The following is a 57533-nucleotide window of genomic DNA, read 5'->3' as shown; positions in this document are numbered from 1 at the left end:
GCCCGGGACCGCCCGGCGCGAACGGATTGTGGCCATCGCCCGCGAACTGATTGTGGCCGTCCGGCCCACCGTAGGGCCCAGGGAAGGAACCGTTGGGCGGTGCGAAGGGGTTGGGCCCCGCACCCGGGTGCGGCAGGGCCTGGTCGATCGAATCCGGCACCGGCGGGAAGAATCCGGCCACCTGCTCCTCGGAATCGCTCGCCGCGCCGTTGTTCTCGGCCGGTCCGTCGGCCTGCACCGCGTCCTGCTCGGCCTCGACATCGGCCACCTCGACGGCGTCGTCGGTAACCCCCTTGCCCTGCACAGGCTTCGAGGTCGAATTCTGATCTTTCGTGGTCACGTGTCCCCCATCTGCTCGACGGCTCGAACAGAGAGCTCGGCGCTAATGCGTCCCAACGCTAGCATTGTTGACCCGCCCGGATGCGGCGAGGCAGAGCCGCCTCCCCGCAGCTTCGGCGCACGGCCGAGTGCCGTTATCACTCCTACATGCGTGCCTGCGTCGGGTGCCGAACCCATTCTGGAGGTACCCGGTGAGTGACGCCGTGCCGCCTCCCCGAGACTCCAGCGCCCGGCCGGGAGCCGTCACAACTTGTGCACGCGTGCCCGCGCTTGGTGCCGAACCGATTCCGGACGTACCCGGCGAGTTACCCCGATCCTCACGAAATCAGTCGTTACGTTCGCGAGGATCGGGGGGACGCCTCAGGCCCTACGGGCAGCGCGGTTGACCGCGGAGACGACCGCGCGCAGCGAGGCGGTGGTGATGGAGGTGGCGATGCCGACACCCCAGGTGACCTGATCGCCGATGGCGCATTCGACGTAGGCGGCGGCCTGGGCGTCGTCGCCGGAGGACATGGCGTGCTCGCTGTAGTCCAGCACGCGCACGTCGTAGTCGATGGTGGCCAGCGCGTCGACGAACGCGGCCAGCGGGCCGTTGCCCTCACCGGAGACGGCGTGCTCGACGCCGTCCACCTTGACCACGGCCTCGATGTGGTCGACGCCGCCGTCCGTCTCGGCGGCGGTGACCTTCTGGCGCATGCGTTCCAGCGGCAGGATCGGGGTCAGGTACTCCTCGGAGAAGACGTCCCACATCTCCTTCGGGGTGACCTCGCCGCCCTCGCCGTCGGTGATCTTCTGCACGGCCTGCGAGAACTCGATCTGCAGCCGGCGCGGCAGCACCAGCCCGTGATCGGTCTTCATGATGTAGGCCACGCCACCCTTGCCGGACTGCGAGTTCACCCGGATCACGGCCTCGTAGGTGCGGCCGACGTCCTTCGGGTCGATGGGCAGGTACGGGACCTCCCACACGATGTCGTCCACGTCGGCGCCCTGCGCGTCGGCGGCGGCCTTCATAGCGTCCAGGCCCTTGTTGATGGCGTCCTGGTGCGAGCCGGAGAAGGCTGTGTAGACCAGGTCGCCGCCGTACGGGTGACGCTCGGCGACCGGCAGCTGGTTGCAGTACTCGACCGTGCGGCGGATCTCGTCGATGTTGGAGAAGTCGATCTGCGGGTCGACGCCGCGCGAGAACATGTTCATGCCCAGCGTCACCAGGCAGACATTGCCGGTGCGCTCGCCATTGCCGAACAGGCAGCCCTCGATGCGGTCGGCGCCGGCCTGGTAACCCAGTTCCGCGGCGGCCACGGCGGTGCCGCGGTCGTTGTGCGGGTGCAGCGACAGCACGATGGAGTCGCGGCGGGCCAGGTTGCGGTGCATCCACTCGATGGAGTCGGCGTAGACGTTGGGCGTCGCCATCTCCACGGTCGCGGGCAGGTTGATGATCAGCGGCTTCTGCGGGGTCGGCGCGATGATCTCGGAGACCGCGTCGCACACCTCGCGGGCGTAGTCCAACTCGGTGCCGGTGTAGGACTCCGGGCTGTACTCGTAGCGCCAGTTGGTGTCCGGGTAGCGCTTCTCGACCTCCAGGCACAGCTTCGCGGCGTCGGTGGCGATCTTCTTGACGGCGTCGCGGTCGGCACGGAAGACCACGCGGCGCTGCAGGATCGAGGTCGAGTTGTAGAAGTGCACGATCACATTGGTGGCGCCGGCGCAGGCCTCGAAGGTGCGCTCGATCAGCTCGGGCCGAGACTGGGTCAGCACCTGGATGGTGACGTCGGCCGGAATCGCGCCGTCCTCGATGATCTCGCGGACGAAGTCGAAGTCGGTCTGCGAGGCGGACGGGAAGCCGACCTCGATCTCCTTGTAGCCCATGCGCACCAGCAGGTCGAACATTCGACGCTTGCGGGCGGGGCTCATCGGGTCGATCAGCGCCTGGTTGCCGTCGCGCAGGTCCACGGCACACCAGCCGGGCGCGCGGTCGATGATCTTGTCCGGCCAGGTGCGGTCGGGCAGGGTGACCGGCTCGACCTCCTCGGCGAAGGGCCGATACCGGAAGACCGGCATGGAGGAGTTCTTCTGTGTGTTCCAGGCCGGCTGGTCGGCGGGCGCGGGCTTGGACGGCGCGGTGATGGACCGGGTGCCGGATACGAAAGCGTCAGCGGCTGACATGGCGATTTATCTCCGAGGGTGTGGCTGGATCCCAGGTATGGGGTAGACCGGCACGGCAGATCCCCGCGACGGGAGCCGGTCCGAATCAGACCCCGTCGCGGCGGCCGAGGAGAAGTGCCCGCTGCATGATGGCGACGAGTTTACAGGGGCGCAATAGATGCCCGGAAGCAGGGGAGGCGGGCGCCGCAGCCCGGGCGTGTCACTCATCGGCGCCGATCGGTGCCACATCGACTGACACGGTGATGGTCGACTCCTTGGCATCGGTATAGATGATGCCGCGCAGGGGCGGCACGTCGGCGTAGTCGCGACCCCAGGCGACGGTGATGTAGCGGTCGTCGGCGAACTGGTCGTTGGTGGGGTCGAAGCCGATCCAGTGCCCGGCGGCGCCCGGGAGCCAGACCGCGGCCCAGGCGTGGGTGGCGTCCGCGCCGACCATGCGTTCCTTGCCGGGGGGCGGATCGGTGGACAGGTAGCCCGAGACATAGCGGGCGGCCAGGCCCTGGGAGCGCAGGCAGGCGATGCCGAGGCGGGCGAAGTCCTGGCAGACGCCGTGACGGGCGGCGAAGACGTCGGCGACGCTGGTGCTGACGGTGGTGGAGCCGGATTCGTAGGCGAAGTCGGTGTGGATGCGCGTGGTCAGTTCCCGCACCGCGTCCAGCAGCGGGCGGCCCGCCGGGAAGGATTCGGCGGCATAGGCGGCGACCTCGGGGATGATCTCGGGCGGGGTCAGGTCGAGGGTGAATTCCACGGCGAGCGGGCCGTTCTCGGCGGTCGGGCGGGCCTGCTCCCAGGCCGGCTGCGTGGCCGGGGCGGCGGGCGCGCCGACTTCGACGAGGGATTCGCCGGTCACCTCCAGGCGGCGGTGTTCGGCGGTGACGTGGAAGTAGAGGGTGGTGTTGTCGTACACGTCGGTGCCGACCGATCGGTCCGACGGGAGGGGATCGACGCGAATGTCGTGGGACAGCAACCGCTGTCCCGGAAACTCGCGCGGCGTCAGGTAGGCGCGGCCGTAGGAGCTGCTGACCACGTCCGAGTACAGGTAGATGGTGCGATGCAGCACCCGGTAGCGGCGCATCAGCCCACCACCCGGGCGGAGCCCCACAGCGGCTTGATCTCGCGCGGCACCGACAGCCGGCTCGCCTCGAAGGATTCGGAGAGTTTGCGCAGCCGCAGGTGGACGCCGTCGAGCAGCTCGGCCAGTTCGGTACGGCGGCCGTCGGCGACGGTCTCCAGCTCGGCCGGGTCGACGCGGCGCAGCATGCGCTGGGCATCGGCCAGGAGTCGTTGCGGGCGTGAGGATCCGGAGGCCCCGGGCAGCGCCGGGAAGTCGGCCTCGAGGCGTTCCAGCTGGTAGGCCAGCGAGCGCGGGTTGTGCCCGTCGAACAGCAGCAGTCCGGCGACGGCGGCGATGCGGACCGAATCACCGTGGCGGCGGCGGTAACTCACCGCGGACACGGTAGCCTGCAGGACCGCGTCGGTCACCACCCGGCCGACCTCCGGCGGGTAGGCGTCGGTGAGGGCGGCGGTCAGCAGGGCCGACAGCGCCAGCGCGCGCTCAATGCGGCGCCCGATGTCCATGACGTGCCACCCCGTGTCCCGCACGGTCGATTCCGCGTCGATGCCGGTCAGCGACAGCAGGGCGGACAGGGCGCGGGAGTGCACGGCCGACAGCGCCGCGCCACGGTCGCCGCGGACGGCCCGGTACTCCGACAGGGCGCGATCGATGGAGCCGAGCACCATCCAGGTGTCGGGTGAGAGCTGATCACGCACGGCGCGTGCGGCTTTCGCGTAGCGCTCCACGGAGAACGCCACCGAGCCGGGAACCTCGCGGTCGACGGTGAGGGAGACCAGATAGTCGTGGTCCCGGCGGGACGCGCCGGGCAGCGCGATCGGGACGGTCGGCTCGTCGGAGTACTCGCGACGCCGCGGCGGCTGGGATCCGGATCGGGTCCGCGCAGCGGACTGCACCTCCGGTTGGCGGCGCCTGCGCCGGCGCTCCGGCGAATCAGTTTGCACAGCAGTCGGTTTCGGCACGGCAGGCAGCTTCGGCTCGGCCGGGGTCGTGCCGGTCATGCGAGCGAGGGCGGCCATCAGGATGGGCATCGCCGCGGCGCCCTCCAGCCACGGCCGGTAGCGGTAGTCCTGGTGGCGTTCGTGGACGGCACTGAGCAGGCGCACGGTGACCTCGGCGCGCTCGCCGTAGCGGCCCAGCCAGAACAGGTCGTTGAGCACGCGCGGCGAGCTGACCACGTCCATCGGGGCGACCGCGACGACCCAGCGCTCGCGCTCCCCGGGCACCTCGGCGGTGGCTGCGGGCACGGCCGGGACGGCGATGGGCGCGGCGCGCACCCAGACGTCCTTGGCGGCGGCCTCCCCCACCATGCCCCCGGGTCCGCCGTGCTGATGCAGCTGCCCCAATCCGCCCGGCATGATGCGGTATCCGACGCGTCCGGCCAGGGAGAACAGGCGGACGGCGACGGGGGCGGCGGTGAGTCCGCCGGAGCCGTCGACCGCGGGGGCGACCGAGAAGCGGGCCGGTTCCTGGCCGACCCACTTCCAGCCCTCGGTCTCGATGCGGGCCCGCCACTGCGCGCGCTGCACGGCGGTGAGGAGGGGCCCGAAGATCGTGGTGCCGTCCACGGTGGAGCGCAGGATCAGGCGGTGCAGGTTGGCCGTCAGGTGGGAGCGTTCGGAATCGTCTCCGCCCCAATAGGATTCGATACCGGGCAGGGTGAGTTCCTCGTCGAGCAGCCGCCGTGACAGGCGGGGCAGGAACGCGGCCAGCGCCGGATTCTCCAGTAGTCCGCTGCCCAGGGTGTTGACCACGGTGACCGCGCCGCGCCGCAGCACCTCCACCACGCCCAGGCGCGAATCCGGCCGCAGGTCCAGGGGATCGGAGAACTCGGCGTCCACGCGGCGCAGCACCACGTCGACGCGTTCGAGCGTGCCCAGCGAGCGCATCCACAGCCGGCCGTCGCGCACCACCAGGTCGGCGCTCTCCACCAGTGGGAAACCCAGCACGGAGGCCAGATACGCCTGATCGAAGGCGGTTTCGGAGTGCACGCCCGGGCTCAGCACCACGACCACCGGGTCCTCGTCGGCGCCCCGCGGCGCGGCCTCGATGAGCATCAGCCGCATGGCCCGCACGAACGGGGTGAGCGGACGCGGGCCGGCGAGCTCGAAGGCCTCGGGAATCGCGGCGGACACCACGCGGCGGTCGGCCAGTGCGTAGCCCGCGCCGGAAGGGGCCTGCGCCCAGTCGGCGAGCACCCGGAAGCCGCCGTCGCTCCAGCGGCTGACATCGCAGGCGTGCAGGAACAGCTGATGCCGCCCCGGCAGTGAAATACCGTGCGCGGCACGGACATAGCCGCGGTGCGCGAAGACCACCCGCGGCGGCAGCAGCCCCTCGGTGAGGGTGCGGCGCGCGCCGTACACGTCGGTGAGCACCGCATCGAGCAGCCGGGAACGTTGCACCACACCGGATTCCAGCGCCGCCCACTCGGTGTCGGAGAGCAGCAGCGGAATCGGGTCCAGCCGCCACGGCGAGGGCGTCGCGGCCCCCTCGGAGCCGGTCAGTTCGGTGTAGGTGATGCCGTCGTCCTCGATCAGCCGCCGGACCCGGCCGTCGATGCGGTGCAGTCCGGCCCGGCCCTGGTCCAGGAAGTCGGCGGACAGGTCGGCCCACAGGCCGCGCAGGCAGCCGTCGTGATCGACGAGTTCGTCGTAGCAGCCGCCAGTGGCCAGGCCGCAGGCGTCGCGGGCGCCGGTATCGGCCGCGGCGGCACGGTAATTCGCGAACTCCTCGCCGGGTGGCACTGCGTCGAGCACTGTCACCACTACCACATCCCCGGGTACGCCTATCGATCGCCGACGACGCCTCACACGGTCCGCGCCCGGCGCAGATCGAGTATTCCGGGCGCACCGACGTCTGTTGCCTGTATGGCCATTTTGGCACGCGAATCCGCGATATCGACCGGGCCCGGGGTGTGCCCGGAGGATTCGAATCGCCGATTGCGCCGGGATTGCGCCACCACCGAATAGGCGGGCCGCACCTGACCGTCCGGCAGTCCCAGGCCCCGTACGATGTGGGCGATCACCGCTCGCGCGGCCCGGCGCTGTCCGGCGACTGCACGCCCGGCTCCATCCGGACGGTGTAGGCGACATCATGGCGCAGCGCCTGATTCACCGCTGTCAGGAAGTCGATGGTGCGCGGCCGATCCGCCGGCGTGTGGCGGCGCACCCAGTCCCGTACCGAAGCGCCGGGGCCGGAACCGGATTCGCCCTCGTCCACCGGCCGCAGATAGGGCTCGAGGTCGGCGGACAACTGCGGCGAATAACCGAACGGGAAATGCTCGGCGTGCTCCTCGACGAAGAAATCGAAGGGATTGATGGCGTCCATATCGGCGATCAGCCCGACCACGATGGACAGTTCCGGCGTGGGCTCGTGGAAGATCAAGCGCGCCAGGAAATTCCCGAACGCGTCCTGCTGCCAGTTCACCCAGTGGTTCCCGGGGCTCACCCGCATCGAGTACGCCTCGATGGCGGTGCGGGTGTGCGGGGCGGGTCGCAGACGGACCACGTGCGGATGGACGCGCACGGGATGGTCGAAGGAATAGGTGGTGCGGTGTTCGAGGGAAACCTTGATCCCCATCTGTCCAGTTCACCACGCGAAGGCCGGGACACGCGGGAGTTTTTCCGACAGCTAGCCTGGCCGGGTGAGCTACGACCTCGTTCTGCTGCCCTCCGGAGCCGCCGTGTCCCCCGCCGAGGTGGACACGTATCTGACCGCGCAGGACGGCAGACCGGCCGGTGACGCCGTCACCGAGATCGCGGCCGAGCTGGACGAGCGCAATGGCGAACTGCCCGAGGCGGACAGCTTCCTGGGCTCGCCCGCCGGCGACGGCGTGCTCGGCGACGCCCTGTTCGTCTCCACCCCCTACGACGCCATCGGCCATGTGCGCGGGCTGCTGTTCGAGCTGGGCACCCCGCACGATTACGCGCTGTGGGACCCGCAGCTGGCCTGGCTGGTGGATCCGGTCGAATCGGTCACGGCCGCCGTCACGCACGGCGGGGCGGGTGAATTCCCGTACCTGACACGGCAACTGGTGGAGCTGTGGATTCCGGAGCTGGGACAGCCCGGTCCGTATCTGATCGTGGAAACCGGAGATCAGATCTACATCCAGACCTATCGGCATCAGGACGGGCATTACGACCTGGAATACCGGGACGGGTCCGCCGACAAGCATTTCGCAGCCACCGCGAACGACCCGCGAATTGTGGCCGATCTCATCTGGGGCTGGGCCACCGGAGATCGTTCGGGATTCGCCGCGCTGGATTGGCAGCGTCTCACGTTCTGACCGTCGAATAACGGACCGATTTCAATTTCCACTTCCAACCCCCCGGAATGAAGGCTGCGCACGCGCAGGAAAGCTAGCATTTCGCTAATTGCACGCGGTGTTTCCGAGCTTGTACGCATTACTCACCGAGGCGAGGAGCGAAACATGAAGCTACGCCCGTCGAAGCTACGCCCATCCTTGAAGAACGGGACCTTGCGTAAGGGCTTGGCAGTCGTGGCCGGTTTGGCGGCTACTTTCGCTATCGCCGTGGCATTGCACGCCAGCGGGGCCGGAGCCGATATCCCCAGGAACGTTCAACACATTCCCTGCCCGCAGCCGGCGGCGCTTCCCGCGCCGCCGACCTGGACATAGCCCGATCCCGGTACGCCACTTACAGGGCGCGACGCCCGGAAAGGGCGCGGCCCAGGGTCAATTCGTCGGCGAATTCCAGATCACCGCCCATGGGCAGACCCGAGGCCAGGCGCGTCACGCTCAGTCCCGGGAAATCGCGCAGCATGCGGACCAGGTAGGTGGCCGTCGCCTCGCCCTCGGTATTCGGATCGGTGGCAATGATCACCTCGGTGACATCCACGCCGTCGTCCTGATTTCCGATGCGGGTCAGCAATTCCCGGATGCGCAACTGGTCCGGTCCGATACCCGACAGCGGGTCGAGCGCGCCGCCGAGCACGTGATAGCGCCCGCGGAATTCCCGGGTGCGCTCGATGGCCTGCACATCCTTGGGTTCCTCGACCACGCAGATCATGGTGCGGTCGCGGCGCGGATCGGCACAGATACGGCACAGTTCACCGTCGGAGACGGTGCCGCAGACCGCGCAGAACCGCACGCCGTCCCGCACCTTCTGCAGGGCCGCCTGCAGCCGGTCGATCTCCGGCGGCTCCACCGAGAGCAGATGAAACGCGATGCGCTGCGCGCTCTTCGGGCCGACGCCGGGCAGCTTGCCCAACTCGTCGATGAGATCCTGAACCGGACCCTCGTACACCTACCCAGCCCCGATCAGAGTCCGGGCAGCGCGCCGCCGCCGAGACCGCCGGCCAGCGGGCCCAGCCGCTCGGCGGCCAGGTTCTGCGCGGTCTCCATGGCGTCGTTGAGCGCGCCGATGATCAGATCCTGCAGCGTGTCCACATCCTCCGGATCGACCACCTTCGGGTCGATGGTCAGCGCCAGCACCTCGCCGGTGGCGCGGATCCGGGCGCGCACCAGGCCACCGCCCGCCTCGCCCTCGACCTCCGACTCCGCGATCTCCTGCTGCGCGGCCATGACGGCCTGCTGCATCTGCTGGGCCTGGGCCATCAACTGCTGGAAATCGAAACCTTCACCGGGCTGCACGGCGCGTCCTTCCTGGGGGATGGTGATCGCTCCCCAGCCTAGTCGGCGACGCGCGCCGCGCTGCTTGACTCTCCCCTCGCTGGAGGGTGTTCGCTTAGGGCATGACGGCAACGGTTCCGATCGGCGAGTTCTCCCGGCTCACCTACCTGACCATCAAGACGCTGCGGTACTACCACGAGATCGACCTGCTGGCCCCGGTCGCGATCGACCCGGGCTCCGGCTACCGGTTCTATTCGACCGAGCAGGTGGACCAGGCGCACCTGATCAAGCGGCTGCGCGAGCTGAACATGCCGTTGCCGGAGATCAAGGCGGTGATGGCCGCCCCCGATCAGGCGGCGCGGGACGCGGCCATCCGAGCGCATCTCGAGCGCATGGAGGCCGAGTTGGTGCGCACCCGCGACGTGGTGGCCTCGCTCCGGGCGCTGCTGCTGCCGTCGACCGGGATCAGCGTCGAATACCGTTCCGTCGCAAGCTATGCGGCGCTGGCCATGACGGCGGAGGTGGCGCGCGAGGACTGCGATGCGTGGTGTGAGCACAGCTACGGAACCATGTACGCGCAACTGGCCGCCGCGAACCTCGCACCCGCCGGACCGGGCGGCGCCACCTACGCGCCGGAGTTCTTCGAATACGACCGGGGCGAAGTCGTCACCTTCGTGCCCATCGACGAGCGGCACCGGGACCGCGTCGACGCCGGGACCGTCCTCGACCTGCCCGCCCGCCGGTTCGCCATCGCCGTCCACGCGGGCCCGTTCACCGAATTCGACCGCACCTATGGCGCGCTGGGCAGCCATGTGGCCGAGCACGACACCGCGCTCACCGAACCCGTGCGCGAGATCTACCTGGTCGGGCCCGGTGACGCCGAGCCCGCCGACTACCGCACCGAAGTCTGCTGGCCCATCGGCCGGCTCTGAAGAAGGAGAGAATCCATGGCACTGTCCCTCGGCAATATCGTCTTCGACTGCCACGACGCCGCCGCGCTCGCGGGCTTCTACGCGCAGCTGCTGGACCGCCCGGTCGACGAGGGCGCGAACGAGCATTTCGCGACCATCGACGACGCCGCCGCCACCCCGACGTTCATGTTCGTCCAGGTGCCGGACAAGAACCCGGGCAAGAATGTCGTGCACGTCGACCTGACTGCGGGCGGCACCCTGACCACGGAGGTCGAGCGCGCGGTTGCCCTCGGGGCCAAACATCTCGCGGACTTCGACGAATACGGCGTGAAGTGGGCGACGCTGGCGGACCCGGAGGGCAACCTGTTCGATATCGGCGGCGAGGGCTGACCCCCGCTCGCTAGGAGAGCTCGCGCTTCAGGTTCTCGAGCACCTCGGCCTGGATCTTCTTCAGGCCGAGCGGCGCGAAGATGCCCTCGAAGATGCCGCCGATGCCGCCCGCGCCCTTCCAGGTGGTGCGCACGGTGACCAGCGAGCCGGTACCCGAGGGGGTCACGGTCCAGGCGGTGACCATGGAGGAGTTCGAATCCCGTTCCGTCACCATGGAATCGGAGACCGAGATGACCGCGCGCACATTGCGGGAGCGCTTCTCGGTGGCCTGCAGCGTCCACTCGGCGACGGTGCCGGCGCCCTGGCCGCCCTCGACCACCTTGTAGTCGCGGTAGTGCGCGGAGAGGATCTTGGGCCGCACTGTCTCGTAATCGGCGATCGCGTCGAGGGTGCGCTTCGGATCCGCCGCGACGACGATCGAACTGGAGGCGCTGACCTGTCCCACCATGTGCTCCTTAGTGATTGCGCGGGCCGACCGGCACTCTGCCCTGCTACCGCTCGGTCATGCTACGCCGCATCCGGGTGCGCCGGTTCGCTGCGCCGTGTCGGGTCGGCCACCTATCCTGGGTGCACTACTGCGGGGGAGGACGCGGTGATGACGCGGTTCGTGACCTGGATCCGGCTCAATGTCGACGGTGTCGTGACGCTGGTCGTGCCGGCCACGGCCATTGTGGTCGAGGCCTTCGACAAGTTCGCCGATCTGGACGCGGTCAGCGGCGCGACGCTGCTCGTGCTGAGCCTGCTCGCGCTCACCCTGCTGCGCGACGGCAATCAGACCTCCCGGCTGGTCGCCACGGCGGTGGCGTGCGCCTGGTATACACACTGCGCCAGGTGAATACCTTCTAGCCGGTGAGCAGCAGCCCCGCGGTGGCGGCGGCGGTCGCTGCCACCGCCAGCACCAGGCCGGTCAGCAGGAACCGGCGCATGGGGACCCGTACCGCGTGGGTGCGGCAGAACTCCAGGCACAGCAGTGTGGCCAGGGAGGCCCACGGGGTGATCACCGGGCCCACATTGGTGCCGATCAGCAAGGCCAGCAACTGGTTCCGCTCACTCGGGGAGATCACGGCCTCGCCCGCGGTGTAGGCGGGCAGGTTGTTGACGATATTGGACAGCGCCGCGCCCGTGCCGGCGGCCCGGAACACGCTGGGACCGCTGGAGTCCTGCCCGATCAGATGATCCATCACCGTCGACAGGCCGTGCGCGGACAGCGTGGGCACCACCAGGAACAGCCCGGACACGAAAACCAGCAGCTGCCAGGGGAACAGCGACAGGCGCAGCGCCGACCGGTCGCAGATGGCGAAGGCCAGCACCGCGATGGCCGCGGCCACCGTGGCCGCGATCCCGATCCGATCCCCCACGAACGGAATGGCCAGCACGAACAGCACACACGCGCCCCCGGACGCGTACAGCAGCAGCCGTTCCCGCAGATCCACCGGGCAGATCGGCTCCGGCACCACATACCGGTCGGCCCCGCGCTGCGACCGCCGCCAGTACCACCACCACAGACACAGCATGGTCACCGCGATCGAAAGCAGCTGTGGCAGCCACATTCTGGCAGCGAACCCGGTCGCGTCCAGTGCCACCCGATCCGCCGCCAGCAGATTGGTCAGATTCGACACCGGCAGCAGCAGGCTCGCCGTATTCGCCAGCCACAGCGTCGTCATGGCCAGCGGCAGCGGCGGAATCCGCGCCGGCCCCGCCAGCGCGATCATCACCGGCGTCAGCAGCACCGCGGTCGTATCCAGATTCAGCACCATCGTCGTGGTCGACGCGAACAGCACGCACAGCAGGAACAACCCGGCATAATTCCCACCGGCAATGATCGCCAGCCGATGCGCGATCACATCGAACACCTTGGCCCGCCGAGCCAGATTCGCCAGCACGATCACACTGCCCAGAAACAACAACAACGGCGCGATCCGCCGCATGTTGTCCGCCGCCTCATGCCTGGGCAGCAGTCCCGTCGCCACACACAGCAATCCAACGATCAGCAGCCCGATCCGGACCGAATCCAGCACACTGGGCCGCCGGGGCACGACCGAGTCTGCCCGGAGGGGCGGCGAACCGGATTCCAGCTGTTCGGGCATTGACCAATGATCGCAGCGTCGGCGGGCAGGTCGCACGGGCCGAGAACTGTCGCGCGGGCCGAGAAATCCGCGAGAGGTCAATTCGATTGGCCCCGCGACGCTTTCGATGGCGGGATACTGGCAGGGTGCCGCTGTGGGGTGGGCGGCCGGCGAGCGCCTGCACACCCTCAACGGGCACGGCCGCCATGTGCGCGCGGTCTCCTTCAATGCCCACGGCACCCTGCTCGCGGGCTGCGGCAACGATGGCAGCGTGCGGCTGTGGGACGCCGCCAGCAGGCGGCTGGCCCAGCGCCTGCAGGGCAGCGCGGACGGGCTGATCACCCTGGAGTCCGGCGCCACCGCCAATGACGACGACACCGTCACCCTGTGGACCCGCGAGACCGGCGGCGAGCAGGCCGTCTGCGCCGCGCATCGCGGCCGGGTGCGCTCGATCGCCTTCGACGCGGCGGGCGCGACCATGGCCACCGGCTGCGACGACGGCCATGTCCGGCTCTGGGACGTGGCGTCCGGTGACCTGCTGGCGGGCCAGTTCTGGCACGTGATCGGATTGTGCCGTTTCGGGGCGGGCGAACTGGATCCGTATCTGCCGCGGATCCGGCAGATGGAGCTTGACGACTCGCTGTAAAGAGCTCGGCCGCACCGTAACCCAATTGTTAGCTGAAGTAACAATCATCACCCCGGGGACGGGAATACCCTCGCTACACGGCAGGTCGCACCCGCCGACACGCATGCAAACTGTGCGTGAAAACCCGCCCCGCCGGTGCTCCCCTGCTGGCCGTACCGGTCGGTGCACGCTAGGTTTTCGAAGGTGGCAGTGAGTCTGTTGGGGAAGGCCGGCCGCGCACCGGCCGCACAGGAATCAGGTTTCGCCGCGCATCGGGCCGGAGTCGATCGCCTCCTGGCCTCGTACCGCGCCATCCCGCCGGATGCGAACGTTCGGCTGGCCAAGAAGACGTCCAACCTCTTCCGTGCCCGGGCGCGCAGCACCGCGCCCGGCCTCGATGTGTCCGGATTGACGCAGGTCATCGCGGTGGACCCGGCGGCCCGCACGGCCGACGTGGCCGGCATGACCACCTACGAGGACCTGGTCGCCACCACCCTGCGCCACGGGCTGGCCCCGTTCGTGGTGCCGCAGCTGAAGACCATCACCCTGGGCGGCGCGGTCACCGGGCTGGGCATCGAGTCCACCTCGTTCCGCAACGGTCTCCCGCACGAATCCGTGCTCGAGATCGACGTGCTGACCGGCGCCGGTGAGATCGTCACCGCCACCCGGGACGGCGAACACGCGGATCTGTTCCGCGGATTCCCGAATTCCTACGGCACGCTCGGGTACTCGACCCGACTGAAGATAGAACTCGAACCGGTGCTGCCCTACGTGGCATTGCGGCACATACGGTTCCACGATCTGCGGGAGCTGGAGGCGACGATGACACAGATCATCGCGGACCGCTCCCACGACGGCGAACCGGTCGACTACCTCGACGGGGTGGTCTTCACCGCCGACGAGAGCTACCTGATCCTGGGCCGCCAGACCGACGAGCCCGGCCCGGTCAGCGACTACACCGGCATGGACATCTACTACCGATCCATCCAGCACGATTCGGCGCGGCCCAAGCGCGATCGGCTGACCATCCACGACTACCTGTGGCGCTGGGACACCGACTGGTTCTGGTGCTCACGGGCATTCGGGGCGCAGAACCCACGGATCCGGCGATTCTGGCCCCAGCAGTACCGGCGCTCCAGCTTCTACTGGAAGCTGATCGCGCTGGATCACCGGTACGCGATCGGCGACAAGATCGAGGCGCGGCACGGGAATCCGCCGCGCGAACGGGTGGTGCAGGACATCGAGGTGCCCATGGAGCACACCGCGGATTTCGTGGAATGGTTCCTGCGCGAGATCCCCATCGAGCCGATCTGGTTGTGCCCCTTGCGCTTGCGCGACAATCGCGCGGAAGCGCAGCAGGCGGCCGAACGCCCCTGGCCGCTCTATCCGCTGGAGCCCGGCCGCACCTATGTCAATGTCGGTTTCTGGTCGGCCGTGCCGACCGTGCCGGGACAGCCCGACGGCGCGGCCAACCGTGCCATCGAGCGCAAGGTGTCCGAACTGGACGGTCATAAATCCCTGTATTCGGACTCCTTCTACGGCCAGGATGAATTCGCCTCCCTCTACTACGGCGGCGATACGTACCCCACCCTCAAGAAACGCTACGACCCGGATTCTCGTCTACTGGATCTGTATTCGAAGGCGGTGCAACGCAAGTGACCATGTACAAGGACCGTTCCGACGTATTCGCCGAGCTGGGAACCAAACTCAGCATTGCCGAGATCTTCGAGACCCTCCTCGACGGCCCGGTACCGATCCGCCTGACCTGTTACGACGGCAGCAGCGCCGGACCGGAGGACTCGGAATTCGGCCTGGAGATCACCACCCCGCGCGGCGTCAACTTCATCGCCACCGCGCCCGGCGACCTCGGCATGGCCCGTGCCTACATCTCCGGTGACCTGATCGCCCACGGCGTCGAACCCGGCGACCCCTACGCCCTGCTGAAGGCCATGGCGGGCATGAAGTTCCGCCGCCCCACCGCGCTGCAGCTGGTGGTCATCGCCCGCTCGCTGGGCTGGGAACTGCTCAAGCCGGTGCCCCCGCCGCCACAGGAGGCCATGCCGCGCTGGCGGCGCATCGCACTGGAAGGCTTGCGGCACAGCAAGACTCGTGACGCCGAGGCCATCCACCACCACTACGACGTCTCCAACACGTTCTACGAGTACGTGCTGGGCCCGTCCATGACCTACACCTGCGCGGCCTACGAGGACCCGGCCTGGACGCTGGAGCAGGCCCAGGAGAACAAGTACCGCTTGGTCTTCGAAAAGCTGAACCTGAAGCCCGGCGACCGGTTGCTCGACATCGGCTGCGGCTGGGGCGGCATGGTGCGCTACGCCGCCAAGCGCGGCGTGCGGGTCATCGGCGCCACCCTGTCGGCCGAGCAGGCCGAGTGGGCGCAGGCCAAGATCGCCGAGGAGGGCCTGTCCGACCTCGCTGAGGTGCGCCACAGCGACTATCGCGACGTGCGCGAGGGCGAGTTCGACGCGGTCTCCTCCATCGGGCTCACCGAGCACATCGGCGTGCACAACTACCCTGCCTACTTCGAATTCATCAAGTCGAAGCTGAAGGTCGGCGGCCTGTTCCTGAACCATTCCATCACCCGGCCGGACAACACCCGCATCACCAAGGCGGGCGACTTCATCGACCGCTACGTCTTCCCCGACGGCGAACTGGCCGGCTCCGGCCGCATCATCTCCGAGGTCCAGAACGTGGGCCTCGAGGTGCTGCACGAGGAGAACCTGCGCCGGCACTACGCCCTCACCCTCGCCGAATGGTGCGACAACCTGGTGAAGAACTGGGATGCCGCCGTCGAGGAGGTCGGTGAGGGCACCGCCAAGGTGTGGGGGCTCTACATGGCCGGCTGTCAGCTCGGCTTCGAGCGCAATGTGGTGCAACTGCACCAGATCCTGGGCGTCAAGCTCGGCGCGGACCAGGCCTGGACCGTGCCGCTGCGCCCCTGGTGGAAGGCGTAGGAACCCTCGTAAGACGAAGCGGGCGCGCGGCTTTCGCCGCACGCCCGCTTTCGTTGCTACGAGGACAGGCCCGCCACCGGAATTCCCAGGCGCGCGGTCATCCACGGGAATGACGAGGTGAAGGCCGCCGCCGCGAACTGCCAGGTGTGCCCGCCCTCGGTGGTGTGCACCGTGCAGTTGATATTGACCTGCTGTCCCTGGGCACAGAGCGCCTCGGCCGCGCCGACCTCGCCGGTGTCGTAGACGCCGTCCTTGCCGCCCATGCCGACCTTGCTCTCGTCGATCGACTTCTGCTGCATGTAGGCCTTCGCCTTCGGGTCGGAGGCCATCTTCTTCTGCCACGCGGGCGGCGTCAGATCGTCGAACAGGCCGACGGTATCGGCATACGGGCCGTGCTTCTGCATCACGGTCGTGGGATCGAAGGCCGCCCAGGCCTGCTCGCTGCCGCCGAAGAGCCGCTTGATCGTCTGCTCCTTGGTGCCCGCGGCCGGACCGAGATCACCCGCGATATCCACGAAGGTACCGAACAGTTCCGGATGCATGGTCGCCAGATCCACCGCGCAGGTCCCGCCCATGGACCATCCGACGATCCCCCACTTGGCGGGATCCGCGGACGCGCCGAAGGTCGATTCCACATGGGCGGGAACATCATTGGTGAGGTGGTCGGCCGCATCGCCGCGCGGGCCGTTCACGCATTCGGTGTCGTTGTTGAAACTGCCGCCGGAATCGACGAACACCAGGATCGGCGTCCGGCCGTTGTTGGACTTCGCGAAATCATCCACGCTGGGCATGATCTGACCGCTGCGCACCCAGTCCGCGGGGGTGTTGAACTCGCCGCCGATCATCATGACCACCGGCAGGGCGGGCGGCTTGTCGCCCTGGAACCAGGCCGGCGGCAGGTACACGTATTCGGTGCGGTGATTGAAGTGGCTACCCGATTCCGGAACGTCCACCGGCACGATCCGCCCGGTTCCCACATTCGTGTTCCGCAGCGACGCCAGCGAGTCCAGGCTGGTCTGATGCGGCAGCGGTTCCGCCGTCATGGCAGCCCACGCCGCATTCGCGGTCGGGTAGTACCCCACCCACTGATTCAGCACGACACCCACGTTCAGCAGCGCCGCCGGCACCGCCAGCACGGCCACGATCCGCTGCCACCAGCCACCGGTGCGGATGCCGACCACGGCGGCGGCGAGTGCCGCCCCCGCCAGGCCGATCGCCACCCACAGCAGCATCGGCGCCGGATCCGACGCCAGCCCCTCGTTGTTGGTGTACATCCAGGCGGCCCGCACCACCCCGAGCGCGAACACCACGCAGACCGGCACCCACAGCAGCCACCACCGGCGGGTGAATCGCGCGAACGCCACCACCAGCAGGAAGACCGCGACGAAGGTGATCACCTGGGGCAGCCAGCCGTGCAGCAGTGAAACCCCGTGGTGGAAGCCGCCCCCGAACCCGGTCTGGGTCTGTGCGGGCAACTGCGGTGCCGGAGGCACGGCGGGCGGGGACTGCAGCATCGTCGTCACAGGCACGTCGGCGATTCTCGACACCATTCCTCGAGAAACCCTGTGAATAGGCTGCATGAAGCCTGGATGCTGGGCAAGCGCACCCGATTCGCCGGCTGTACCGCCGAATCCGCTGTTCAGAGCAGCGAATCGAGAAATCGGCGCGGCAGCTCCGGCGCCTCGGTATCGGCGTCCAGCGGCATCTCGTGGCGCATGGTGCGCAGGATGTTCACCACGCCCGGCCCGGCATCGAGCAGCGGCCGGGACCAGCCCAGCCCGGCGCAGCGGACCACCACCGGGGTGAGCACCGCGATGGACTCCCCGAGCCAGCCGGAGACCGACAGGCATTCGGCCAGCAGCAGCGCCGCGTCGAGTTCAGCGCGCGGCCGGTTCTGCTCACGGATGCGCGAATACAGGGCGCGGGCGCGCTTGACCGCGGTGTCGTCGGCGCCGAGCGGGGCCAGGTCGTCGGTGGCGCGGTCCTCGCCGCGGTAGTGCCGGGCCAGCAGGGCACGGATGGTGGCGATCTCCTCCGCCTCCGCGGCCAGCGCCGCCGCGCCGGTGGCATGCCGCAACGCGCGGGCCATCGGATCGGTGACCAGGCCCGCGGTCAGCGCATCGGCGGGCAGGCCCAGCCGCAGGCGCTCGGCCCGGACCTGGGCGGCCAGGCGGGTGAGCCGCCGGTCGGCCGCGATGCGCGCGCCCTCGTCCAGGCGCGCCGCGGCGGTCTCCAGGTCACCGCGGACCGCCTTCACCCGGGCCCCGCTCACGAAGATGGTGACCAGGAAGTCCACCGGGCCGACCCGGGCGGTCAGTTCGTGGCTCTGATCCAGCAGCCGCTCGGCGCTGTCGAGGTCACCGCGCCGGTAGGCCACCTCGCCCAGCAGCGCGGCCGCCACCCGCGCCGAGTTCGAGCGAGACCCCGCGCGGTCGCGGGCGATCTGCCACGCCTGCTCGAAACACCGGGTGGCGGTGTCGATATCGAGCTGCTCGTAGGCGGCGTCGCCCTGCGCGCAGCGCCCGAACACCTCGCCCAGCGGATCGGCCGACCGCACGTGATAGGGCGCGGCCCAGTCCTGCATGTCCCTGGCGCCCTCGAAGTCGAAGTCGCACAGGCGCACGAAGGAGGCCAGATTCGCGGCCGTCGACACCGTCCACGCCGGCAGGTCGTCGGCCAGCTTCAGGCATTCGGTGATCTTGTCGAGCACGCCCTCGGTGCGGTCGCGGGCCACCTGATCGGCCGCGGCCAGCACCGCCGCCTGACAGCGCTGGTTCACCGCCTCGGCGTCGTCGGTGCCACTGCGCGCCAGCATGTTCGACAACCGGCCCAGCGCGGTCCGGGCCGCACCGGACTGCTGCAGGTTCACATTGGCCCGGGCCAGCGCCATCAGCAGCTTGGAACGCGAAGTCACCTGCTGCACCGGCAGTTTCGACACCGTGCCGAACAGGGTCGCCAGCCGGGAGCTGTCGATCAGGTCCATGCCGCCCTTCTCGACCAGGTCCAGCGCGTACTTCAGATCGGTGGCAGCGAGCGCGTGATCGACCGACTGCTTGATCAGATTGTGCTCGGCGAACCAGCGGGAGGCCTTGCCGTGCAGCTTCTTCAGCTGCCCGGGCTGGGCCCGGTCCAAGCGGGCGCGCAGATGCTCGGCCACCATCGGCTGCATCTGGTACCAATTCGGATCGTCGGCGAGCCGGTGCACGAACAGTTCCCGCCGCTCGGCCTGATCCAGCAGATCGGCAGCGTCCTTCGCGCCGGACAGCGCCTCGGCCAGCGAGGCGTTCACGCGTTCGGGAACCGCTATGGCACTGAGGAATTCGAGCATGTGCGGCTCGATGGTGTCGAGCACGTTCTCGGCGAGGTACTCGCGAATCGCCTTGTTGTCGCCGGAGAGTCCGGTGATCAGCCGGTCCACGTCGCGATCGGCCGACCGCAGCGACAGTCCGGCCAGCTGGATCGCGGCAGGCCAGCCGTCGGTGGCGGTGTGGATCTGCTCAACCTGCCGCTCGCTCAATTCCAGCCCCATGCGCTCGACCAGGATCTGCCGGGTCTCCGCCTCGGTCAGCCGCAGCTGACCGGATCCGATCTCCACCAGTTCGTCGGCCACCTGCAGACGGCTCAGCGGCAACCCGGCCCGCTCCCGGCTGGTGATGACGAAACGCAGGTCGTGCGAACAGTTGTCGAGCAGCGACTCCATCACCCGCTGCGCCCCCGCGTCGGTGATCCGATGCCAGTCGTCCACCACCACGACCACCGGGCTCCCGCTCGCGTGCACCTCGTCGATCAGCGCCGACACCGCGTACGGCACCGCCTCGGCGGGCCGCTCCTCCAGCAGCTGCTCGAGCCCCGCGCCGATCTCCGGCCGCACCTTGCGGATGGCGGCGATGATGTGGGCCAGCAGCCATACCTCGTTGTCGTCGTCGCGGTCGATGCTGATCCAGGCGACCGCCACCCCGCGATCGGTGAGCTCGGCACACCACTGCGCGGCGAGGGTGCGCTTGCCGAATCCGGCCGGGGCGTGAATCACCGCCAGCCGGCGGCGACCGCCCGCGCGCAGCGGTTCCAGCAGCCGGGGGCGTGGGATCGGCTCGCGGGCCGGGGTCGGGGGCAGGAATTTCGTTGCGGCCGTGGGCGGCAGCGTATTGCCGACGGCCGCGAACTCGGTGGTGCCGGAGGCCGCGAACACGGCGCTGGGATTGCCCTGCGGCCGCAGCGTCAGCGAGTGGGTACGCGGGGCGGTGACCACGGTGTGCGTGCGCCGGCGCGAATATGTCCGGGTGACAGCGGAATCCGTGCTGTCCACCCCGGGCTGTGCGCTCTCGAGCAGCGCCATCTCGTCCGGGACCTGCCCGTGCTCGCCCTGCACGGTCCGCAGCAGCTCCCCGAATTCCACGGCGCTGCCGGGCCGATCACGCGGATCCGGCGACATGGCCGCCTCGATGGCCGCCGCCACGTCGGGCGGAATCTCGAGCTCCCGCAGATCCGGCACCGGCTGGCTGGTGATGCGCAGGAACTGCGCCACGATCTTCTCCCCGGCCTGCCGTTCGAAGGCGGCGTGACCGGTCAGCAGCGCGAAGAGGGTGGAGCCCAGCCCGTACACATCCGAGCGCACGGTCGGCTCGTCACCCTTGAGCACCTCGGGCGCGGTGAACGCGGGCGAACCGGTGATCAGACTCGTCGAGGTGCGGAAACCCCCTGGGATACGGGCGATTCCGAAGTCGGTGAGCTGCGGTTCCCCATAGCGGCTCAGCAGCACATTCGCCGGCTTCACGTCCCGGTGCAGTACTTCGACCCGGTGCGCGGTCTCGATGGCCCCCGCCAGCTTCACCCCGACCCGCACCGAATCCGTCCAGGACAGCGGCCCGCTGTCCCGCACCACCTGTTCCAGGGAACCGCGGGTCGCATAGGGCATCACGATGAAGGGCCGCCCACTGGGCGTCACATCCACCTGCAGGATGTCGACGATGTTCGGATGCCCCGACAGCCGGCCCATGGCGTGTTCCTCACGCAGGAACCGCTCGCGGCTCTCGTCGTCGATCTCGGTGGAGAGCACCTTGACCGCCACCACCCGGTCCAGGGCGCGCTGGGCACAGCGGTACACCACCCCGAAACCGCCCCGGCCGATCTCCTCCGCGTCGAACAGGCCCATGGCCTCGAGCTCGTCGTCGAGGGTCATGGGAAGGTAGGACTGCGTGGAGTCTTCGGGAGGGGCCTGCTCACTCCGCGAGCCGCCCGGGCGCGCCTGTGGATTCATCTGGACCTGCCTCCGGTGTTCTCCCGCGCATCTTCCAACGTAGCGCGGACCGCACGGGCGTGTGGACCTTTCACTCAGCTCCGGGCGTCCCGCCCGGTCCTGTTCACACACCTGTAAAACACCCGGCCCGGGCCGCGTATTCGCGACCCGGGCCGGGTGTTTCAGCGCTGGAGCGCCGTTGTCACTTGCGCAGCGAAGCCGGAACCTCGAAGCGGCTGCCGAACTTGGCGGCCAGCTCGTCGGCGCGGGCCACGAAGGCTTCCTGTCCACCCGGGTAGCCCACGATGAACTGGTGGGTGCCACCGGTCCAGGCCGGGAAGCCGATGCCGAAGATCGAGCCGATATTGGCGTCGGCGGTCGAGGTCAGCACGTTCTCGTCGAAGCACTTCTGGGTCTCGATGGCCTCGGCGAACAGCATGCGGTCCTTCAGGTCCTGCAGCGAGACGCCCTCGGGCAGCTCGGTGGAGGTCTTGAAGGTGGAGCGCAGCTCCGACCACAGACCGGTGGCCTTGCCGTCGACGTAGTCGTAGAAGCCCGCGCCGCCGGCCTTGCCCTTGCGGTCGAACTCGCCCACCAGCTTGTCGAGGATCTGCGCGGTCGCGCCGGAGGCGGCGTCGATCTCGCCGCCGGCGGCGATGACCGCCTCGGCGGTCTCCTTGTAGATCTTCTGCATGGTGGTGAAGTTCAGCTCGTCCGACAGCTTCAGCGGCGCCGCCGGGTAGCCCGCCTGCAGACCGGCCTGCTCGATGGTCTGCGGGTCGATGCCCTCACCGAGCATCATGATGGCCTCGTTGATGAACTTGCCGATCACACGCGAGGTGTAGAAGCCGCGCGAGTCGTTCACCACGATCGGGGTCTTGCGGATGGCGAGGGTGTAGTCGTACACCCGGGCCAGCGCCTCGTCGGAGGTCTTCTCGCCCTTGATGATCTCGACCAGCGGCATCTTGTCGACCGGCGAGAAGAAGTGGATGCCGATGAAGTCCTCGGCCCGCTTCACGCCATTGGCCAGCAGGGTGATCGGCAGGGTCGAGGTGTTGGAGCCGAGCAGTGCGTCGGCGTCCACGACGTCCTCGATCTCCTGGAAGACCTTGGCCTTCAGATCGGGGTTCTCGAACACGGCCTCGATGACGAAGTCCACGCCCGCGAAGTCGGCCGCGTCGGCGGTCGGCTTGATGCGGTCGAGCAGGGTCTTCGACTTCTCCTCGGTGGTCTTGCCACGCGAGAGCGCCTTCTCCTCGAGCTTGACCGAGTAGTCCTTGCCCTTGTTCGCGGCCTCGATGGTGACGTCCTTCAGGACGACGTCGATGCCGGCCTTGGCGGTGACGTACGCGATGCCCGCGCCCATCATGCCCGCGCCGATCACGCCGACCTTCTTGATCTCACGCTTCGGCACGTCCTTCGGACGCGAACCGCCGTTGTTGATGTGCTGCAGGTCGAAGAAGAACGCCTGGATCATGTTCTTGGCGACCGGACCGGTCAGCAGGGACACGAAGTAGCGCGACTCGATCAGCGAGGCGGAGTCGAAGTCGACCTGCGCGCCCTCGATGGCGGCGGACATGATCGCCTTGGGGGCGGGCATGTTCTGGCCCTTGAGCTGCTTGCGCAGGTTGGCCGGGAAGGCCGGCAGGTTGGCGGCCAGCGACGGGGTGGAGGGGGTGCCGCCCGGGATCTTGTAGCCCTTGACGTCCCACGGCTGCACGCCCGCCTCGGGGTTGGCCTTGATCCACGCCTTGGCGGCCGGGACCAGCTCCTCGACGGAGGCGACGGTCTCGTGAATGAGGCCGGTGGCCTTGGCCTTCTGCGCGTTGAACTTCTGGCCCTGCAGCAGCACGCCCATCAGGCCGTTCGCGATGCCGAGCATGCGGGTGATGCGGGTGACGCCGCCACCGGCCGGGAGCAGGCCCAGGGAGACCTCGGGCAGGCCCAGCTGCACGGCCTTGATGTCGGCCGCGATGCGGTGGTGGGTGGCCAGGGTGATCTCCAGGCCGCCGCCCAGGGCAGCGCCGTTGATGGCCGAAACCACCGGCTTGCCAAGGGTTTCCAGACGACGCAGGTCGTCCTTGATGAAGGTCAGTTCCTCCATGATGGCCGCGGCGTCCGCCGGGGTGGTCTGCATCATGTTCTTGAGGTCACCGCCGGCGAAGAAGGTCTTCTTCGCGGAGGTGATGACGACACCGGTGATGTCGTCCTTCTCGGCGACCAGGCGGTCCACCGTGGCCCGCATGGAGTCCTTGTAGAGCTGGTTCATGGTGTTGGCGCCCTGGTTCGGGTCGTCCATGGTCAGCACGACGATGCCGTCGGCGTCCTTTTCCCAGCCGATCATGTTCTCGGTCATTGTTTTCGATTCTCCTGAAGATGAAAGTCGGTGGGCGTCAGACGCGCTCGATGATGGTGGCGACACCCATGCCGCCGCCGATGCAGAGGGTGACCAGCGCGTAGCGCGCGTTGCGGCGGTGCAGCTCGTCGACCATGGTGCCGGTGATCATGGCGCCGGTGGCGCCCAGCGGGTGGCCCATGGCGATCGCGCCACCGTTGACGTTCAGCTTCTCGTCCGGGATGTTCAGGTCCTTCTGGAACTTCAGGACGACGGAGGCGAAGGCCTCGTTGATCTCGAACAGGTCGATGTCATCGACCGTCAGGCCCGCCTTGGCCAGCGCCTTGTGCGCGGCCGGGGTCGGACCGGTCAGCATGATGGTGGCGTCGGCGCCGGAGGTGGCGGTGGCGACGATGCGGGCGCGCGGGGTCAGACCCGAAGCGGCGCCGGCCTCCTCGGAGCCGACCAGCACCAGCGCGGCGCCGTCGACGATGCCGGAGGAGTTACCACCGGTGTGGACGTGGTCGATCTTCTCGACGTAGGTGTAGCGCTGCATGGCGACGGCGTCGAAGCCGCCCATGTCACCGATGCCGGCGAAGGCCGGGTTCAGCTTGCCCAGGTCGGCGGCGGTGGTGCCGGGACGCATGTGCTCGTCGTTGTCCAGGACGGTCAGGCCGTTGATGTCCTTGACCGGAACGACGGAGCGCGAGAAGTAGCCGTTCTTCCAGGCCTGCTCGGCCAGGTTCTGCGAGCGGACCGCGTAGGCGTCCACGTCGTCGCGGGAGAAGCCCTCGATGGTGGCGATCAGGTCGGCCGAAATGCCCTGCGGCACAATGTAAGCGTTGTAGCTGGTCCACGGGTCCATGAACATGGCGCCACCGTCGGAGCCCATCGGCACGCGGGACATGGACTCCACGCCACCGGCCAGCACCAGGTCGTCGAAGCCCGAGCGGACCTTCTGCGCGGCCATGTTGACGGCCTCGAGGCCGGAGGCGCAGAAGCGGTTGATCTGCACGCCGCCGACGGTGTCGGGCAGGTTCGCGGTGAGCACGGTGGTGCGGGCGATGTCGGCGCCCTGATCACCGACCGGGGAGACGACGCCCAGGATGATGTCCGAGATGCGGTCCTCGTCCAGGTTCGGGAACCGGTTCCGCAGCTCCTCGACCAGACCGGTGGTCAGGTCGATCGGCTTGACCGAGTGCAGCGAGCCCTTCCGGTTCTTGCCGCGCGGGGTGCGGATGGCCTCGTAAATGTAGGCCTCTGTGGTCATATCGGAGTTTTCCTCTCTTGGGTGCGCCGTCACCGCGTTGTGCGGGCAGTGCCATGGCTATAACCTCGCCGACCGGCCCCACGACCGATCGCCTAGACGCTGTACAAACAGCGTCCCGAGCAGGCTCGTTGACGCTCCGGTAGCCCGTACGCCCGGGCCATACCTTAGAACCTCGCGAAACCGATACTCACGGCCACCCGATCATAGTACCGAACTATGCGAACTCCGGTTAACTTAAGTTGCCCCGCAGGGGAACTGTCAACCCTCGAGAGGTGTGGCCCCCAACTCCGACCGCAACAGTGCTAGCGCCACCTCATCCGGGTCGCGGCGCTCCTCCGGAGGCACCGGCTTCGCCGACTCCTCCAGCATCTCCCGCTCCTCCTCCGGCGTAGTAGCAGGTGGGACGCCGTCATAACCTACCGGCGAGTAGTCCCCCGGCCCCGGATCGTCCGGAAGATCCGGCCCGTCAGGCAGCGGAATATCGTCCTCCGGCGGCGCGAACCGGGCACTGTTCGCATCGAACGGATCCCCGCCCGCCGGGCCCGGATCCGCCGGCGCCGGAGCGGCGGGCACTGCGGGTGTGGCGCTCCCCCACCCAGCGGCCGCCGCAGGCTCGGCGACCGGTGCGGCCGCGGCCGCCTTGGCCTGACTCGGGCGCGAGAACTTCGGCGCGGCCTTCTTGGGCGCGGGCTGCCCGCCCGCCGGGGCCCGCCCCGCCGCCTTGGCCGCCGATCCGCCACCGGCGGCCGGTCCCCCGACCTCCCACCGCACATCGTGGTCGCGGCCCAGCACGGCCCGGACCGCAGACCGCACCGCGTCCAGGTTCTGCGGCTGCGACAACCGCTGCGCCAGCGGCGCGTGCAGATGCGCGAAGACGATCGTCTCCCCTTCGACCCGCGCCACACTGGCGCCGGTCAGCAGGGCCTGCACCGCGGCACCGAAGTCCCGCACCTTGGCCCGGATATCCGCCCACGCCGCCTCGATCTCCTGCAGCACGGCGTCACCCACGGGTGCGGAGGCCGCCGGAGCAGCGACCTCTGCCGGTGCCGCAACCGGCTCGGGCGCGGGGACCGGCTCCGGCGCGGGAGTCACGACCGGCTCGGCCTCGGCCACCGGCTCCGCGACCGGCGCGGGCGCGATCGGATCGGCAACCGGCGCAACGGATTCGACCGCCGCAGGCGCGGGCACGGGGTCAGGGGGCACCGGAACCGGCTGCGGCGCAGGGCTTTCCGCTACCGGGGTGGCCGCAACCCGCGGTGCGGCGCTGCCCACCGGGCTCAGCTCGGGCGGCCGGACCGCGGTGCCACCGGTGACGGCCTGCGGTGCGGGATCAGTGGCCTGCGCCGGCGCGGACGCCGTCTCGGCAGCGGAACCTGGCGGCGTGCCGGACTTTTCGGCGCGCAGCGCGGCCAGGGCCGCGGCTCCGCGCCGGCGGTTGTCGCCGCCGGCCGGGGGCACAGCGGGAGCGGCGGATGAGGCCGCGGCCTGGGCAGCCGGAGCGGCCTGCGCCTGCTGCGGGGCGGCAGGGATTGCGCCGCTTGCCATTCGGCGCTCCAGCAGCTCGAGGCGCTGGAGCGTGGCGGTATCGGCGTCCGAGGCCGCCGGAAGAAGCATGCGGGCACTGATGACTTCGAGCAGCAGGCGGGGGTTGGTGGCGCCGCGCATATCGCCGAGGCCCTCGTGCAGGAGTTCGGCGTGGCGGGCCAGGGTGGCGGCGCCGAGGCGCTCGGCCTGGGAGCGCATGCGGTCGATGACGTCGCCGGGGCCGGTGACCAGGTTGCGGTCGGTGGCGTCGGGGACGGCGCGGAGCAGGATCAGGTCGCGCAGCCGCTCGAGCAGGTCGGTGGCGAAACGGCGGGGGTCGTGGCCCGCCTCCACCACGCGGTCGATGGTGCCGAACAGGGCCGCACCGTCGGAGACGGCAAGCGCCTCGATGGCGTCGTCGATCAGGGCGACATCGGTGACGCCGAGCAGCGAGACCGCACGCTGATAGGTGACGCCTTCGGGGCCCGCGCCCGCCAGCAGCTGGTCCAGCACGCTGAGACTGTCGCGCGGGGAGCCGCCGCCGGCGCGAATCACCAAGGGGTACACCGACTCTTCGACCTGCACCCCCTCCTGGTCGCAGATCTTGCCGAGCAGTCCGCGCATGGTGGCGGGCGGGAGCAGCCGGAAGGGGTAGTGGTGCGTACGCGAGCGGATGGTGGGCAGCACCTTGTCCGGCTCGGTGGTGGCGAAGACGAAGATCAGGTGGGCGGGCGGCTCCTCCACGATCTTGAGCAGCGCGTTGAAGCCCGCGGTGGTGACCATGTGCGCCTCGTCGACGATGAAGACGCGGTACCGGGATTCGGCCGGGGCGTAGAAGGCGCGGTCGCGCAGTTCGCGGGTGTCGTCCACACCGCCGTGGCTGGCGGCGTCGAGCTCGATGACGTCGAGATTGCCGGATCCGCCCGGACCGAGCGCCACGCAGGACGAGCAGACGCCGCACGGCTTGGAGGTCGGGCCCTCTACACAGTTCAGCGAGCGCGCGAGGATGCGCGCGGACGAGGTCTTGCCACAACCGCGCGGTCCCGAGAAGAGATACGCATGACTGATCCGCCCGGTGTCGAGCGCGATACTCAGCGGATCGGTGACGTGCTCCTGACCCACCACTTCAGCGAACGTTGCCGGTCGGTACTTCCGGTACAGAGCCACGGGGAGAGGTTACCGGGGCGCACCGACAGGCGGTGCCGCGCCGCCGGGCCGGTCGTCCGGTACGCCGCTTGCGTCCGTCCATCCATTCAAACTATGACGTAGATCACACCCATTCCTGGGGCCCGGTCGGAACCGACCGTCCCGAACGGATATCTCGACAAATCCCACAGCAAATTCTCAGCGTGCCCATAGCGGCCATTTGTCCAAGACCCCTGACCTGCTATGCCACCAGATACAGACTTACGTTCTGTTTCAACTTCAGAGATCCGACATAACGATCCAGTCAATCGATGCGGCAAGAACGCAATCGCTTGGCTACCGTGGACGACGGCAACTTCGGTAGCCAAACCTTCATCAGGTTGGTCGCCCCGGCCGGTCCCTCATCCCGGCCGGAGCACAACCAAATCCCCCGGAGGACATGTCTCGTGCAGTCGCGTGACGACATCGCCGCAGCCTGGCTCTCCAGTACCGAATTCGCCGGCGATTCCGCCGCGGTCGGACTGCTCAGCCGGGCCATCAGCCCGCACGATTACGACATCCGGCGCGACTCCCTACCCGTGTCCGCCGCCGCCGATCCAGCCACCGCGGGCGCGATTCTGGAACTGCTGCAGCGCGGCCAGGTGCCGACCCTGGCGGCGATCCACACCCTCATCGTGCAGAACGACATGCGGGCCGAGGCCGAGCGCATCGAGCGGCTGGGCCGGCGAGCGCAGCGCAGCATCGACGATTTCGGACGGGTGCTGGCGAAACTCACTGACAACTACTGGATCGCGCACGGCACCGGCCCGACCCGGCGCGACATTCTGCTCTCCGAACCGGCGATCGCCCTGATCCGCGAGCGGGTGGGCGATATCCCGCCGACCGCCATCAAGCATCTGTGGCTGATCGAGCGCGCCCAGCGCGCGGGCTGGATCGCCTACAACGCCGCGCCCCGATCCCTGTGTGCCGGAAGGCGCTTCCATGCCGCCCGGTACGGCAACCGGGTGTCGCTGCGCCCGGTGAACACCATCGGCACGCTGGTGGCGGCGTATCTGCGGGACCAGGTGGCCGAGCAGGGCCGCCCGCCGCGCTGGTCGGTGCTGGCCTACGAATTGCGCGACGATCGGGGGCGGCGCGTGTTCAACGACACAGCCGACGCCCGGGCACAGCAGCAGTGGCTGGTGACCGCAGAATGGATGGCGCTCGACGAGGGCAATCCAGTCCCCGGCCCGCGCGGATTGCGCGCGCTGACCAAAAAGGCCAAGGATCGTCGCAGCTAGGGCTGTTAACGGCAGGTATCCGAAGCCTCATTTTTGTAACAGCGCCTTAACGTGAGGATTCGGTAACTTCCACGCAACGCGATCACCGCGTGGAAGGAGTTACCGCATGACACCTCATCTCGACCCGGCGGCGACGGCCTGGCTGCTGGCCGCCACGGCGCTGGTGCTGCTGATGACACCCGGACTGGCGATCTTCTACGGCGGCATGGTGCGGTCCAGCGGTGTGCTCAACATGCTGATGATGAGCTTCATCTCGATTCCGCTGGTCGCGGTGGCGTGGCTGCTGTTCGGATACAGCCTGGCCTTCGGGGACGACGCGGGCGGCGGGATCATCGGCGATCTCGGGCATTTCGGGCTGGCCGGAATCGATCCGAACACGCTGCACGTGGTGGACAACAAGAGCGGGGCGGCGGTGCCAGAGCTGTTGTTCGTCACCTTCCAGCTGACCTTCGCGATCCTGACCGTGGCGCTGATCAGCGGCGCGATCGCCGACCGCGCCAAGTTCTCGGCGTGGATGATCTTCGTGCCGGCCTGGGCGCTGATCGTGTACGCGCCGATCGCGCACTGGGTGTGGACGCCGGACGGCTGGCTGACCAAGCTGGGCGCGCTGGATTACGCGGGCGGTCTGGTGGTCGAGATCGCCTCGGGCGCTTCGGCACTGGCCATGGCGCTGGTGCTGGGACCGCGGGTGGGCTTCAAGACCGATGCCATGCGGCCGCACAATCTGCCGTTCGTCCTGCTGGGCGCGGGCCTGCTGTGGTTCGGCTGGTTCGGCTTCAATGCGGGTTCGGCCCTGGCGGCCAATGGCATTGCCGCCGCGGTGTTCCTGAACACGCTGGTGGCGGGCTGTCTGGGCATGCTGGGCTGGCTGGTGGTCGAGGCGCGGCGTGACGGCAAGCCGACCACCTTCGGCGCGGCCTCGGGCGCGGTGGCCGGTCTGGTCGCGATCACGCCGTCCTGCGGCGAGGTGAACACCATCGGCGCGGTGATCGTGGGTCTGGTTGCGGGCGTGGTGTGTTCGTTCGCGGTGAGCTGGAAGTTCAAGGGCAACTACGACGATTCGCTGGACGTGGTGGGCGTGCACTTCGTCGGCGGCATCGTGGGCACGCTGCTCATCGGCTTCCTGGCCTCGGCGGTCATGACCGGTGGGCCGAAGGGCCTGTTCTACGGCGGCGGACTGGGTCAGCTGGGTAAGCAGATCGTGGGCGTGCTGACGGTGGCGGCCTTCGCCTTCGGCGTGACCTTCCTACTGGGCAAGGTGCTGGACAAGCTGATCGGCTTCCGGATCACCAAGGAGGACGAGATCGGCGGCATCGACTTCGCGCTGCACGCGGAGACCGCCTACGCCGAGGGCGTGCACGGGCACGCGCCGAGCCGGATCGCCAAGCCGCACGGGCACTGAGCTGAGCGATATTTCGAGCCCCGCTGCGTCGCGCAGCGGGGCTCGAATGCTTTTGCGGTCCGGTTCAGTTCACCTTGCTCGCGGAGACGCTGAAGGTATTGCACTGGAGGGTGCGGTCCTTGTCGTACCCGATCTCGAACCAGCCGCCCATGTTCTGGGCGGTGCCGTGGTCGCGCATGTCGCCGGGTCCGTCGCCGCGGTGATAGGCGTCATTACGGGCCACGCCGATCTGGGCGCTGGTCAGCGAGCCGCCATTGCTGGAGGACGACAGGTACATGCCGTCGAAGCACTGGGCCTGCAATTCGGTGCGGCGGGACAGTTCCAGGCCGGTGTCGCTGCGGGAACCGGCGTCGCGGCGCTGCTGGTGCACCTTGCCGAGAATGCCGGCCTGGGCCTGGACGTGATGGCCGTATTCATGGGCGAAGACGGACAGATAGACGACCCAGTTGTTGCCGAAGAGATCGGTTTGCAGCTGGCTGATCGGCATGTAGATGGTCATGTCCGCCGAGCAGTAGAAGGCCGCGAAATTGGTGCTGTTCCCGGTGCACAGGGTGGTGATTCCGGTGGTGTCGGCGGACACGTTCAGCTTGGGCGCCTGGAACGGCAGATTGATCTTGTCGAACAACGGTTTCCACGTCGAGTGCAGGCAGTCCGCCGCGGTTTCGAAGAACTTGCGCGCCACCTCGACCTGGGTGCCCCACGGCGTGTAGGCGCACTTGGCCGGCAGCAGCGTGTAATCGGCATTGGTGAGCAGCGGGTTGTCGGCCGTGGCCGCGACACCGTGGTTCTCGCCGGCGTCCCCCGAGTAGACGGTCTTCACGGTCGAGCCGGCATTGATGGAATTCAGGCCGGTGGTGATGGCGGTGCGCAGCAGCACGCCCGTCACCAGCAGGACCAGGATCACCACCAGCACACCGATCCGGCCGCGGCGCGGCGGCGCGGGCCGGGTCATCGGGATCGCGCCGGTCGGCGGGGCGGCGGTGGGCGGCGGCATGGGCGCGCGGTAGGCGGGCCGGGCCGGGTAACCGGGCGGCTGGCCGTGGCCGGGCGGCGGAAAGCCTTGGTGCGGTGGGTATCCCGGCCGGGGCGCACCCGCAGCGGGCGGGGGCGGATATCCCGGGCGCGGGGCTGGATACCCGGGCGGCGGCGGAGTGGGCCGGCCCGGCTGCGACGAATATCCCGGCGGCCGTTGGTATCCGGGCGGCTGCTGCGACCCGCCCGGCGGGGGTGTGCCGCCCGGCGGCGGGCCACCGGCCGGCTGCTGCCGCGGGACGGCGGGGAAGCCCTGCGGCGCGGCGGGCTGCGGTGGATTGTTCTGCGGCGCCGGGGTTCCGCGCGGTGGCACGGGACGCCGGCCCGGGGGTGTCGGTCCGTGTTCGGACGGTGGGCGAGTCATCTCCCCCGCACCCCCTCGTTCCTCAGAGATAACCTGCCGGCTCCATAGACCTGCGACTTGCCGCTGAGGAAGGATAGCAAGCTGGCTAGAGTAGCCAGTCATGCAGATTTTTCGGGGGGCCGCCCTGGTCGCGCTGCTGCTCGCGGTGGCGGGTGTGGCGGCGCCGGCCGCGGTGGCGCAACCGGCCGGTGTGGATATCACCGCCGAGGTGAATCTGGGCGACGACGGTCTGCTGCGGGTCACCGAAACCGTGAAAGTGCCCGAGGGCGGCGAGTTTCGGCAGGTGCTGCCGCTGCGGGTGCAGGTGGGCGCGGGCGTGCAGCGCGATTTCCAGGTGACCGACGTGTCCGCCGACGGGGACGGCGATGCCAAGGTCGCCGACGACCGGTTCACCATCGAGGCCCGGCCTGGTTCGGCCACCTTCAAGTACACGGTGCACAACACCGTCAGTGACGCTTCGGGCGCGCAGGTGTTCCAGTGGACCGGCGTGCTGAATACCGATGTGGCGTCGATCAATGCGACGGTGTCGAGCCCGAGCTTCCGTATGGGCATCACCAGGTGCACGGTGGGCCCGCCCGGAAATCCCCAGGACTGCGCGGATATTCGCGTGGAGCCGGACGGCTTCGCGCATCTGGAGAAAACGGACCTGCACAAGGGCGACATCCTGGATGTGACCCTGCAGCTGCCGCCGAGCACGGTCAAGGCGAATGCCGATGTGCGCGACGACAATGCGCCCGGCGCCTTCTCGCTGACCGGTCCGGTGTTCGCCGCGTTCGGCGTGCTGCTGGCGGCGCTGGCGGCGGCGGCCGGGTATGTGGTGTGGTCGCGGCGGTCGGCGCCGGCGGGCCCCGAGGTGCTCGATCCCCTGGTGCGCGCGGGCGAGCACGTGCAGTTCACCTCGCCCGACGGGATGCTGCCGAGCACGGCCGGGCTGCTGCTCGACGGCCACGCCGACGTACCGGATATGGCGTCGACCGTGGTGGATCTGGCGGTGCGCAACTATCTGTGGGTGAGCGCTGTCGGCGATTCGGATTGGCGTTTCTCCCGGGTGAATCCGCCCGACGCGCAGCTGACCGCCTACGAGCGCGCGGTGTACGCGGCGCTGATTCCAGAGGGCGTCGAGTCGGTGCTGCTGTCCGAGCGCAAGGGCCGGGTGGATGCGAGCGCGGTGCGGGCGGCGCTGATCGGTGATGCCGTGGCAGCCGGGGTCTTCATCGACCGGACCCGCCGGGGTTTCGAGTTCTGGCTCGGCGTCGGGCTGATCCTGCTCGGGGTCATCGCGACCGTGGCGCTGGCCTTCGGCCCACAGCGGCATGCGCTGGTCGGGGCGGCCATCGCGCTCGGCGGGGTGGCGGCGCTGCTGCTGCCGCGCTATCTGCCCGCCCGCACGGCGCTGGGCCGGGAGCTGACCGGTCGGGTCCAGGCCATGCAGCGCGGGCTGGACGCGATTGCGCCGCAGCGCATTCCGGCCGCCGATCAGGAGCTGGTGTTCTCCCGGGCGCTGCCGTTCCTGGTGGCCGCGCGCCGCGGGGACCAGTGGGTGCGCACCTTCCGCGAGCTGGATCCGACGGCGGACGGGAGCCCGGGCCTGTACTGGTTCGGCGGCTTCGAGGGCGATCGCGCGCTGCAACGTTTCGGCGCGCATTTCCCGTATTTCATCACGGCCGTCGAAGGGTTGTTCCGGACCGCCGACCAGCGCTGACCCGCATGACGGTCTAGCCGCCGGCGTGCACCGCCAGCGCGCGCCGGGCGTAGGCGCGCACATCGGCATCGCTGTCCGCGCGGGCGGATTCGAGGGCGGCCAGGGCGGCGGCGGATTCCGGCCAGGTGCTGAGGGTCAGCACCGCGGCCTTGCGGATGTCGGGATGGATATCGCCGAGAGCCCGGCTCAGTGGTTCGACCGCTCGATCCGGTCCGACCGCGGCCAGGCCGCGCGCCGCCCCCTCCCGGATCTGCCATGCCGAATCACCCAGTGCGGCGGTCAGTGCCGCGGCGTCGGAGTCGGCGCCCAGTCGCGACAGCGCGGTGAACGCGGCCGCGCGGACCAGTGGGTCACGGTCCGTGGTGAGCGCGCGGACGGTGTCGGCGCCGCCGAGACCAATGGTGGCCAGACCGCGCGCGGCGGCAATCCTGACCTCGCGATTGTCGTCGTGGGCGGCGGCGGTCAGGGCGGTCCAGTCGTCGAGGGAGACCAGGGCGTGCACGGCCTGGATGCGGACGCGGTGGTCGGCGTCGACGGCGGCCTTGGCGAAGAGCTCCGCCGAGCCGGACCGCAGGGCGCGCAGCAGGTCCACCACCGCGGCGCGCACGATCGGGTCGGGGGAGTCGACATGTCGCGCGAGACCCGTCGCGGCGGGCAGGATTTCGGCGAGTTCCCGCAGTCCGGACACGGCGGCCGAGCGCACTTCCGCGTCCTCGTCCGCGAGCGCCGCGATCAGTTGCTCGGCGAAGCCGTCCGGCGTGTGCTCGGTGAGGACCGCCAGGGCGGTGGCGCGGACCCGGGGATCCGCATCGGAGAGGAACGGCAGCAACTCCTGGGTACCGGGTGCGTCCAGGCTCAGCAGTAGCGCGATCCGCGGTGCCACAACGTCTTTCGTCACGGTGCCCACGGCCGGTGCGTGCGAGCGCACCTGCGCCCCGAGGTTGGGCGGCGTGCCGATGAGGGCGGGCTGGTCCACCGGGACGACGGAGTCGTCGGTGCCGGGCAGATCGTCCAGCCCGGGCACCGGAACGAAATACGGTGCGACCGGCCGCTTCAGGAATTCCATCCGGCCGTCGGCGGTCTTGCGCAGGTTGAGGTGGTACCGCCATTCGACGTCGTCGCGTTCCGGCAGGTCGGCGCGCTCGTGGTAGAGGCCCCAGCGGGATTCGGTGCGGGTGAGTGAGGACCGGGCGGCCATATCGGCGCAGTCGCGAATGAAGGTGACCTCGGCGCAGCGCATGAGCTCGTGCGGGGTGCGCGCGCCCATGGCGGTGAGGTCGTCCAGCATGCGATCGAAGGTCTCGATGGCGAGGGAGAGCTTGGTGGCCGTCTTGGGCGGGGCCACATAGTCGTTCACGAACCGCCGCAGCTTGTATTCGACCTGCTGCTGCGGCGGACCGTCGGGATTGCGCAGCGGGCGGTAGACGAGTTCGTGGGCGGCGGCGAGCTGGGCGGCGGGCAGCTCGCCGGGAGCGGTGAGCTCGCTCAGGGTGGACGCGGCGTGCGCGCCGGCCAGGTCGCCATAGACGAACGCGCCGATCATGTAGTTGTGCGGGACGCAGGCCAGGTCACCGGCGGCGTAGAGGCCGGGCACGGTGGTGCGGGCGTGTTCGTCGACCCAGACGCCGGAGGCGGAATGCCCGCTGCACAAACCGATTTCGGAGATGTGCATCTCGATGTCGTGGGTGCGGTAGTCGTGGCCGCGGTTGGCGTGGAAGGTGCCGCGGGTGGGGCGTTCGGTGGTGTGCAGGATGCCCTCGAGGGCGTCGAGGGTCTCCTCTGGCAGGTGTGAGACCTTGAGATAGATGGGGCCGCGGGCGGATTCGATCTCCCGCTTCACCTCGGACATCATCTGGCCGGACCAGTAGTCGGAGTCCACGAAGCGCTCGCCGAGCGCGTTCACCTGGTACCCGCCGAACGGATTGGCCACATACGCGCAGGCCGGGCCGTTGTAATCCTTGATGAGCGGGTTGATCTGGAAGCATTCGATACCCGAGAGCTCCGCGCCCGCGTGGTAGGCCATGGCGTAGCCGTCACCGGCGTTGGTGGGGTTCTCGTAGGTGCCGTAGAGGTACCCGGAGGCGGGCAGCCCGAGGCGGCCGCACGGGCCGGTGGCCAGGATGACGGCCTTCGCGCCGACCGCGACGAATTCACCGGTGCGCGTGTTCAAGGCGGCCGCGCCGACGGCACGCCCGTTCTCGGTGAGCACCCGGACGGGCATCAGCCGGTTCTCGATTCTGATGCGCTCGCGCATCTTCCGCTGCCGCAGCACGCGGTACAGCGCCTTCTTCACGTCCTTGCCCTCCGGCATGGGCAGCACGTACGACCCGGACCGGTGCACCCGGCGCACGGCGTATTCGCCGTAGGCATCCTTCTCGAACTTCACGCCGTAGCGCTCCAGCCGCTGCACCATGGCGAAGCCGCGGGTGGCGGTCTGATAGATGGTGCGCTGGTTGACGATGCCGTCATTGGCGCGGGTGATCTCGGCGACGTAGTCCTCGGGTTCGGCCTTGCCGGGGATGACCGCATTGTTGACGCCGTCCATGCCCATGGCCAGCGCGCCGGAGTGGCGGACGTGCGCCTTCTCCAGCAGCAGTACGTTCGCGCCCGCTTCGGCGGCGGTGAGCGCGGCCATGGTGCCGGCGGTGCCGCCGCCGATCACCAGCACGTCGCAGTCGAGGCGGGTGGTGTCGGCGAGATCGGGGATGTCCATTACTTCGTTGCCTCCGTGAGGTCGCCCGAATGATCCAGGGCGGCAATGATGTCGGTGCGTAGCGCGCTGCGGTCGACCCCGGTTTCGCGCGGGCGCGGGACCTCCAGCAGCGCGCGCAGGGGTTCACCGGCGCGGCCGAGCACCGCGATGCGGTCGCCCAGCAGCAGTGCCTCGTCCACGTCGTGGGTGACGAAGACGAGGGTGGCGGGATGCTCGCGCCAGGTGTCGATCAGCAGGCGCTGCATGGTGTTCCGGGTCTGGGCGTCCAGCGCGCCGAAGGGCTCGTCCATCATGACCGCGCGGGGCGCGCCCGCCAGTCCGCGGGCCAGCTGTACGCGCTGGCGCATGCCGCCGGACAGCGATTTGGGCAGGAAGTCGGCGAAGCCGGTGAGCCCGATCTCGGCGATCCAGCGGTCGGCCAGCGCGCGTCGTCCGGCCCGGGGTTCGCCCCGGAGTTTCAGGGCCAGTTCGATATTGGCGCGCACTGACTTCCAGGGCAGCAGGGCATTGTCCTGGAAGACGACGGCGCGGTCGCGATCGGTGCCGATCACCTCGAGCCCGTCGGCCAGTACCCGGCCGGTGTCCGGCCGCAGCAGGCCCGCCAGGGCGCGCAGCACCGTGGACTTCCCGCAGCCGGAGGGTCCGGTGAGGATCAGGATCTCGCCCGGTCGCACCGTCAGTGACAGGTCGCTGATCACCGGCGCGCCCGTGTACGACAGCCCGACCCGGTCCAGAGTCAGATCGATTCCGCCGGTGCTCATTTCACGGACTCCTCACCTCGGGGCAGCCAGTGCGTGACGCGTCGCCCGAGCAGTTCCACAGCGGCGGAGGTGGTGTAGCCGAGCACGCCGATGGTGATGATGCCGACGAAGACGCCCGGGTAGTCGACGATGGTGTACGCCTGCCAGGTGCGGTAGCCGACGCCCAGCCGGCCCGAGATCATCTCGGCCGAGACCACGCAGATCCAGGCCACGCCGATGCCGGTCGACAGTCCGCCGAAGACGCCGGGCAGGCTGCCCGGCAGCACGACTCGCCACAGCACGTCCCAGCGCGTCCCGCCCTGCGTCCGCACCGATTCCTCCCAGATGACCGGCAGCGCGCGCACCGCGTGCCGGGTGGCGACCATGACGGGGAAGTACGCGGCCAGAAAGGTGATGAACACGATTCCCGCCTCGTCGTCGGGGAACATCAGAATGGCGACCGGCACGATGGCGATGGCCGGAATCGGCCGGGCCAGCTCGGTGAGCGGCCCCAGCGTGTCGGCGATCCACCGCGAACGCCCCAGCGCCACACCGGATGCCACCCCGGCCACGGCCGCCAACCCGAATCCGGTGAGGATTCGGATGAGCGACTGCCCCAGATCGAGATAGTAGGTTTCGGTCCCCAGTTGATGCTGAAACGCCCGCACGATCTGCGTCACCGTCGGCAGGGTGTCGAACCGTACCCAGAGCCGGAGGTGGGAGGCGGTCAGAAACTGCCAGACACCCACCGCGGCCAGCACGGACAGCGCGCGCACCAGGCGCGACCGCCATACCGTCCGGCCGGATTCGGAGCCGGCCGCGCCCACCGCCCGGACGGGTGCGGCCGCTGGCGACGCCGGACGGGCCGCTACCGCCGCGGACGCGGTCATCGTCCAACACCGTTGCGCCACCGGGTGCTTCGGCCTGCTTCGGCCGATCGCCGCCGACCCGGGATCACGTCGTTCCGCGGCCGGGCGCTCACGGCCGGACCTCGCTGACGGCCTGGTCGTAGGACACCGTCACAGCCGACGGGTGTCCGCCCAGATAGCGCTGGACGGCCGGTGCGGTCGTGAAAGGCAGGTAGGTGTTCCCGTCCCGGACCCACAGCGCCTTGTCGGCGAACCAGCGGGTGCCGAGTTCGGCATCCGGCACGTAGGCGGCGCGGACCGTCTTCCCCTGTGCCCGCGCCTGTTTGACCGCGCGGAGCAGGCTGGTGGGGTCGGCGGCGGGCTGGGTGACGTCCTGGCCGGTGAGCCAGATCTCGCCGGCCAGCGCCGGATTGTCGGCAGCCCGGCCGGCCACCGGATCGGTGCCGGCGACGGGCGCGGGGTTGGTGGTGCGCGCCAGTTCCGCGTCGTAGTTCAGCCCCCGCTCCGCGAACGCCTGCTTCAGCGCGGCCGGGTCGACGAACCTGTCGATGTCGAGATCGGCGAAGTCGCCGATCGACTTCAGGTACGGCACATCACCTTTGAACGCGGCGATGAGCGAGGGCTTCAGCGTGGTGTCGAAGGAGGTTCCGCCCGGCCCGTTGTACAGATACACGACCTCCGGGGCCAGCCCGGCGTTGTCGGCGACCACCTGCGCCGCTTCCAGGGGGTGCTGGTGGATGAAATCGGTGGCGTCCAGCTGGGCCTGCAGGAAGGCATCGAGCACCTCGGGATGCTGCGCGGCGTAGTCGCGGCGGGCGACCACGCCGTGGAAGGTCGGGACGTTCAGTTCCGCGCCGTCGTAGAGCAGCCTGGCCTTGTTCTGGAAGACCAGCAGCCCGGGCCAGGCCACGAACTGGGACAGCGCCGCCACCTGCCCGGATTCCAGTGCGGAGGACCCGATCTGGGGCTGCTGATTGAGCACCTCGACCCCGGACTTGGGGTCGATGCCCGCGCGGGTCAGCGCCTGCACCAGGGTGCCGTGCCCGGCGGAGCCCACGCTGGCCGAGATCTTCTGACCGGCCAGGTCGTTCAGGGATCGCGCCTTGGAGTCGGGCGCGACCACCACCATGTTGAGCGCGCCCTTGGGGTTGTAGCCGGTGATCGAGACCAGCTCGGTCTTCGATCGCTCGCTCGCCTGGGTGCGGGAGCCATTGATGAGCAGCGGATAGTCGCCCATCGAGCCGATGTCGATCTTCTCGGCCACCATCTGCGCGGTGATGGGCGCGCCGGTGTCGTAGTCCTGCCACTCCACCGCGTACTTCTTGCCGCCCGAGGCGCTCAGGGTGTTCAGGCGCTGGTCCAGAAAGCCCTTGGCCTTCAACAGGGTTCCGGCCGTGACGGTGTTGATGGTCTTGGACTGGTAGCCGATGACGACCTTGACGGTGTCACCGTCGCCGGTGCTCGCGAGCGAGCAGCCGGACGCGGTCAGGGCGAGGGCGGCGGCCAGAGCGGCCAGAGCGGGGCGGTTCTCACGAAGGGTCGACAGCATGGGTTTTCCTCAACGCAGCAGGTAGGGCATGTTGACGGTGACGGCGCCGGTGGGACAGCGGGCCGCGCAGGGGCCGCAGTACCAGCACTCGTCGACGTGCATGTACGCCTTGCCGTTGTCCGGGTTGATCGCCAGCGAGTCCAGCGGGCAGATCTCCACGCACAGCGTGCAGCCCTGGATGCACAGCGATTCGTCGATGGTCACGGGCACGTCGGCCCGGTGCTCGACCACAGCCATCTAGATCAACCTCCAGTCGGTGTCCGCTTCGGTACCCGGTGCGCGCTCCGGTGGCCGGATCAGGCTGCCGCGCATGGTGATCCGGTCTCCGCGCATGCGGATGTACTCCAGGTCGACCGGGCGGCCGTCCTCGAGTTTGGTGAGCCGCTCGAGCAGCAGCAGCGCGCCGCCCTCCGGCATCTGCAGGGTCATGGCCGAGTGGGCGTCGGCGGTGATGGCCTCGAGCGCGAGATCGGCGGATCCGAGTGGGCCGCCGCTGATCTGCTCGATGAGGGCGAAGACGTCATTGCTCTCGAGATCGCGGGTGACGACCTCGTCCCCGATATCGGGGACCAGATAGGTGAGGTCCAGGCTCAGCGGCAGGTCGCCGAGGTATCGCAGGCGCTCGATATACACAGCCTGTTCGCCGGGTTCGAGCCGCAGCCTGCGGGCGACCGCGGGCGGCGGCAGGAGCCGCCGGGCCGCACGCACCTCATTGCGGACCTCGCCGTGCCCGCGCAGCGTCTCCTTCAGACCGAGCAGGGCGTCGAGTCCATGGTTGTATTTGCGCTGGGCGACATGGGTGCCGATCTTCGGGGCGCGTTCGATCAGGCCCTCGTCCTTGAGCAGGGTGAGGGCGTCGCGAATCGTGTTCCGCGACACCGCGAATTCGGCGGCCAGCTCGTGCTCCGGGGACAGCGCCCCCTCGAACGCGCCCGCGTGGATCTGCTGACGCAGCACATCCGCCACCTGACGGGCACGATCGGCCCGGCGCAGGGGTGCGCGCAGCGGTACCGGTTCCGGCGACACCTCGACTCCTCTCAACGCCTTTGACCTGTGGTTTCAGAACTGTAGAGGCGATGCGGGAGGGCACCGGGGCACGCACCGGAGGGCCGCGCGGGCGGTGCGTTTCTACGCCGCCCGGCCGTGCGCGCGGCCTGCCGAAATGCCGGTGATTCGAGCTATTGCGCCACCGTGACCCGGGTTGGGGGACTTGGAATCACGCTGAGCGGAATGCGTGCACCGGACCCGGATCCGGAGTGGGGTCGGGACAGGCCCGCTTTCTCGAGATGCGGGACGGCGACGTGGCGTGCGCCACATTTTCCATCGGCTCCGCACGATCGGGTCGGTGGCGTGAAATATCAACCGGTACAAAAGATTCGGCCGTACGGCAGGTTGTTCGGAGGGTTTGCAGCCGAGGCGGGCCGACAGGCCCGGGGCTGCCGGGACGGACGCGCGCACCTTCCGTTCGTCGTGATCGGAATGATACTTTGATCCTATGTCTGCCAGTCGCCCTCTCTCCGCGCCGCGGGTCACCTACGTGACCATCGCGCTGGGCGTTCGGCTGCCGCGGCAACGGGAACTGTGTTGTCCCTGCCGTCGCGCAGCCGAGTTCTGACCCGGATCGTTCAAGCATCACCGCCCACCCGGATCCGGGTTCCTCGCTGCACCGCTGATTCCTCCATGTAGGCATTCGTCCCCCTGTCGGCAGGCGGGACCGCAGCAAGGATTGCGAAAAATGTCCAGCCCCACGCTCGAACGTCCCCATACCGCCGTCTCCACCGCGGCCGCACGGCTGGCTCCGGCCCGCCCGGCGGTGCCGCCGGAGCTGCGCATCACCGACAATCCGGCGGCCGCCGTACTGCGCGCCGCCACCCGCGGACCCATCTTCCGCGATATCGCCGCACAGGCCACGGGTCTGAGCATCGCCACCGTGAATCGCCAAGTTTCCGCGCTGCTTTCGGCCGGACTGCTGCGCGAGCGCGCCGATCTGACCGCGTCCGGCGCGGTGGGCCGCCCGCGAGTGCCGTTCGAGGTCGACACCGACACCTACGTGACGCTGGGTGTGCACATCGGCTTCACCGTCACCCGCATCGTGGCCGCGGACCTGTCCGGCCGCATTCTGGGCGGACTCGAAATCGCCACGCCCCAAACGGGTCAGGACGCGGCGCTGACCATAGTGGCCCGCAGCGCCAAGGCGTTCCTGGACCGGCTGCCGCGGCGGCGGCCGCTGTGGACCGGCGTGGCGCTGGCCGGGCGGGTGGATCCCGCCGCGGGCGTGGTGGACCATCCCCGCCTGGGCTGGCAGGCCGCGCCGGTGGCGGCGGTCTTCAGCAGCGTGCTGGATCTGCCGGTCTCGGTGTCCGCGCACGTCGAGGCGATGGCGGCTGCGGAGCTGCTGCTCACCCCGCGCGAGCCGGGTGAGGAGTCGCGACCGGGCAGCAGCCTGTTCGTCTACGCCCGCGAAACCGCCGGTGTGGCAGTGACATTGCACGATCGGGTGCACACGCCCGCCAACGGCCCCGGCTCGATCGCGCACCTGCCGACCGGCTCGGACGTGGATTGCACCTGCGGCCGGCGCGGCTGCTTGGAGGCCGCCATCGGTGAGCGCGCCCTGCTGGAGCGCGCGGTGCGCAAGGGCGTGCTGCCCAAGCCGGAGGCCCCGCGCCGCCCGGCGATCACCGATCTGTACCGGGCCGCGGACTCGGGCAATGCCGCCGCCCGTGACCTGCTCGTCGAGCGGGCCGAAATCCTGGGCCGCACCGCGGCTCTGGTGCGCGACATGTTCAATCCGGACCGGGTGGTGCTGGGCGGTCAGGCGTTCACCGGCTGGCGGCCCGGCATGGAGCGGGTCGCCAAGTCCTTCGCGGAGTCGACCGCCCTGCCCGCGGCGGATCTGCGGATCAGCCGATTCGGCGGACGGGTGCAGGAATTCGCGGCGGCGGTGACGTCGGTGAGCGTGTTCTACGCCGATCCGCTGTCGGCCATGCGCCGGGCCACCCGGGCCCGCTAGCCCGATACGACGAAATCCCCGCCGGTGCGTCCGGCGGGGATTTCCTTGTGGCCGAAGGAGGTCGGGCCGGACGGTCCACGGCCCGGCCCGACCCCCGGTCCCGCAAGCACGCGAGGCCCTTGCGCGCACTGCGGGTTTCCCCACCGCCCGCCCCGGAGTCCCCTTCCGGGCGGGCGGCGGTGGTCTCAGGCGGCGCGCACCTGCGGGGACAGTCCCCACTCGCGAGCCAGCAGGCGGTGGGAGTTCACCCGGTTCTCATGGTCGAAAGTCACGCTGGTGACCAGGATTTCGTCCGCCCCGGTGAGCCGCTGCAGGGCGCGCAGGCGTTCGGCGACGGTGGCCGGGGAGCCGACGAACTGGGTGGTGACCCGGTCGTCGACCAGGCGGCGCTGCTGGTCGGACAGTGGCGGCGCGGTGTCGGGATCGAGGTATTCCGCCGCGCCCGCACCGCTGCGAATGCTGTAGACCCAGTGGCCGTAGGTGGCGGCCAGGTGCTGGGCGGTGGCGTCGTCCGCGGCGACCACCACATCGGCGGAGACCACCAGGTACGGGCGAGGGAAGCGGGCGGACGGGCGGAAGGCCGCGCGGTAGGCCTCGACGGTCTCCACGACGGTGCCCGGCGAGACGTGATAGTTCGCCGCGAACGGCAGCCCCAATCGCCCTGCCAGCTGGGCGCTTTCACCACCGCTGCTGCCGAACAGCCAGGGCTGCACGTCGGCTCCCTCGCCTGGGACGGCGTGCAGCTCGACGCCGTCGGGCGTGACATAGGTGCCGTCGAGCAGCGCGAGAATCTCCGCGATCTGCTCGGTGTAGGGCAGCGGTTGCGCGCCCGGCAGGTGCAGTGCGCCCAAACCCGCTCGCACCCTGGAGAAATCGAGCAGCTGGCCGGGGAAGAACGGGGGCGGGATGACCACGCCGTCGCGAACCTCGGTGGGGCGATCCGGCGCGGGCACCGGCGGCACACCCGCCGACCGCACCTGGTCCGCACGGTGACCTGAGCGCCCCAGCCCCAGATCCAGGCGGCCCGGGTAGAGGGCGTCGATGGTGCCGAAGGCCTCCACCACCGAGATCGAGGTGTGGTGCCCGAGCTGTACGGCCGCCGACCCGACCCGAATGGATTCGGTTGCGGCGGCGATCAATCCGATCAGCGTGGTCGGCGCGGCGCCCGCCACCTTCACGAAGTGATGCTCGGCGACCCAGAACCGGTGGTAGCCGAGCCGTTCGGCCTGCTGGGCCAGGTCGATACTGTTGCGCACCGCCTGCTGCGGCGTGGAGCCCGCGCTGATGGGGGCCAGGTCCAGGACGGATAGCGGAATGGTCATGCGGCGTGCTCCTTCCGCGGATCCTGTTCGCCCGCTTCGACGGCCAGCGGGAGCCGGTTCTCGGCCGGGGCGACCGGGCAGGTGGCGTAGTCGGTGAACGCGCAGGGCAGATTGACCGCGCGATTGAAGTCGAGGACCACGGTGCCGTCGGCGGCGGGCCGGGACAGATCCAGCCGCCGCACGCCGCCGTAGGTGGTGACGCCGCTGGTGGCGTCGGTGAAGAGCACGTGCAGGCCGCGCGTCTGGTTGCCGAAGACGACGAGTTTCCGCGGCTCACCGGCCAGTTCGACGGTCACCGTTCCGGTGGCGGTGTGGTGGTGTTCGAGGCCCTCGACCACCGCACCCGTGGTGACCACCCGGGCCACCTCGAAGGGTTCGAACCGGCCGGTCACGACCCAGGCCGGATCCGGCCGGTAGACCGGGATCTCGGTGAAGGCCGCCAGGGCCGGCGACGCCGGATCGTGGACACGCAGCGCGAACTGACCGGTCCGGCGGATCACCTCGATGACACGGTCACCGGTGCGGACTTCGAGCCCCGGGGCGCCCTCGCCCGGGGTGAGCACCGCCGAACCGGCGAGTGCCGCGCCGTTCAGCAGCAGCTGCCCGGCCTCCTCGGATGCCACTGTCACATGGACGTTCTCGCCGTCGGCGCGCCAGCGACCGGGCAGGCCGTCGACGGTCTCGTCGTGCTCGCCGAGCCAGTGCAGGCCGGTCAGGCTGAGCCAGCCCAGCGGTTGGCGGGCCCAGGCGGCTCGTTCGGCGCGGAACGCGGCCCACTGCTGGTCGAATTCGGTGGCGGTGGCGGTCATGAGACGCGGACTCCTTCGGTGCCGTGGTGGGGGTGGCGCAGACCCAGGTGGTCACGCAGGGTCTCGCCGGTGTACTCGGTGCGGAAGCTGCCCAGGGACTGCAGTTCCGGGACGACCTTGTCGACGAACTCGTCGAGACCGGTCGGTGTGAGATGCGGGACCAGCACGAAGCCGTCGGCGGCATCGGACTGGACGTAGTGGTCGATCTCGGCGGCCACCTGCCGGGGAGTGCCCACGAACTGCTGGCGGGCGGTGGTCGCGATGATGAGCTCGCGAATGGAGAGCCGCTCGGCCTCGGCCCTGGCCCGCCATGCCTCGGCGACGGCGCGCGGATCGCGAGCGTGCCGGACCCTGCCGCGGGTGATGTCCACATCCTCGGCCGGATCGATGTCCGGCAGCGGGCCGTCCGGGTCGTAGGCGGAAAGGTCACGGCCCCAGACCTGTTCGAGGAAGGCGATGGCGGTCTGCGGCGTCACCTGCTGCCGGCGGATGTGGTCGGCGCGTTCGGCCGCGTCGGCCGCGGTGTCACCGAGCACGAACCCGGCCGCGGGCAGGATCTTCAGATCGTCGCGACCGCGGCCGTACTTGGCGAGCCGGTCCTTCACATCCCGGTAGAACCGCTGCCCGTCCTCGAGCTCGCCGTGCGCGCTGAAGATGACATCGGCCTTGGCGGCGGCGAATTCGCGGCCCTCGTCGGAGTCGCCGGCCTGGATCTGCACCGGATGGCCCTGCGGACTGCGCGGCAGCACGAACCGGCCGTCGATCTCGAACTGATCGCTGCTGAAGTGCACCTCGGGCACCGGCCGGGCGAAAAACCCGCGCTCCCGGTCGATCACGAGGGCGTCGGCGGGCCAGCTGTCCCACAGCGCGCGGGTGGCGTCGACCACCTCGTGCGCGCGGGTGTAGCGCTTGGCGTGCTCCAGATAGCCGCCGCGCCGGAAGTTCTCGCCGGTGAAGGCGTCCAAGGAGGTCACCGCGTTCCAGGCGGCGCGCCCGCCGGACAGGTGGTCCAGCGTCCCGAATTGCTTTGCCAGCTCGAAGGGTTCGTTGTACGTGGTGTTGATGGTTCCGGCCAGGCCGAGCCGGTCGGTGACCGCGGCCAGCGCATTGAGCACCGTGAAGGTGTCGGGCCGGCCCACCACGTCCAGGTCGTGGATGCGGTCGCGGTGTTCGCGCAGGCGCAGACCCTCGGCCAGGAAGAAGAAGTCGAACAGCCCGCGCTCGGCGGTGCGCGCCAGGTGCACGAAGGAGTCGAAGTCGATCTGGCTGCCCGAGTCCGGGTCGGTCCAGACGGTGTGGTGGTTGACGCCCGGGAAGTGGGCGGCCAGGTGAATCTGCTTGCGTATCCGCTGATCCGGCATGATGGCTCCTCAGGCGTGGGCGGCGATGTGCGCGCCACCGGCGTAGCGGCCGGCCGGACGCGGCAGGCCCAGACGCGCGCGCAGGGTCGGGGTGAGAGCGGGCAGGTGCGGCAGGGTGGCGGCCAGCGCCAGCGGGCGCAGCACCACACCGTCCGCCGCGCAGTCGCTTTCGACGCCGCGCAGCAGGTCGCGGAGTTCGGCGGTGGTGCCGATGTGGAATACCGTCACCGGAGCCGGGGTGGCGATCCAGTCCTCCAGCTGGGCGACGGCGGCGGCAGCCGCCTCCACGGTGTCCGCCAGCTGGACGTCGATATCGAGCAGCACCCGGACCCGGTTGGGGTCACGCCCGGCGGCGGCGACCGCGGAGCGCAGTTCCGAGCGGGTGGCGGCGGCGGTCGCGAGATCCGGTGCGGCAATGCGGATCAGGTCGGCGCGATGCACGGCCACCCGGGTGCTGTGCGGATCGGCCGCGCGCACCGCCACCAGCGGCTGGCCCTGCGGCGGACGCGGGGTGATCGACGGGCCCTTCACCGAGAAATGCTCACCGGTGAAGTCGATGTAGTGCAGTTTGTCGCGGTCGATGAAGCGGCCGGTGGACGTATCGCGGATCTCGGCATCGTCCTCCCAGCTGTCCCACAGCCGCGACACCACCTCGATGGCCTCGTCCGCCTCCCGCCAGCGGGAGCGGTCGTCCTGCTCCGGTTTGCGGCCGAACAGGGCCGCCTCCCCCGCCGAGACCGTGACCTCCCAGCCCGCCCGGCCCTTCGTGGCGAAGTCCAGGCTGGCAATGGCTTTGGAGAGGTGGAAGGGCTCGGTGTGGGTGACCGACGCCTGTGGGATCAGGCCGATGCGCCGGGTCTGCGCGGCGGCGCGCGCGGCCACCGCCACAGCGTCCAGACGGCCGATCGCACCCGCCGGTTGCAGGGTGAATCCATCGGGCAGGAACGCGAGATCGAGGCCCGCGTCCTCGGCGGCCCGCAGCACGCCCACCCAGTAGCGGGCATCGAAGAGGTCCTCGGCGCGGGAGTCGGCGCGCCGCCAGGAGGCCGGGTGCACGCCGGTGCCGGACAGTTCCAGGCCCAGCAGCAGCGGAGGGAGATGCGGCATCAGGCTGTCCTTTCGAGCGGAAGGGGGACCTCGGACGGGGTCGCCCCGGGGACGGCCGCGAGCAGCTCGCGGGTGTAGTCGTTCTGTGGATTGCCGAAAAGCTCCGCCGTGGTGGCGGTTTCGACCACACACCCCTGGCGCATGACGGCCACGCGATCGGCCAGGCGGCGGACGACGGCCAGGTCATGGGAGATGAACAGGTAGGCCAGGTCCAGGTCGGTCTGCAGCCGTTCGAGCAGATCCAGGATCTGGGCCTGCACCGAGACGTCCAGGGCCGACACCGGTTCGTCGAGGACGAGCAGGTCCGGACGCAGGGCCAGAGCGCGGGCGATGGCGACGCGCTGCCGCTGGCCGCCGGAGAGTTCGGCGGGGCGGCGATCCAGGTAGGCGGCCGGCAGCGCGACCTGGTCCAGGAGTTCGGCGGCCGTCGCGCGACGGGACCGGCGATCGCCGATTCCGAACGCCTGCAGGGGTTCCGACACGATCGTGCCGATACTCAGCTTGGGGTTCAGCGACACGTACGGGTTCTGATAGACGACCTGAATGCGGCGGCGGAGCGCACGCAGCCCGGCACCCTTCAGCGCGGTGATGTCCTGCCCGTCGAAGGTGACGGTGCCCGCGTCCGGTGTGGCCAGCCGGGCGATGATGCGGGCGGTGGTGGACTTGCCCGAACCGGATTCGCCGACCACGGCCAGGGTTTCGCCGCGATTGATCTCCAAGGAGACGTCGTCGACCGCGGTGACCGTGAAGTCCCTGGTGACACGGAAGGATTTGCGCAGCCCGGTCGCCGACACCAGCGGTGTCGCGGGCTCGCGGACAGGTCGCGGATGCTGATCCAGGTCGAGGGTGGGGGCGGCGGCGATCAATCGCTTCGTGTACTCGTGCTGTGGATTGCCGAGTACCTCTGCCGCCGTGCCCGTTTCGATGATCAGTCCGTTCTGCATGACCGCGATGCGGTCCGCGCGTTCGGCGGCCACCGCCAGGTCGTGGGTGATGAGCAGGACCGCCGTACCAGATTCCGCGGTGCGCTGCGCGAGGTGGTCGAGAATGCGGCGCTGCACGGTGACGTCGAGAGCGCTGGTCGGCTCGTCGGCGATCACCAGTTCGGGGCCACAGGCCAGAGCGATGCCGATCAGCACGCGCTGGCGCTGGCCGCCGGACAGGTCCTGGGGATATTGCCCGGCCCGCACCTCCGGCCTATCCAGCCCGGCCTGCTCCAGAATCCGCACCGCCTCGTGCCGGGCGGTGCGGCGATCCGCCCGGCCGTGAATACGCAACACCTCACCCACCTGATCGCCGATGCGCAGCACCGGATTCAGCGAGGTACCCGGGTCCTGGGGGACCAGGCCGATGCGCGCACCCCGGATCCGCTGCAGCGCCCGTTGCGAGGCGTGCTCGAGGCGCTCCCCGGCGAAGCCGATCGCACCCGCCGTGATCCGGCCGCCGTTCAGCAGCCCGATCACCGCGTGCGCGAGAGTCGACTTGCCCGAACCGGATTCGCCCACCAGCGCGACCGTCTCACCGCGCCGCACCTCCAGCGAGACGCCGCGCACGGCAGCCGTCGTCCCGGTACTGCCCCGGTATTCGACCTGCAGCCCCTCGATGCTCAACAGCAGATCGGTCATCGGACACCGTCCTTCTGCAGTGCGCGGGCAATGCGCTGGGTGGACAGCACCAGCACGACGATCACCAGCCCGGGCATGGTCGTCAGCCACCACGCGGTGGCCAGGAACCCGCGGCCGTCGGACACCAGCGACCCCCATTCCGGGGTCGGCGGCACCGCGCCGTAGCCGAGGAAGCTCAGCGAGGCCACGAACAGCACCGCGACCCCGAAGTCCACCGCCGCCAGCGCCGCCACCGGACCGTAGGCATTGCGCAGCACATGACGGAACAGCACCGTGTGCCAGCGCACCCCGGAGGCGAAGGCGGCCTCCACATACGGGGTCCGCCGCACCCGCAGCACCTCGCCCCGCATCACCCGCGCGAACCGGGCGATGAGCGAAACACCCACGGCGATGGCCACATTGCGGGTGCCCAGCCCCAGCACGGTGATCATGGCGAGCGCGACGAGCAGATCCGGTATGGACAGCAACACGTCGACCACCCGCATGATCGCCGTGTCCACCGCGCCGCCCGCCGTGCCCGCCACCAACCCCAGTAGCGATCCCGCGATCAGCCCGAGCAGCACCGCGAACACGGTCGCGCTCACCGAGAGACCGGTTCCGTGCACCACGCGTGCGTACAGGTCCCGGCCGAGATTGTCGGTCCCGAACCAGTGCCCGGCGCTGGGCCCGCGCAGCTTCTGCGCCGGCACGCCGTGCAGGGGATCACTACCGGCGAACACCGCCGGCGCGACCGCCCACGCCAGCACCAGGAGCACCACGGCACTCGCCGCCACCAGCCCGAGATTCCCCCGCAGCCACGCCACGGCGCGCCGCACCGGGACGATCGACAGCGAGGGCGTATCCGACACCGCCACAGCGTCAGACATGATCGGGCCACCTCCCCCCGCACGACCGCCGACTCGCCGCGGGTGCCGGTCGCGGCACCAGATGCTCACGCATCGGACGCCTCCTCTTCTCCGACCCAGTAGGCGATGCCCGGATCCAGCAGCGGGTGGGTCAGGGTGATGACTCGCAGCCGGGAGCGCGGGCCGGAGGGGACGCGCAGGTGGTCGCGCAGGTTCCGGACCAGGTGAGCGGGCAGGAGGTCAGACATGGGCGCGCTCCTTGCGGGTATCCCGGTGTGCCACACGGGGATCCAAGAGTGGATAGGCGAGATCGATGAGGAGGTTGACCGTGACGAAGACCAGCGCGGCGAACACGACGATGCCCTGCACCACCGGAATGTCCTGGTTCAGCACCGATTCCTGGGTGAGGCGGCCCAGTCCCGGCCGGGAGAACACGGTCTCGGTGACGACCGACCCCGCCAGCACCTGGCCGACCCACAGGCCCGCCACCGTGAACGCGGGGGTCGCGGCGGGCCGCAGCACGTGACGCAGCTGCACCCACCAGCGCGACGCGCCCTTGGCGAAGGCGACCGCCACGAACGGCTGCCGCCAGGTGGCGATCAGGCTGCTGTAGAGCACCTGGGCGATCACCGCACCGACCGGGATGGCGATGGTGACAGCGGGCAGGATGGTGCCGCTGAACCCGGTCCCGCCGAGCGCGGGCACCAGCCGTAGCCGGAACGAGAACAGCTGCAGCAAAAGCAATCCCACCCAGAAACCGGGCATGGAAGCCCCGATCGGCGGCAGCGCGGTGAGCAATCCGCGCATCCAGGGCCGCTCGGTGTAGGCGGCGGCCAGGGCGAGGCCGGTGCCGCCGAGCACCGCCAGCAGCAGGCCGAGCCCGGCCAGCGCCAGGGTCGAGGGCAGCGCCTCGGCCACGGCGCGGGCGACGGTCTGGCCGCTGAAGATGGAATGGCCCAGGTCACCGCGCACCGCGTGGGTGAGCGCCGTCCAGTACTGCGTCCAGAGCGGTTGGTCCAGGCCGTATCTGGCCCGCATCTCCGCGATGGCCGCCGCGTCCACGGGGGTGCCGGTGGCGGTATTGGCGGCTATCTCCACCGGATCGCCCGGCAGCAGGTACAGCACCACGAACGACAGCGTGAACGCCGCCCACAGCACGCCTACCGCCTGAAGTGCCCGTCCGATCACGTAGCGGCCCATGGAATTACCGCTGCAGCCAGGTGTCGTGGAACTGCAACCGGGCCGATGCCTCGAACTTCACCCCGGCCACGCCCTTGCCCACGCCGATGGCCTGGGACAGTTCGACGGTCGGAATCCACAGGCCCTGATCCAGCACCGCCGACTGGGCGTCGCCGATGATGCGGGCCCGCGCGGCCGGGTCGGTGGCCGACAACTGCTGGGCGAGCAGGGAGTCCAGCGGCTCGGCCGGGCCGCGGGCGTTCAGGTTGCGCTGGTCCACCGCGAAGGTGGTGCGCAGGATGTCGCCGTCGGCACGGGTGGAGTTGTAGTAGTCGAAGTCGAAGTCCTTGTTGTTCTGGCGCACATTCGATTCCGCCACCGACAGCGGCTCCAGGCGAAGATCGAATCCGACCGCCTTCAATTGCTGCTGGGTCAGTTCGAGGATGGCCTGATTACCCGCGAAGACCGCGGAGAAGATGACGCCCGCGGCGAGCCGCTGGCCGTCCTTGACCCGGATCCCGTCCGCGCCGGGCACCCATCCGGCCTGGTCGAGGAGCTTCTTCGCCGCGTCCGGGTCGTACTTCACGCGGGATGAAAGATCCACATAGCCCGGCGTTTTCGAGGCGAGCACGCTGGTGGCCGTCTTGAACTGCGGGCCCAGCACGGTATCCACCAGTTCCTTGCGGTTGATGGCGGGCAACAACGCGGCCCGCACCGCCGGGTCCCGCAGCGGTCCGCGGGTGACATTCACCTGGAGCCCGAACGGCACGCCCGGATTGGGAGTGAATTGCACCCGGCCGCTACCCGCCTCGATCTGCGAAACGTCCTGCGGCAGTGCGTCACTGATGGCGTCGAGCTGACCGGAGGCGAGACTGCCGGTGCGGACTCCGGACTCCGGGACCACGGTGAAGACGATCTTGTCCAGGTGCGCCTCACCCTGGGTGGCGAAAACCGTCGAGCCCCAGGTGTATCCGGTGCGCTTGGCAAGCGTTGCCGAGGCGTTCTGCTTCCACTCCGCGTAGGCGAACGGGCCGCTGCCGATATTCGTGCCCAGGCAGCGGTCGTCGGCGGGCCGGGCGACCGTGGCATCGGACTGGATCCCCAGTTGCGGCGTCGACGTCGCCTGCAGGAACTGGGCATTCGGCGCCGCGAAGTCCACCCGTACCGTGCGCGGATCCACCACCGTACTGCCGGTGTACCCGACCAGGTAGCTCGCGCCCAGGGGCGCCTTGGCCCCACCGAGGGCGACGATGGAATCGAAGTTCTTGCGCACCGAGTCCGCGGTGAGCGGCGTGCCGTCGCTGAAGGTGATCCCGTCCTTCAGATGGAAGGTGAACGACTTGGCGTCCGCCGAGACGGTCCAGGTGTCCGCCAGCCACGGCTTCAGCGCACCGGATTCCGGGTCCTGATCGACCAGCGAGTCGACGATCTGCCGGGTCACGTAGATGGTCTGATTCGTCGCCGACTGCGCGGGATCCGAGCAGGTCGGGGCCGACGACAGACCGTAGCGCAAGGTGCCGCCGGACTGCGGCGGGCCCGACGGCTCGCCATTGCCGCCGGCGGTACCGCCGCCACCGCACGCGGTCAGCGCGAGGGTGGCGGCCAGCGCGCCCGCGAGCGCCAGGGGACGGGTCGCGCGGGCGGCGAAGGGGTGATTCATGCGGGGTCTCCGGACGGGTAGCGATCGCCGCCCAGCGGGCGGCTCGGAATGCGGTGGCGCAGTTCGGATGCGACCTCGGCCTGGAACAGCTCGAGGCTCTCGCGATGCTGAGCCTCGGTGCGGCCGTCGGCGTCGGCGCTCAGGTGGATCACCTCGTGGCCGAACCGCTCGTGATAGCGGCTCACCTTGTCCAGCACCTGTTCCGGGCTGCCGATGAGCGCGGAGGAGCGTTCGACGAAGTCCTCCACCGTCTCGAAGACGATGGGTACGCCGAACTTCCGGGCCACGGCCTGACGGGCCTCGAAGACGGGCCGATACAGGTCCACGGCCTGCTGCGACGTCCGGGTCACCAGAAACCCCGCGGTACCCGCGCCTACCAGCGCCTCGGCCGGATCGTGCCCATAGGCCGCCCAGCGTTCCCGGTAGTGGTCCACCAGTTCGGCGTACGGCTCGATCGGATAGGTGACATTCGCCGAGAACAGCGGATCCCCATGGAGCGCCGCGTAATCCGCGGATTCCCGGCTGGTCGCGCTGCCGTGCCAGATGCGCAGCCGCGGTTGCAGCGGCCGGGGCAGCGCCTTGGCCTCGGTGAGCGCCGGCCGGAAGCGGCCGGACCAGGTCACGCTGTCGCTGTCCCAGAGCTTGCGGAACAGCTCGTAGCCCTCGCGATTGCGATCCCACTGGTCATCGGTGGTGACGTGGAACAGCTTGGCCTGCGCCGCGCCATTGCCCTTGCCGATGATCAGTTCCAAGCGCCCGTCGGAGAGGTTGTCCAGGGTGGAGTAGTCCTCGAACGCGCGCACCGGATCCAGCAGGCTCAGCGTGGTGACACCGGTGAACAGGGCCAGGCGCGAGGTGACCGCGGCGATGTGGCTCAGCACCACCGGCGGGGCGGCGGAGATGAACGGATCCTCGTGCCGCTCCCCCACCGCGAAGCCGTCGTATCCGAGATCCTCGGCCAGCCGGGCGCTGTCGACCACGCGGCGCAACCGCTGGCGGGGCGTCTCGGCAGTACCGGTCACCGGGTCCGGGGTGTGCGTGATCAGGGTCAGGAGCAGGAATTTCATGCCGGGACCGCCTCGGTGTCGCCGGAACGCCGGCCGGCGGCGACGTACTTCTCGAACGGGTGCACGTGCCCGACCTCCTTCACGATGTCGCGCGGCAGCGCGGTGTAGCCCGCGGCCGTGTACAGCGCGACGGCCTCCGGCTGACGCGGACCGGTGGTCAGGTAGATGCGCCGGTAGCCGCGCCGGGCGATCTCGGCCTCCAGCTGCTCCAGCACGAACCGGCCCAGCCCCCGGCGGCGGTGCGCGCTCGACGTCCAGATCCGTTTCAGCTCCGCGGTTTCCGCGTCGAAGCGCTGGAAGGCGCCGCCCGCCACCGGTTCGCCGTCCTCCACCACGATCAGCAGATCGCCGTCCGGCGGCGCGAAATGACTGGCCGAATAGCCGGTCAGATCCGCGTGCACCTCACCCGGGGTACGGCCGTAGCGGCTGCTGTATTCGATGGCCAGCTCCGCCAGCAGCGGCGCGGCCAGCGGATCGTGCTGGGCGACGTGGAATACGGTGCGCGACACGCTCATCCCTTCTTCTTGGGTAGTCCGGGCGGATTGATCCGCGACTGCTGCACGGCCTCGTCACCCAGGCCCCAGCGGTCGAGGACCTGTTTGTAGGTCCCGTGGTCGATGGCGTACTGGATGGCCTGCTGCACGGGGCCGATGAGCCCGTTGTCCTTGCGGGTGAGTGCCGCGATCTCGGCCTGCAGTGCGTCTCCCGCTCCAGACCAGGTGGTGAGCACCTTGTTGCCGGTCGTCGCGGAGTGATACTGCGCCGCCGGGTTGGGGCCCACATAGCCGTCGATCCGGCCGGAGGACAGCGCCAGGTAGTAGTCCGAGGGTTGCTGGTAGTAGGCGAGTTCCAGTCTGGGCAGCCCCTCGGCCACGTTCCGATCGTTCCAGGCGACCAGCAGCTGCTCCTGATTGGTGCCGGAGCCGACGCCGATCTTCTTGCCCGCCAGCGACTTCCGGTCCTGATAGGTCCAGGTCGAATCCTTCGGCACCTCCAGGGCGATAGTGTCCTTGCGGTAGGTGGCGAAGTCGTACTTCTCCTTGCGCTCCTCGGTCACCGTGACATTGCTGACGAACAGGTCGACCTCGCCCGAGTCGATCTTCACGAAGTTCTGTGACCAGTCCCCGTTCCGGCGCTCCAGCTTCAGGCCGAGAATGTCGGCGACCAGCGTGGCGACATCCACCTCGGAACCGATGACGGTGCGATCATCGGTGGCGTAGAAGCCGAGCGGCGGCGTCGCGCCGACAGTGCCGGTGACCACCAGCGTGCCGCGGTCGCGAATGGCCTGCGGAACCTGCGCGGCAATCGAATCCACCTTGCCCGCGTGAATACGCCCCTGCTGCTCCGGTGACAGGTCATAGGTCAGGCCGTTCACGCTGCGCGTGTCGCTGGTGCCGCCATCACCCTTGCCACAGCCGCCCGCCAGCAGACTCAGCAGTGTGACGGCGATCAGGACTCTGGTCCGTCTGCGACGGCTCGCCAGGGACATGGGCTTTTCCTTACCTAGTGGGAACACGTCAGAGGACGTGCGCGAGAAAGGCTTTGGTGCGCGGGTGCGACGGGTTGTCCAGCACCTGCGCGGGCGGACCCTGCTCGACGATGCGGCCGGCGTCCATCAGCACCACGGTGTCGGCGACCTCGCGAGCGAAACCGACCTCGTGGGTGACGATCACCAGGGTCGAACCACCGCGCGCCAGATCTTTGATGACATCGAGGACTTCACCGACCAGCTCGGGATCCAGCGCGGAGGTGGGCTCGTCGAACAGCACCACCTCCGGCCGCAGGGCCAGCGCCCGCGCGATGGCCACGCGCTGCTGCTGCCCACCCGACAACCGGCTCGGATACTCGTCCGCCTTGTCCGCCAGGCCGACCCGCGCCAGCAACTCCAGCGCCTCGGCGTTCACCTCGGCCTTGGAGCGTCGCTGGGCGGCCACGGGCGCGAGCGCGACATTCTCCCGAATCGTCAGGTGCGGAAAGAGATTGAAGTTCTGGAACACGAATCCGATGCGTGCCCGCTGCCGCAGGATCTCGCGTTCGTGCAGCTCGTGCAGCTTGGCGCCCTTGCGCCGGTAGCCGACCAGCTCGCCGCCGACCCGCACGGTGCCACCGTCCACCTGCTCGAGGTGGTTGATGGTGCGCAGCAGCGTCGACTTGCCCGAACCCGACGGGCCCAGGATCACCGTCACCTCGCCGGGACGCACCGCCAAGTCGATGCCCGAGAGCACTTCATTGCCGCCGAAGGACTTTCGGATGCCGCGCAATTCGATCGCGAACTCGGTCATCACCGATCACCGGCCTTCGAGCGACGGCCCTTCGAGAAGTGCCGTTCGACAGCGAACTGAATGACGCTCAGCACGGTGGTCAGCAGGATGTACCAGACCGTGGCCACCATGAGCAGCGGCACCACCCGGCCATTGCGGCCGTAGATGACCTGCACCTGATAGAACAGCTCGGCAATCGCCATGGTCGACACGATCGAAGTGCCCTTGAAAAGGCTGATCACCTCATTGGCGGCATTCGGCAGAATTCCGCGCATGGCCTGGGGCGCCACGATCGTGAAGAACTGCCGCCGCCACGGCAGGCCCAGCGACCGGGCCGCCTCCCACTGGCCCTCGTCGACCGAGATGATCCCGGCCCGGATGATCTCCGCCGAATACGCGGCCTGATGCAGCGCCAAACCGATGACGGCCGCGGTGAATCCGCTGATCACGCCATTGGTCTGGAATCGCGCGAACTCCGGCCCGAACGGAATGCCCAGCGACAGCGTCTTGTACAGGTAGGCCAGATTGAACCAGAACAGCAACTGCACGATCAGCGGGATCGACCGGAAGAACCAGACATAGGTCCACGAGATCGCCTGCAGCACCGGGTTCTTCGACAGCCGGCCCACGGCCAGCCAGACACCGAGGAAGAAGCCCAGCAGCGTGCCCCAGAAGGTCAGCTCCAGCGTCACCTTCAGCGCCGACAACACCGACTTCGCGGTGACATACTGCGCGAAGGTCCCCCAGTCCCAGCCCGGATTGGTGATCAGCCCGTGCGCGAATTGCGCGACCAGCACCAGCGCGATCGCCGCGGCGACCCAGCGCCACGGGTGCCGGGCGCGGACGACCGGCAGATCCCCGTCGTGGTGTTCGGCTTCGGGCTCCGTGTGCGTGGGCGCCGCCAGCGTGCTCATGGATTCGTCCTCCATCGGTCCCGGCGGAAGCACCCGCACCACGTGCGCGGGGGTTGCTGCGATGTCTGCGAGCCGGGTCTCTCGATCGCTCTGGATGGTGTAGACGACACTACGAATTCCGACGGCGTATGTCGCCGGTCCCGATCAACGTGAATTCAATTGCATGACAGTCGTTTTCCGGAATTCCGGTGGAAAAGGGAAAATCAGCCCGCGGCCTCGTCGCGCTCCGGAGCCGGATCGTAGAGGGCCCGGAAACCGCTGCGGTGGAAGACCAGCGGCTCGGAATCGGGGTGCGTGCCGAGTCGGTGCACCCGCAGCAGCACCACCGCGTGATCACCGGCCGGAACCTGTTCGTGCACCGAAGTTTCCAGCCATGCCGTCGCCCCGGCGACGAACGCCGCGTTCCCGTTCCCGGGGTGCAGGTCGACATTGCGGAAGCGGTCTCCCCGCCGCGAGCTCAGCCCGCGCGCCGCCGGCTCCTGCTCGCTGCTGAGCAGACTCAGGCCCAAACGGCTCGCCCGCTCCAGCCGCGGCCAGGTCTCCGACGAATACTGAATGCAGATCGACACCAGCGGCGGGTCCAGGGAGACCGGCACGAAGGTGCTCGCCACCAGGCCGTACGGTGTCCCGGCGATGCGTGCGCACACGGCCACCACCCCGCTGGGAAAGTGCGAAAAGGTCCGCCGCAGATCGGTCCCGTCGACCGGAGTGAGCGCGGCAGCCGCGCCGTGAATCGAGGTCAGCTCGCCCATTACCCCACTTCAGCACCGCCGTACGCGCCGCGACAGCATTGCATTCACCTCGATTGCAAGTCGGCGGCCGCGGTCCCGTTGCGGGACAATGCGAAACCCCCGCCCGACAGACGCCGAACTGGCGTGGTGATGACAGTTGAAATGGACAGCCCGCCCGGCCATACGGCCGAGCGGGCTGTCCCGATGAGGTATTTGCTGATGCCTATAGAGCCCCTCGCCCTTATATAACCGCGCTCTTACTTGGCCGGAGCGGGAGCGATGTGCGGCTGGTTGATGGTGGAGAAGTACTGGATCGCGGCGGCGATGGCGACCGGGGCGGTCACGAACAGCT

General features: G+C 69.4%; 47 protein-coding genes, 1 pseudogene and 1 riboswitch (1 of these 49 running past the window's edge). Of the genes and pseudogenes, 11 read left to right on the top strand and 37 right to left on the bottom strand.

The window, feature by feature from the left end; all coding sequences use genetic code 11:
- The 6 genes and pseudogenes from AB0L60_RS31510 to AB0L60_RS31485 form a co-directional block, all read right to left on the bottom strand.
- A protein-coding gene (locus AB0L60_RS31510; protein ID WP_364621356.1) for a MinD/ParA family protein crosses the window boundary here: on the bottom strand, nt 1-340 show its 5' portion. It extends 1532 nt beyond the left edge of the window; the window shows 340 of its 1872 coding nt (coding positions 1-340); its start codon is at nt 338-340; its stop codon lies beyond the left edge, outside the window.
- A 359-nt stretch (nt 341-699) separates the two neighbouring features.
- Nucleotides 700-2502 (bottom strand): 2-isopropylmalate synthase, encoded by a 1803-nt coding sequence (gene leuA, locus AB0L60_RS31505; protein WP_364621353.1) that lies wholly within the window; start codon nt 2500-2502, stop codon nt 700-702.
- A 199-nt stretch (nt 2503-2701) separates the two neighbouring features.
- Entirely contained in the window at nt 2702-3577 is an 876-nt protein-coding gene (locus AB0L60_RS31500; protein ID WP_364621350.1) for a transglutaminase family protein, read from the bottom strand.
- On the bottom strand, nt 3577-6246 hold the full coding sequence (locus AB0L60_RS31495; RefSeq protein ID WP_364621577.1) for a circularly permuted type 2 ATP-grasp protein: 2670 nt from the start codon (nt 6244-6246) through the stop codon (nt 3577-3579). Before AB0L60_RS31495 ends, AB0L60_RS31500 begins: the two co-directional genes overlap by 1 nt.
- A gap of 134 nt (nt 6247-6380) precedes the next feature.
- Nucleotides 6381-6599 carry a hypothetical protein gene (locus AB0L60_RS31490; RefSeq protein ID WP_364621348.1) on the bottom strand — a complete coding sequence of 73 codons (219 nt, stop codon included), beginning with the start codon at nt 6597-6599 and terminating at the stop codon, nt 6381-6383.
- A 17-nt stretch (nt 6600-6616) separates the two neighbouring features.
- Nucleotides 6617-7153, bottom strand: a pseudogene (locus tag AB0L60_RS31485) (transglutaminase N-terminal domain-containing protein); the annotation flags it as partial.
- 64 nt (nt 7154-7217) lie between these two features.
- Between AB0L60_RS31485 and AB0L60_RS31480 the strand changes: the two are divergent.
- Nucleotides 7218-7859 (top strand): hypothetical protein, encoded by a 642-nt coding sequence (locus AB0L60_RS31480; protein ID WP_364621345.1) that lies wholly within the window; start codon nt 7218-7220, stop codon nt 7857-7859.
- A gap of 370 nt (nt 7860-8229) precedes the next feature.
- On the opposite strand, the gene recR is transcribed toward AB0L60_RS31480, so the two are convergent.
- Complete coding sequence (gene recR, locus AB0L60_RS31475) at nt 8230-8838, bottom strand: recombination mediator RecR (RefSeq protein ID WP_033090831.1); 609 nt, start codon at nt 8836-8838, stop codon at nt 8230-8232.
- A gap of 14 nt (nt 8839-8852) precedes the next feature.
- Entirely contained in the window at nt 8853-9185 is a 333-nt protein-coding gene (locus tag AB0L60_RS31470) for a YbaB/EbfC family nucleoid-associated protein (protein ID WP_354838861.1), read from the bottom strand.
- 101 nt (nt 9186-9286) lie between these two features.
- Between AB0L60_RS31470 and AB0L60_RS31465 the strand changes: the two genes are divergently transcribed.
- A complete protein-coding gene (locus AB0L60_RS31465) occupies nt 9287-10096 on the top strand; it encodes a MerR family transcriptional regulator (RefSeq protein ID WP_364621339.1) in 810 nt (269 codons plus the stop codon).
- A gap of 15 nt (nt 10097-10111) precedes the next feature.
- The gene (locus tag AB0L60_RS31460) at nt 10112-10465 is read left to right on the top strand and encodes a VOC family protein (protein ID WP_364621336.1); all 354 of its coding nucleotides are present in this window, start codon (nt 10112-10114) and stop codon (nt 10463-10465) included.
- A 10-nt stretch (nt 10466-10475) separates the two neighbouring features.
- On the opposite strand, the gene AB0L60_RS31455 is transcribed toward AB0L60_RS31460, so the two are convergent.
- Complete coding sequence (locus AB0L60_RS31455) at nt 10476-10910, bottom strand: SRPBCC family protein (RefSeq protein WP_364621334.1); 435 nt, start codon at nt 10908-10910, stop codon at nt 10476-10478.
- Nucleotides 10911-11060: 150 nt separating this feature from the next.
- Between AB0L60_RS31455 and AB0L60_RS31450 the strand changes: the two genes are divergently transcribed.
- The gene (locus AB0L60_RS31450) at nt 11061-11300 is read left to right on the top strand and encodes a hypothetical protein (protein WP_364621331.1); all 240 of its coding nucleotides are present in this window, start codon (nt 11061-11063) and stop codon (nt 11298-11300) included.
- 7 nt (nt 11301-11307) lie between these two features.
- Here AB0L60_RS31450 and AB0L60_RS31445 read toward each other — a convergent pair whose 3' ends face one another.
- Nucleotides 11308-12552 (bottom strand): SLC13 family permease, encoded by a 1245-nt coding sequence (locus AB0L60_RS31445; protein ID WP_364621328.1) that lies wholly within the window; start codon nt 12550-12552, stop codon nt 11308-11310.
- Nucleotides 12553-12685: 133 nt separating this feature from the next.
- On the opposite strand from AB0L60_RS31445, the gene AB0L60_RS31440 reads away from it, so the two are divergent.
- The 3 genes from AB0L60_RS31440 to AB0L60_RS31430 all read left to right on the top strand — a co-directional run bounded on the left by AB0L60_RS31440 (nt 12686) and on the right by AB0L60_RS31430 (nt 16128).
- On the top strand, nt 12686-13177 hold the full coding sequence (locus tag AB0L60_RS31440; RefSeq protein ID WP_364621325.1) for a hypothetical protein: 492 nt from the start codon (nt 12686-12688) through the stop codon (nt 13175-13177).
- A 189-nt stretch (nt 13178-13366) separates the two neighbouring features.
- Nucleotides 13367-14815 (top strand): FAD-binding oxidoreductase, encoded by a 1449-nt coding sequence (locus tag AB0L60_RS31435; protein ID WP_364621574.1) that lies wholly within the window; start codon nt 13367-13369, stop codon nt 14813-14815.
- Nucleotides 14816-14817: 2 nt separating this feature from the next.
- Nucleotides 14818-16128: a class I SAM-dependent methyltransferase gene (locus tag AB0L60_RS31430; protein WP_364621571.1), complete on the top strand. Its 1311-nt coding sequence runs from the start codon at nt 14818-14820 to the stop codon at nt 16126-16128.
- Between the two features lie 56 nt (nt 16129-16184).
- On the opposite strand, the gene AB0L60_RS31425 is transcribed toward AB0L60_RS31430, so the two are convergent.
- The 5 genes from AB0L60_RS31425 to AB0L60_RS31405 form a co-directional block, all read right to left on the bottom strand.
- Nucleotides 16185-17657, bottom strand: coding sequence for an alpha/beta hydrolase-fold protein (locus AB0L60_RS31425; protein ID WP_364621322.1), 1473 nt, complete (start codon nt 17655-17657; stop codon nt 16185-16187).
- 110 nt (nt 17658-17767) lie between these two features.
- Nucleotides 17768-21385, bottom strand: coding sequence for a protein kinase (locus tag AB0L60_RS31420; RefSeq protein WP_364621319.1), 3618 nt, complete (start codon nt 21383-21385; stop codon nt 17768-17770).
- 181 nt (nt 21386-21566) lie between these two features.
- Entirely contained in the window at nt 21567-23720 is a 2154-nt protein-coding gene (locus AB0L60_RS31415; protein ID WP_364621317.1) for a 3-hydroxyacyl-CoA dehydrogenase NAD-binding domain-containing protein, read from the bottom strand.
- A gap of 37 nt (nt 23721-23757) precedes the next feature.
- Nucleotides 23758-24969: an acetyl-CoA C-acetyltransferase gene (locus AB0L60_RS31410; RefSeq protein ID WP_364621314.1), complete on the bottom strand. Its 1212-nt coding sequence runs from the start codon at nt 24967-24969 to the stop codon at nt 23758-23760.
- A 258-nt stretch (nt 24970-25227) separates the two neighbouring features.
- Nucleotides 25228-27660 carry a DNA polymerase III subunit gamma and tau gene (locus tag AB0L60_RS31405; protein WP_364621312.1) on the bottom strand — a complete coding sequence of 811 codons (2433 nt, stop codon included), beginning with the start codon at nt 27658-27660 and terminating at the stop codon, nt 25228-25230.
- A 425-nt stretch (nt 27661-28085) separates the two neighbouring features.
- Here AB0L60_RS31405 and AB0L60_RS31400 point away from each other — a divergent pair, with 425 nt between their 5' ends.
- Both AB0L60_RS31400 and AB0L60_RS31395 read left to right on the top strand, forming a co-directional pair.
- On the top strand, nt 28086-28919 hold the full coding sequence (locus tag AB0L60_RS31400; RefSeq protein WP_364621309.1) for a hypothetical protein: 834 nt from the start codon (nt 28086-28088) through the stop codon (nt 28917-28919).
- Between the two features lie 106 nt (nt 28920-29025).
- Nucleotides 29026-30321 carry an ammonium transporter gene (locus AB0L60_RS31395; protein ID WP_364621306.1) on the top strand — a complete coding sequence of 432 codons (1296 nt, stop codon included), beginning with the start codon at nt 29026-29028 and terminating at the stop codon, nt 30319-30321.
- A 64-nt stretch (nt 30322-30385) separates the two neighbouring features.
- On the opposite strand, the gene AB0L60_RS31390 is transcribed toward AB0L60_RS31395, so the two are convergent.
- A complete protein-coding gene (locus AB0L60_RS31390) occupies nt 30386-31315 on the bottom strand; it encodes a neutral zinc metallopeptidase (RefSeq protein WP_364621303.1) in 930 nt (309 codons plus the stop codon).
- Nucleotides 31316-31817: 502 nt separating this feature from the next.
- Here AB0L60_RS31390 and AB0L60_RS31385 point away from each other — a divergent pair.
- On the top strand, nt 31818-33419 hold the full coding sequence (locus AB0L60_RS31385) for a DUF2207 domain-containing protein (protein ID WP_364621301.1): 1602 nt from the start codon (nt 31818-31820) through the stop codon (nt 33417-33419).
- Between the two features lie 13 nt (nt 33420-33432).
- Here the strand turns inward: AB0L60_RS31385 and AB0L60_RS31380 are convergent, their stop codons facing one another.
- From AB0L60_RS31380 to AB0L60_RS31355, 6 genes are all read right to left on the bottom strand, one after another.
- Nucleotides 33433-36132, bottom strand: a complete 2700-nt coding sequence (locus tag AB0L60_RS31380; protein ID WP_364621298.1) for a fumarate reductase/succinate dehydrogenase flavoprotein subunit — start codon at nt 36130-36132, stop codon at nt 33433-33435.
- Complete coding sequence (locus AB0L60_RS31375) at nt 36132-36893, bottom strand: ABC transporter ATP-binding protein (protein WP_364621295.1); 762 nt, start codon at nt 36891-36893, stop codon at nt 36132-36134. Before AB0L60_RS31375 ends, AB0L60_RS31380 begins: the two co-directional genes overlap by 1 nt.
- Complete coding sequence (locus AB0L60_RS31370; protein WP_364621292.1) at nt 36890-37762, bottom strand: ABC transporter permease; 873 nt, start codon at nt 37760-37762, stop codon at nt 36890-36892. Before AB0L60_RS31370 ends, AB0L60_RS31375 begins: the two co-directional genes overlap by 4 nt.
- A gap of 88 nt (nt 37763-37850) precedes the next feature.
- Entirely contained in the window at nt 37851-39290 is a 1440-nt protein-coding gene (locus AB0L60_RS31365; RefSeq protein WP_364621290.1) for an ABC transporter substrate-binding protein, read from the bottom strand.
- A gap of 9 nt (nt 39291-39299) precedes the next feature.
- Complete coding sequence (locus AB0L60_RS31360) at nt 39300-39527, bottom strand: ferredoxin family protein (RefSeq protein ID WP_040853885.1); 228 nt, start codon at nt 39525-39527, stop codon at nt 39300-39302.
- Nucleotides 39528-40316, bottom strand: coding sequence for a GntR family transcriptional regulator (locus AB0L60_RS31355; RefSeq protein WP_364621286.1), 789 nt, complete (start codon nt 40314-40316; stop codon nt 39528-39530). It abuts the gene before it with no gap.
- A 709-nt stretch (nt 40317-41025) separates the two neighbouring features.
- On the opposite strand from AB0L60_RS31355, the gene AB0L60_RS31350 reads away from it, so the two are divergent.
- Complete coding sequence (locus AB0L60_RS31350; protein ID WP_364621283.1) at nt 41026-42300, top strand: ROK family protein; 1275 nt, start codon at nt 41026-41028, stop codon at nt 42298-42300.
- Nucleotides 42301-42485: 185 nt separating this feature from the next.
- On the opposite strand, the gene AB0L60_RS31345 is transcribed toward AB0L60_RS31350, so the two are convergent.
- The 15 genes from AB0L60_RS31345 to AB0L60_RS31275 form a co-directional block, all read right to left on the bottom strand.
- The gene (locus tag AB0L60_RS31345; protein WP_364621280.1) at nt 42486-43622 is read right to left on the bottom strand and encodes an LLM class flavin-dependent oxidoreductase; all 1137 of its coding nucleotides are present in this window, start codon (nt 43620-43622) and stop codon (nt 42486-42488) included.
- Nucleotides 43619-44431 carry a DUF1684 domain-containing protein gene (locus AB0L60_RS31340; protein WP_364621277.1) on the bottom strand — a complete coding sequence of 271 codons (813 nt, stop codon included), beginning with the start codon at nt 44429-44431 and terminating at the stop codon, nt 43619-43621. The genes AB0L60_RS31345 and AB0L60_RS31340 overlap by 4 nt, the downstream gene beginning before the upstream one ends.
- On the bottom strand, nt 44428-45792 hold the full coding sequence (locus AB0L60_RS31335; protein ID WP_364621274.1) for an NtaA/DmoA family FMN-dependent monooxygenase: 1365 nt from the start codon (nt 45790-45792) through the stop codon (nt 44428-44430). The genes AB0L60_RS31340 and AB0L60_RS31335 overlap by 4 nt, the downstream gene beginning before the upstream one ends.
- Nucleotides 45793-45801: 9 nt before the next feature.
- Nucleotides 45802-46899 carry an LLM class flavin-dependent oxidoreductase gene (locus AB0L60_RS31330; RefSeq protein ID WP_364621271.1) on the bottom strand — a complete coding sequence of 366 codons (1098 nt, stop codon included), beginning with the start codon at nt 46897-46899 and terminating at the stop codon, nt 45802-45804.
- Complete coding sequence (locus tag AB0L60_RS31325; protein WP_364621268.1) at nt 46899-48524, bottom strand: ABC transporter ATP-binding protein; 1626 nt, start codon at nt 48522-48524, stop codon at nt 46899-46901. Before AB0L60_RS31325 ends, AB0L60_RS31330 begins: the two co-directional genes overlap by 1 nt.
- Complete coding sequence (locus tag AB0L60_RS31320) at nt 48521-49390, bottom strand: ABC transporter permease (RefSeq protein ID WP_364621266.1); 870 nt, start codon at nt 49388-49390, stop codon at nt 48521-48523. Before AB0L60_RS31320 ends, AB0L60_RS31325 begins: the two co-directional genes overlap by 4 nt.
- Nucleotides 49391-49455: 65 nt before the next feature.
- Entirely contained in the window at nt 49456-49617 is a 162-nt protein-coding gene (locus AB0L60_RS31315) for a hypothetical protein (protein WP_364621263.1), read from the bottom strand.
- A complete protein-coding gene (locus AB0L60_RS31310; protein WP_364621260.1) occupies nt 49610-50569 on the bottom strand; it encodes an ABC transporter permease in 960 nt (319 codons plus the stop codon). The genes AB0L60_RS31315 and AB0L60_RS31310 overlap by 8 nt, the downstream gene beginning before the upstream one ends.
- A 4-nt stretch (nt 50570-50573) precedes the next feature.
- Nucleotides 50574-52208, bottom strand: a complete 1635-nt coding sequence (locus tag AB0L60_RS31305) for an ABC transporter substrate-binding protein (RefSeq protein ID WP_364621258.1) — start codon at nt 52206-52208, stop codon at nt 50574-50576.
- A complete protein-coding gene (locus AB0L60_RS31300) occupies nt 52205-53275 on the bottom strand; it encodes an LLM class flavin-dependent oxidoreductase (RefSeq protein ID WP_364621255.1) in 1071 nt (356 codons plus the stop codon). The genes AB0L60_RS31305 and AB0L60_RS31300 overlap by 4 nt, the downstream gene beginning before the upstream one ends.
- Complete coding sequence (locus tag AB0L60_RS31295) at nt 53272-53790, bottom strand: GNAT family N-acetyltransferase (protein ID WP_364621253.1); 519 nt, start codon at nt 53788-53790, stop codon at nt 53272-53274. The genes AB0L60_RS31300 and AB0L60_RS31295 overlap by 4 nt, the downstream gene beginning before the upstream one ends.
- The gene (locus tag AB0L60_RS31290) at nt 53787-54764 is read right to left on the bottom strand and encodes an ABC transporter substrate-binding protein (protein ID WP_364621250.1); all 978 of its coding nucleotides are present in this window, start codon (nt 54762-54764) and stop codon (nt 53787-53789) included. Before AB0L60_RS31290 ends, AB0L60_RS31295 begins: the two co-directional genes overlap by 4 nt.
- A 28-nt stretch (nt 54765-54792) precedes the next feature.
- Nucleotides 54793-55557: an amino acid ABC transporter ATP-binding protein gene (locus tag AB0L60_RS31285; RefSeq protein ID WP_364621247.1), complete on the bottom strand. Its 765-nt coding sequence runs from the start codon at nt 55555-55557 to the stop codon at nt 54793-54795.
- Complete coding sequence (locus AB0L60_RS31280; protein ID WP_364621244.1) at nt 55557-56450, bottom strand: amino acid ABC transporter permease; 894 nt, start codon at nt 56448-56450, stop codon at nt 55557-55559. Before AB0L60_RS31280 ends, AB0L60_RS31285 begins: the two co-directional genes overlap by 1 nt.
- Nucleotides 56451-56458: 8 nt before the next feature.
- Nucleotides 56459-56551, bottom strand: a riboswitch (SAM riboswitch).
- Between the two features lie 102 nt (nt 56552-56653).
- A complete protein-coding gene (locus AB0L60_RS31275) occupies nt 56654-57202 on the bottom strand; it encodes a flavin reductase family protein (RefSeq protein ID WP_364621241.1) in 549 nt (182 codons plus the stop codon).
- Between the last annotated feature and the right edge of the window lie 331 nt (nt 57203-57533).

It is taken from the genome of Nocardia sp. NPDC051981, from assembly GCF_040680715.1.
Taxonomy (GTDB): Bacteria; Actinomycetota; Actinomycetes; order Mycobacteriales; family Mycobacteriaceae; genus Nocardia.
The sequence above is the reverse complement of the archived record's forward strand: the minus strand, read 5'-3'. Positions and strand labels throughout refer to the sequence as shown.

Excerpts from the sequence above, each read along its gene's own strand:
- AB0L60_RS31460 (WP_364621336.1), top strand. The coding sequence starts at position 10,112 with ATGGCACTGTCCCTCGGCAATATCGTCTTCGACTGCCACGACGCCGCC.
- AB0L60_RS31450 (WP_364621331.1), top strand. The coding sequence starts at position 11,061 with ATGACGCGGTTCGTGACCTGGATCCGGCTCAATGTCGACGGTGTCGTG.
- AB0L60_RS31390 (WP_364621303.1), bottom strand. The coding sequence starts at position 31,315 with ATGCCGCCGCCCACCGCCGCCCCGCCGACCGGCGCGATCCCGATGACC.
- AB0L60_RS31360 (WP_040853885.1), bottom strand. The coding sequence starts at position 39,527 with ATGGCTGTGGTCGAGCACCGGGCCGACGTGCCCGTGACCATCGACGAA.
- AB0L60_RS31315 (WP_364621263.1), bottom strand. The coding sequence starts at position 49,617 with ATGTCTGACCTCCTGCCCGCTCACCTGGTCCGGAACCTGCGCGACCAC.
- AB0L60_RS31290 (WP_364621250.1), bottom strand. The coding sequence starts at position 54,764 with ATGTCCCTGGCGAGCCGTCGCAGACGGACCAGAGTCCTGATCGCCGTC.
- AB0L60_RS31350 (WP_364621283.1), top strand. The coding sequence starts at position 41,026 with ATGTCCAGCCCCACGCTCGAACGTCCCCATACCGCCGTCTCCACCGCG.
- AB0L60_RS31410 (WP_364621314.1), bottom strand. The coding sequence starts at position 24,969 with ATGACCACAGAGGCCTACATTTACGAGGCCATCCGCACCCCGCGCGGC.
- AB0L60_RS31500 (WP_364621350.1), bottom strand. The coding sequence starts at position 3,577 with ATGCGCCGCTACCGGGTGCTGCATCGCACCATCTACCTGTACTCGGAC.
- AB0L60_RS31325 (WP_364621268.1), bottom strand. The coding sequence starts at position 48,524 with ATGACCGATCTGCTGTTGAGCATCGAGGGGCTGCAGGTCGAATACCGG.
- AB0L60_RS31365 (WP_364621290.1), bottom strand. The coding sequence starts at position 39,290 with ATGCTGTCGACCCTTCGTGAGAACCGCCCCGCTCTGGCCGCTCTGGCC.
- AB0L60_RS31280 (WP_364621244.1), bottom strand. The coding sequence starts at position 56,450 with ATGAGCACGCTGGCGGCGCCCACGCACACGGAGCCCGAAGCCGAACAC.
- AB0L60_RS31430 (WP_364621571.1), top strand. The coding sequence starts at position 14,818 with ATGTACAAGGACCGTTCCGACGTATTCGCCGAGCTGGGAACCAAACTC.
- AB0L60_RS31320 (WP_364621266.1), bottom strand. The coding sequence starts at position 49,390 with ATGTCTGACGCTGTGGCGGTGTCGGATACGCCCTCGCTGTCGATCGTC.
- AB0L60_RS31345 (WP_364621280.1), bottom strand. The coding sequence starts at position 43,622 with ATGACCATTCCGCTATCCGTCCTGGACCTGGCCCCCATCAGCGCGGGC.
- leuA (WP_364621353.1), bottom strand. The coding sequence starts at position 2,502 with ATGTCAGCCGCTGACGCTTTCGTATCCGGCACCCGGTCCATCACCGCG.
- AB0L60_RS31295 (WP_364621253.1), bottom strand. The coding sequence starts at position 53,790 with ATGAGCGTGTCGCGCACCGTATTCCACGTCGCCCAGCACGATCCGCTG.
- AB0L60_RS31420 (WP_364621319.1), bottom strand. The coding sequence starts at position 21,385 with ATGAATCCACAGGCGCGCCCGGGCGGCTCGCGGAGTGAGCAGGCCCCT.
- AB0L60_RS31380 (WP_364621298.1), bottom strand. The coding sequence starts at position 36,132 with ATGGACATCCCCGATCTCGCCGACACCACCCGCCTCGACTGCGACGTG.
- AB0L60_RS31415 (WP_364621317.1), bottom strand. The coding sequence starts at position 23,720 with ATGACCGAGAACATGATCGGCTGGGAAAAGGACGCCGACGGCATCGTC.
- AB0L60_RS31330 (WP_364621271.1), bottom strand. The coding sequence starts at position 46,899 with ATGCCGCATCTCCCTCCGCTGCTGCTGGGCCTGGAACTGTCCGGCACC.
- AB0L60_RS31340 (WP_364621277.1), bottom strand. The coding sequence starts at position 44,431 with ATGACCGCCACCGCCACCGAATTCGACCAGCAGTGGGCCGCGTTCCGC.
- AB0L60_RS31310 (WP_364621260.1), bottom strand. The coding sequence starts at position 50,569 with ATGGGCCGCTACGTGATCGGACGGGCACTTCAGGCGGTAGGCGTGCTG.
- AB0L60_RS31445 (WP_364621328.1), bottom strand. The coding sequence starts at position 12,552 with ATGCCCGAACAGCTGGAATCCGGTTCGCCGCCCCTCCGGGCAGACTCG.
- AB0L60_RS31335 (WP_364621274.1), bottom strand. The coding sequence starts at position 45,792 with ATGCCGGATCAGCGGATACGCAAGCAGATTCACCTGGCCGCCCACTTC.
- AB0L60_RS31395 (WP_364621306.1), top strand. The coding sequence starts at position 29,026 with ATGACACCTCATCTCGACCCGGCGGCGACGGCCTGGCTGCTGGCCGCC.
- AB0L60_RS31465 (WP_364621339.1), top strand. The coding sequence starts at position 9,287 with ATGACGGCAACGGTTCCGATCGGCGAGTTCTCCCGGCTCACCTACCTG.
- AB0L60_RS31305 (WP_364621258.1), bottom strand. The coding sequence starts at position 52,208 with ATGAATCACCCCTTCGCCGCCCGCGCGACCCGTCCCCTGGCGCTCGCG.
- AB0L60_RS31385 (WP_364621301.1), top strand. The coding sequence starts at position 31,818 with ATGCAGATTTTTCGGGGGGCCGCCCTGGTCGCGCTGCTGCTCGCGGTG.
- AB0L60_RS31375 (WP_364621295.1), bottom strand. The coding sequence starts at position 36,893 with ATGAGCACCGGCGGAATCGATCTGACTCTGGACCGGGTCGGGCTGTCG.
- AB0L60_RS31370 (WP_364621292.1), bottom strand. The coding sequence starts at position 37,762 with ATGACCGCGTCCGCGGCGGTAGCGGCCCGTCCGGCGTCGCCAGCGGCC.
- AB0L60_RS31275 (WP_364621241.1), bottom strand. The coding sequence starts at position 57,202 with ATGGGCGAGCTGACCTCGATTCACGGCGCGGCTGCCGCGCTCACTCCG.
- AB0L60_RS31285 (WP_364621247.1), bottom strand. The coding sequence starts at position 55,557 with ATGACCGAGTTCGCGATCGAATTGCGCGGCATCCGAAAGTCCTTCGGC.
- AB0L60_RS31300 (WP_364621255.1), bottom strand. The coding sequence starts at position 53,275 with ATGAAATTCCTGCTCCTGACCCTGATCACGCACACCCCGGACCCGGTG.